Here is a 57,671-nt window from a genome sequence, read left to right as displayed (position 1 = left end):
CTACGGCGTTTGTCGATCGTCTCGAGGCGCGTAGCGGGGAGCGCGATCTGCCGGCCGGCCCCGAAGTCGCCTCTGCCCAGCTTCAGGCCATGATCGCCTGGGCGAACTGGAGCGGCGACGTGCGTCAGAAGCTCGGCCGCATCACGCAGCCGGTCCTCGTCACCAATGGCGACGACGACAGCATGATTCCAACGCAAAACAGCTTCGTGCTGGCTGCGGGGCTGCCCAACGCGACGTTGATCGTCTATCCGAATTCCGGGCATGGCGCGCTGTTTCAATTTGCAGCCACGTACGTCGCGCACGTCCGCGAATTTCTGCGTGCGTTGTGACGCTCAGCGCCGCAGGTTTTTTTTAAGGAGCGACTCATGAAAGCCATTGTCTACGCGCAGGCCGGTTTGCCTATCGACGATCCGCAGGCGCTATACGAAGCGGATGTGCCGGTCCCCGAGCCCGGACCACGCGATCTGCTCGTGAAGATCAAGGCCATTTCGGTGAACCCGGTAGACACGAAACTGCGCGGCGGCGTGCAGCCGGCCGGGCCCCGTATCCTCGGCTGGGATGCAGTCGGCACGGTCGAAGCCGCTGGCGCCGAGGTCGAACTGTTCAAGGTCGGTGACGAAGTCTGGTACGCCGGCGATATCACCCGTCCAGGCAGCTACGCCGAATATGGACTGGTCGATGAACGAATCGCGAGCCGCCGGCCGGCAACTTTGTCGGCAGCGGAAGCGGCTGCGCTGCCGCTAACAGCGATCACCGCATGGGAACTGCTGTTCGATCGTCTCAAGGTTCCCGAAAACGGCGGCGCGGGGCAGAGCCTGCTCGTCATCGGAGCGGGTGGTGGCGTTGGATCAATCCTCGTGCAACTCGCTCGCAAGCTCACTGCGCTCACTGTTATCGGCACCGCCTCGCGGCCAGCCACGCAGGCGTGGGTCACCGACCTGGGCGCGCATCATGTAATCGACCACAGCAAGCCGTTACAGCCTCAATTGACGCCGTTCGGAATCGAGCATGTCGATCACGTGATCAGCCTCACGCATACCGACGCTTACTACCAGCAGATCGTCGATCTGCTCAAACCCGAAGGTCAACTCGCGTTGATCGACGATCCGGCAACGCTCGACGCGATGCCGCTGAAGCGCAAGTCAATTTCGCTTCATTGGGAATTCATGTTCACGCGGTCAATGTACCGGACTCAGGACATGATTCTCCAGCATCGGCTGCTCGAGCGCATCGCTGCGCTGATTGACGATGGTGTGCTGAAAACCACCGTGGGTCAGCGCCTCGGCAAGATCGACGCCGACAACCTCCGCCGGGCCCATGCCTTGATCGAGGCTGGCCGCGCGAAGGGAAAGATCGTGTTGGAAGGATTCTGAACCTGCATTGACCCTATCGAACTGGAGAACACAATGAGCACGATTACCACGAAAGACGGCACGCGAATCTTCTACAAGGACTGGGGCACCGGTCGCCCGGTCGTTTTCTCGCATGGATGGCCCCTCAGTGCCGACGCCTGGGATGCCCAGATGTTGTTCCTCGTACAGCGCGGCTTTCGCGTCATTGCGCACGACCGTCGCGGCCATGGCCGGTCGGACCAGCCCTTTCAGGGCAACGACATGGACACGTACGCGGACGATCTCGCCGCGCTGCTCGATGCGCTCGACCTGCGCGAAGCGACCCTCGTGGGCCACTCCACGGGCGGTGGGGAAGTCGCGCACTACATCGGCCGCCATGGCACGAAGCGCGTCGCGAAGGCCGTGCTGATCGGTGCCGTGCCGCCCATCATGATCAAGACCGAAGCGAACCCCAACGGTTTGCCGCGCGAAGTGTTCGATGGCATCCGCAAGGGCGTGGCCGAAAACCGCCCGCAGTTCTACCGTGACCTTGCCACGCCGTTCTTCGGTTTCAACCGGCCGGAAGCCAAGGTCTCGCAGGGCGCCATCGACGCGTTCGTGATTCAGGGCATGGCAGGCAGCGTGTATGGCCAATACCAGTGCATCCACGAATTTTCGGAGGTGGACTACACGGAAGACCTCAAGAAGATCGACGTGCCCACGTTGATCCTTCACGGCGACGACGACCAGATCGTGCCGATCGACAACGCTGGCCGCCTTTCCGCGAAGTTGGTGAAGAACGCCACGCTCAAGGTCTACGCGGGCGCTTCGCACGGCATGTGCGTGGTGAACGCGGACCAGGTGAACGCCGACCTGCTCGCGTTCCTGCAGTCGTAACGCACGAGGCGCCCCGACCGCACGGGGCTCCTTGCCCCGTGCCCCTTCCATTTCTTCGACCTCGTGTCGACCAAGGCCATGACTTCCAACACCCTCACGAGCGCCGCCGGCGCGCCCGTCGCCGACAACCAGAACTCGATGACCGCCGGCCCGCGCGGTCCGGTCATGCTGCAGGACGTATGGCTGCTCGAAAAGCTCGCCCACTTCGACCGCGAGGTCATCCCCGAGCGCCGCGTGCACGCCAAGGGCTCCGGCGCCTTCGGCACGCTCAAGGTCACGCACGACATCACGCAGTACACGAAGGCGAAGGTCTTCGCGCAGCCCGGCAAGGAAACGCCGATCTTCATGCGCTTCTCGACGGTGGCGGGCGAGCGCGGCGCGGCCGATGCCGAGCGCGACGTGCGCGGCTTCTCCATCAAGTTCTACACCGAGGAAGGCAACTGGGATGTGGTGGGCAACAACACGCCCGTGTTCTTCATCCGCGATCCGCTCAAGTTTCCCGACTTCATCCATACGCAGAAGCGCGACCCGTACACGAACCTGCGCAACAACGTTGCTGCATGGGACTTCTGGTCGCGTCATCCCGAGTCGCTGCATCAGGTCACCATTCTCATGAGCGACCGCGGCATTCCGAAAAACTACCGGCAGATGCATGGCTTCGGCTCGCATACCTACTCGTTCATCAACGCGAACCACGAGCGCTTCTGGGTGAAATTCCACTTCAAGTCGCTCAACGGCATCGAGAACTACACGAACGACGAAGCGGCGCAGGTCATTGCCGCGGACCGCGAAAGCGCGCAGCGCGACCTCGTCGAGAACATCCACCAGGGCAACTTCCCGCGCTGGGCGTTCCGCATCCAGGTGATGCCCGAGGCCGATGCGGCGAGAGCGCCATACAACCCGTTCGACATTACGAAGGTCTGGCCGCACAAGGATTACCCGCTGATCGACGTCGGCGTGATCGAACTGAACCGCAACGCACAGAACTATTTCGCTGACGTGGAGCAGGCCGCCTTCACGCCGGCCAACGTGGTGCCGGGCATCGGCTTTTCGCCGGACCGGCTGTTGCAGGGGCGTCTGTTTTCGTACGGTGACACGCAGCGCTACCGGCTCGGCGTGAATCATCACCAGATTCCGGTGAATGCGCCGAAGTGCCCGTTCCACCATTCGTTTCATCGCGACGGCGCGATGCGAACCGACGGCAACCTGGGCGGGACGATCAACTACGAGCCGAACCGTCTCGGCGACTTCGCACAGGACCGCAACGCGCAAGAACCGCCGCTCGCAGCGGGTGCCGTGGACCGGTACGACCATCGCGAAGACGGCGACTACTACAGCCAGCCGGGCGCGTTGTTCCGTCTGTTCGATGCAGGCCAGCGTGAGCGTCTGTTTGCGAACATCGCAGCGGCCATCGATGGGGCGCCGAAGGACATCGTGGAGCGTCAGATCGAGCACTTCCGCCGCGCGGACCCGGCGTATGCCGAGGGCGTGATTGCGGCAATGGCCGCGCGGGCGGAAAAAAGGAAGGCGTAAGGGTGCATCAACGTCGCCTGGATCCCCGGCAAAGCGCTGATTCATAACGCGCGTGCCGGGTAGCCAGGTTACGCTGTTCAGCGATACGCCCCGTGTCGCGATCCGGGAAGACGAAGACGTCAGCGCGGCGATTCAGGAAGCACTGAGCGACGATGGAATTCAGCTCGAACTGGCCGCGAAAATAATCGAGGTGCAGGGAAAAAACGGCGTGCGGGTTATCGTCAGACTCGCCGACGGAAGCCTCGTCGAAGGCTCTCACTTGCTCGTCGCCACCGGCCGCAAGCCTCAGACGGATGCGATCGGTCTCGAACTTGCCGGCGTCGAGAAAGACGAGCGCGGATTTATCAAGGTCGACGACAAGCTTGCAACGACGGCAGAACGCACATGGGCGATCGGCGAGGTTGCCGGTACGCCGATGTTCACGCACGCTTCGTTCGACGACTACCGCATTCTCAAGGCCGGTATCGCGCGTCAAAGGGCGAGCACCGCAAACCGCATCATTCCATATGCGCTGTTTATCGATCCAGAGCTTGCCCGTATCGGTTTGAACGAAGCCGAAGCAAAGGCGCGCGGCATCAACGTCCGGGTTGCAAGGCTCGCAATGGCGTCCGTGCCGCGAGCCCGCACAGATGGAAATACGCGGGGCTTCATGAAAGCGCTGGTGGACCCCGAAACCGACAAGATCCTCGGCTTCACCATGCTCGGCACCGGCGCGGGCGATGTGACCACGGCGGTGCAAATGGCGATGCTTGGTGGGCTTCCTTATACGGCGGTCCGAGACGCGATCATCGCCCATCCCCTTATTTCAGAAGGCCTGAACCTGCTTTTTGCAGCCCTGGCGTAAACATGGCTGCAGTCGCGCAGGCTCGGCTGGCATGTCGCGCGTTGAAGCGGACCTGCCGCTTGATCGGCTGGGCAGGCGCCGTTGGCAATGGCTGAACTTGACCGAGAGCACGAGATCCGTTCGCGGTCCACAGAGCTGACGTTGAAGTCTTCGGGCAGGTCCGGATCGCAACGTCTCGTTCCTCACACGCTTCTTATTTCGCGCTATTAAGGTAGCGCCATTCGAAGCCGTGTGGGCCCTCGTGCACCGTACCGGCCGATGTTTCCGGAAAGTGCGCGGGAAAGACGATCGCCCCCGTTTTCGCCGCATGTTCGAGCAGCGATTGTCTCGATGCTCGCGCCTGTGGCTGATCAAGGCAAAACATCGAATTCCACTCAGGACGATAGACCTGCAGCGGACTATGCATGACGTCGCCGGAGAACAACGCTGTCTGTCCTCGCGAGCGAATTTCGATGGCCATATGCCCGATGCTGTGGCCCGGCGTCGGTATAAAGCGAATGCCGTCGAGAATCTCCTCCCCTTGATCCGGCACGATGCGAGCCTGTTGGGCTTCGATGACGGGCAGTACGCTGTCCTCGAATACCATGCGCCGCGGCGCTCCTTCCGGCGTCGCGAAATAGTCGCGTTCGCGTTGACCGAATACATAGGTGGCGTTCGGAAAAACGGGGGTCCAGCGGTCGTTTTGCCAATGCGTGTTCCATCCGACGTGATCGACGTGCAAATGTGTGAGCAACACATAGTCAACTTGCTCGCGTCGGAAGCCTGCCGCTTCGAAGCGCTCGAGCACGGGGTTGTCGAGTTTGTCGAACAGCGCACTGAACGGCCGCGTCTTCCCGTTGCCGATTCCTGTATCGACGACGACTGTCAGACCGCTGATTTCGACGACCCACAAATGCGTTTTCAGCGATACCCGTCGATTCGTGAGGTCGAGGCTGGCGGTCGAACAGTGTTCTTCCAGGACTTGGCCGCTTGCGGCATCCCAGTCGGGGAACAGGACGTCGGGAGCAAGTGCAAAGGCCGTTTCGTCGACCCGGGTGATCGTTGCCTCGCCCACGAGATGGGTATTGAAGGCGCTTTTCATGGCGATGTTGGCTTGCAGTAAGTCATGGAGTCCATCAAGCAGGATTGAACATGGTGCGATCAGTAAGCAGCGAGGCGGTGCCCCGGTTGTCCTTACTATCGCCGACGATCAAGCGCCTGACCAATGCCGTTTTCTGCTGCCGGTGATGCCTCGAAGGCATCACCGGCTACGCGTTCGCCCATCGACGTGCCACGGCAGGCGAAGCCTACCTTAGCCGATCGACGAATCGATCCAGCGCCACGTTTGCCCGGTTTGCGGCGTAGCAGAATTCGAGTGGCAGCGGCACCGACAAGTCTTTCAGATCGACGAAGCGCACGCGTGCCGGTGGACGATCGCGATTCGCCGCATTCACGATCGCGGCCCCGATGCCCGCGGACACGAGCGAAAGAATGGCCGTTTCGGTGCTGGCCTCCTGTCGGATGTCGAGCGTCAGGCCGCGCTCGGCGCAGGCGGACAACAGCCGGTCATAGTACGCCGGGTAGACGCGTCGAGGAAACGCGATAAATGGAATTTCCCGGAGGTCCGTCGTCGAAACGGCGCCCGTCTTGCCGAGCGGCCACGCGTCGGGGACGGCAAGCAGGACATTCTGTTCGAGCACCGGCACGCTCGCGATGCCTTCGGGTAGCACGCCGACCCGATAGCAGAACCCGCCGTCGAGTCGTCCCGCCACAATCGCCTCGAGTTGTTCCGGCGTATTCATCGGCTGCAGTTCGAGCGCCACTTGCGGCACTGCCTGTTCGAATTCGCGCAACGCGTTGGAGACAATGCCACTCCATGCGGCGTTTTCGACGAAACCGACCCGCAAACGACCACGCGAGCCTGAAGCGATCTGGCGGGCGAGGCGATTGGCGGCGTCGACGCGGGCCAGAATCTCTCGCGCTTCGAATAAGTAGGCATCGCCCGCAGCCGTGAGCATCAGCCCGCGTGGTGTGCGTTCGAACAGCGTCGCGCCGATGGCGCGTTCGAGGTCCTGAATTTGTCGGGATATCGCCGGCTGCGTCACGTGCAGTTGCTCGGAAGCCGAGCGCACACTGCGCAATTCAGCGACAGCGATGAAATAGCGAAGATGCCGGAGTTCCATGGCGCTATGGGACCAGGACGTTTATTCCTGTCGCCAGCTACGAAACCGTTCAGCGCGAAACGGACGCGGATCCGCACAGGTCGGTGTCCCGGTCATCATCTCCGCCAGCAGCCGTCCGGTCACGGGACCCAGGGTCAAGCCATGGTGGTTGTGACCGAATGCAAACCACAGCCCGGGATGGCGTGGCGCACGCCCAATGACGGGCCGCATGTCGGGTGTGCAAGGACGCAGGCCGAGCCATGGACTCGGGTCGAGCCGCTCACCGAGACCGAAACTCGGCCGCGCGGTACGCTCCGCGCGTTCGAGCTGGATGCCAGTCGGCGTGGCGTCGCGCCGCGCGATCTCGACTCCCGTGGTGAGCCGCAAGCGACCTTCCATCGGCGCCACGACGTAACCCTGTTCCGCGTCGACGAACGGCATCGACAGGATCTGCCGGGTAGGACGATAGTGCATGTGATAACCGCGCTTCGCGCGCAAAGGAATGCGGTAGCCAAGCGGCGCGAATACACGGTCAGACCATGGACCGAGCGCCACCACGACTTCTTTTGCGCTGATCCGGCCCGACGATGTCTGAACCGTCCACGCGCCCGCTTGCGCGGTGAGCGTGGTAGCGTCGCCGATGAATACCGTCCCGCCGCCTGCTTCGAAAAGACCTGCGTAACCTTTGGTCAGTGCCCCGGGATTGACGATGCTCTTCGGGTCCTGCCAGTGCAACGCGCCGCAAAAGCCGTCCACGACGCCCGGCTCGCGCGCGGCTAGCGCTGCCGAATCCAGCACCGCGACCCGCAAGCCGTAGGCGTTTGCAGTACTCTCGGCGGCGGCCGCTTGGCGCGAAAATTCGGCTGGGGTGCGATAGGCGTCGATCCAGCCGCTGTCGCGTGCAAGATGGCCAAGTTGCGCGCGCTCGATGAGCCGATCATGTTCCGCAACGCTTTGCTGGATCAACGGCAGCATGTCGCGCGTCGCCGCCGCCAATCGCCCGGCGGACGACTCCCGCCAGAAGCGCGCCAGCCAGCTCGCAAAGTGCGGCAACGCCCGGTAGTCCCAGTACAGATCGGTCGAACGATTCCTTGCATAGCGCAGCAATGTGCCGAAATCGCGCGGAAAACCGTAGGGGACGACCGAAGAGCTTTCGATCAGACCGGCGTTACCGAAGCTGGTCTCTTCACCCGGCGCGCGCCGGTCCACGAGCGCCACGCGGCGGCCGCGATCCTGCAACTGCAGCGCCGACGATACGCCGACGATCCCGGCGCCCAGCACTATGACATCGAAATCCATAAACTCGCTTTGCTGATTCTTTCGGTACTGGACGCCAAGCTGCCACGGTTTGCGCCGCAAGCCGGCGCGAAACCTCTCGCGCCGGCTCGTGGATCCGTTACTTCGCGATGATGTCGCGGTTGAAATACTTCTGCGAAAGACTGCTCAACGTGCCGTCTTTCTTCAGCGCGTCGAGCGCGGCATCGACCTTGGCGACCAGCGCCTTGTCGGCCTTGCGCAAGCCCCAGCCGGTGCCCTCGCCGAGCGTTGCCGGATCGCTGAGCGGCTTGCCGACGATCGCATACTCGTGGCCCGCGGGCTTGCCGAGGAAACCTTCCTCGGCAGTTTGCGCTTCCTGAACGGCGGCGTCGAGGCGGCCGGCAACCAGGTCGGCGTAGACCTGATCCTGGTCCTGGTACGAGACGACCGTTACGCCCGCATTCGCCCAATGAAGTTTGAGGAAGTCCTCCTGCGACGACCCCTGCAACACGCCCACCCGTTTGCCCTGCAGACCTTTCGCGTCGGGCAACAGTCCGGAGCCGCGTCGGGCCACCATCACGATCGGCACGACATAGATCGGCTTCGTGAATTCGATCGATTGCTTGCGCTTGTCCGTGATGTTCATCGCGGAATTGATCACATCGAATTTGCGGGCTTCCAACGCGGGAATCAGTCCATCGAACGCATTTTCGACCCATACGCATTTCACGCCCAGCTTCGTGCAAACCGCATTGCCGACGTCGACGTCGAAGCCCTGCAGTTGCCCGCTCGGCGACTTGCTTTCGAACGGCGGGTAGGCTGCCTCGATGCCGAAGCGCAACGTGTCCTGAGCCTGCGCGCCGACGCTCCCAAGTGAGCCCACCAACGCAGCAGCGACGAAAAATGAAAGTTGAAGCTTCCTGAACATAAGAGGTTCCCTGTGTGTTTGGGCAACGACAATTGAGGGCATGCACGACGGACCACCGACCCGCTCCGAGACATTGCATGGGGCGGCTGACGCCCCAGCCTCACAGCAGCTCTGGATTGACAGTCTATTCTGGACAAATATAAAAGCAAGCAATTTTCAAAATAAATGTCCAGTCTGGACAGTTTGACTTAGAATCGTCTGACCGCCGAATCCCGGCAACGTTGTGGAGCGCAGTTCAATGAGCCAGTCAGAAAACGCATTGCCCCTGATCGTCGACCAGCAAGGCGTTCGCGAGGCCCTACCTCACCTCGACGTGCGCAGCGTATTGGCGCAGATGTTTAGCGCGCTCGGAAGCCACATGGCGGTGCAACCGCCGCAGACGCTGACCCTTTTTCCGCAGGGCGCGGGCGACTTCATCACGTATCTGGGCGTGATGGCGGACGCGAAAGTGTTCGGCGCGAAGCTGTCGCCATACATCGTCACGCAGGCGAAGCCGATCATTACCGCGTGGACCGCATTGATGTCGATGGAAACCGGACGACCGCTGATGTGGTGTGATTCAGGTCTACTGACGATCGAGCGCACCGCCGGGGCGACCGCACTCGCGGTAGAGCAACTCGCCGCTAATCATGCGAGCCGGCTCGCGATTGTCGGCGCGGGTGCGGTGGGACAGGCTCATTTGCGCCATCTGGCGTCGGCGCGGCCGTGGCAATCGATTCGGGTATTTTCGCCGGGGCTTGCGAACGACGCCGCAAAACGTGCGCAGATCGCGGCGCTCGATGAAAGAGTCTCCATTAGCACCAGGATCGAAGACTGTGTCGCCGACGCCGATGTCGTTGCGCTGTGTACCTCGTCGGGCACCCCGGTGCTGCAAGAGAATATGCTCGGCAAGCCAGCGCTGATCACGTCCATCAGCACCAACGTGGCGAACGCTCACGAGATTCCGCCCGCCTGGCTTGCCGACATGGACGTCTATTGCGACTACCGCGGCACCACCCCAGCCAGTGCGGGCGAGATGAAGCTGGCTTCGGAACACCATGGCTGGCGTCCCGAAGCCGTGATGGGCGATCTCGCGGAGCTCATGTGCGGCGAAGCGACCAGGCCATCCTATCGAAAGCACGCGTTTTTCCGCTCGATCGGGCTGGGTCTTGAAGACGTGGCGATTGCCTATGAGCTGTTCAAATATGTGACTGCTCGAGCGCGCATGTAAGTGGTCGATCCGCGACGCAGCGGGCGCAGTTCGAGCGGAAGTACCCGGTCGCTCATGGCAAAATGCGGGTCATTTGCGGACCCGCAATACCGCCTGTCCGAGTGGAATTTCAGAAAGCTGCAAGCAACCATTCCTATGCGAAAGCCCAAGACAACGGCCGCTCGTCGGCTACTTCTGGATCGCTACAGCCGTGTCGCCGATGGCATTGCGCTGCTGTTTTTCCCGTACGTCGAAATCGTCATTCACGACCTGCAAAGTCAAACGATCGCCTATATCGCCAATAATCTGTCGAAACGCGAACTCGGCGACGACTCCGCGTTGGAGGAGATCGATCATTCCGCGGAGTCCGGTACGGTCGGGCCGTATGAAAAGATCAATTGGGATGGGAGGCGGATGCGCTGCGTCAGCACGGTACTGTTCGACGATGCCGGTAGCGCTGTCGGCGTGATGTGCGTGAACTACAACATCGCCGTGTTCGAAGACATCAAACACGTGATCGATCGTGTGATCTCAGGCGCCGGCGTGATTAAACAGCCCGAAGAGCTGTTCAAGGACGACTGGCAGGAACGCATCAACACGTTCCTTCACGCGTGGCTCCAGGAACGTCAGTTGGCGCTGAACTCGCTGACTCGCGACCATCGTCGCGAGATCGTCGAAGCGCTATGGGCCGAAGGGGCGTTCAAGGGTAAGAGCGCTGCGAACTACGTCGCGAATGTGTTGGGCATGGGACGTGCCACCGTCTATCAGCATATTAGAGACTTGCGAGGCACGGCGGCCTGACACGGGACGAGCCGCACCGGCAGGTAGACGATGGAAGCGTTGAGCGGCCATTCCCGAGTGGGCGTTGTAGAACCGTGAGCGACCGTCGAATATCCGCAATGAGCATATAGCGCCCCTCGGCCAACGATCGGCCCAATGACCGCCAAGGCTCCGGCAACATGACTGACCCGCAAACGCTCATTGCAACTATGACCCTGACGTTCTAATGTCTAGTGAGATCATGATTGCAGGCTGCACGACAGCCATCACAGGTCAGGCGAGCGTCACATCCAGACGATAGACACTGAGACGCCGATGACAGGCGTCCCGATCGCAGCCCGAGGTGCGGCCGAGATACGGCGCAGTGCAGCGATAACGTCCACCGGGCCCTACTTCCGCTACTCCACTTCCCGCTAGCGTCGACGCAGACTCCATCAATGGACGCAAGAGAATCCCCGTCATTCACCGCGCTTCTGCCAATGGAGTCGGCACGCGTTGGCGCGAACGACCCGGGCGGCGGCCTGATTGGAATTCAGCCGACCGACACCCCAGCCCCAACGGGCCAAGGCACCCACACCTTTTCTTTCAGCGAGGACGGCGAAAACTTCCTGCTCGACGGCGAGCCTTTCCAGATCCGCAGCGCAGAGATGCATCCTGCTCGCATCCCCGCCGGCTACTGGCGGCACCGCATCTTGATGGCCAAGGCGATGGGGATGAACTGCATCGCCCTCTACGTCATGTGGAACTACCACGAAACGAGTCGGGGCATTTTCGATTTCCGCACGGGGAACCGTGACATCGAAGCATTCATCCAACTGTGTCAGCAGGAGGGGATGTGGGTGTTGCTGCGGCCGGGCCCCTATATTTGCGGCGAATGGGATCTGGGCGGCATTCCCTCGTACCTGTTGAGTTACCCGGACATCCAGCTCAGGACCGACTCCGCTCACGATCCTCGCTACATGGCGGCGGTAGCTCGTTACATCAGGGAGTTGAGCCCGCGCATCAAACCGCTGTTGGTGACTCACGGTGGACCGATTCTGATGATTCAGATCGAGAATGAATTCGGCTCCTACGCCAGCAACCCGGTCTACCTCGAAGAGATACGCCAGCTCTGGATTCAGGAAGGAGTACAAGGCCCGTTCTATACCGAAGATGGCATCAGGCAGCTTGAACAGAATCGTACGAACATCACCGGCGGCGCGATCGCATTGAGCAATGGCGATGCAGAGCAAATCGCGGCAGTCCGGCAGCGATTTCCGGCTGTTCCGGCGATGGCCGGTGAAGTGTATCCAGGGTGGCTCACCCATTGGGGCGACGAGACTTTCAAAGGTACGGCCGCGGATATTTCCGGCACGCTAGACGCGTTCATGCAATTGAAGCTGTCGTTCAACCTCTATGTCATTCACGGCGGCACCAGCTTCGGCTTCTATGCGGGCGCGAATGTGGATGCTGATTCAGGCGAATATCAACCCGACATCACCAGCTACGATTACGCGGCACCCATCAGCGAGCAAGGCGTGGCGACCTCGAAGTACATGAAGTACCGCAACATCATCGCCCGCTATCTCTCGACACCGCTGCCCGATATACCCCAACCCATTCCCACGATCGGCCGCAAAGGACGCCGTGCCTTGATGCCGGAACTTTACGCGTCCGTCTGGGACAACCTGCCTGCCGCACTTCCGGTCGCGCAAACCGTCGAGCCACGGCCATTCGAGATGTATGACCAGGCGTTTGGCTTCGCGCTGTATCGCAAGAGGCTGCAAAGATACCGCGGTGGTGTGCTGGACATCAAGGATGTGCACGATTACGCGACCGTTTTCGTCGGCGGGCAATACGCAGGCGGTGTGTCGAGAGCTTTCATGCCGAAGCATCGCGCGCAGCCGCTGAATGTCGTGCACCACGCCCCGCTTATGCTGCCGCTTGTGTCGGCGCCGCCGGATAACGACGTAGCGTTGGAGATCCTCGTCGAGGGCATGGGGCGCGTCAACTATGGCCACGCGATGCTCGACCGAAAAGGCATTCTCGAACCGGTCACGCTGAAGAGGGAGGGAGCGTCGAGCGATACGCTCACTGGGTGGGAAGTCTTCCTGTTGCCGATGGATACCGCGTTTATCGCGAACTTGCGCACTGTCTGCGCGAACCCTCGAAAGGCAGGACTGTTCTTCAAGGCGACTCTGACGCTGGATACGATCGGCGATACCTATCTCGACATGCGTCACTGGACCAAAGGTGTCGTCTGGGTCAACAAGCACAATCTCGGCCGCTACTGGAATATCGGTCCACAAGAGCGCCTGTATTGTCCCGCTCCGTGGCTGACGCTCGGTGACAACGAGGTCATCATTTTCGATCTGCATCAGATGGAAGCCAAACCGGTAGAACTCGCGCGAACGCTTTCGTAGAGAGGGCACCGGAAGCCAACACGAAGGAAATCCACGGCAACTTCGATCAACTCTCGCCACCGGCGGAAACCAGCTCCAAAGTGAGCACTTCGAAAGGCGCGAGGGAGATAGTCTGCGGCTGGTTCGCGTCCAGTACCGGCGGAACATGCAATGCATGGTCGTGCCATACGCTGCGCGTCTGGAACCGTCCCGCCGCGCCGGCGGGCAATTCCAGTTGCCGCCGCAAATCGAGCGCGAAGCGTTTCGCCCGGCTGTCGGGATTGCGCAGCGTGATGATCGCCTTTACCGGCGACCATGCGGCCCAGCCGTACACCTCGAGTCGATCCGGCGCACCGCCAATCCAGTGGCTGTCGCGCAGCACCTCGGCGTTTGCCCGGGCCCATCTGGCAGATTCGGCAAGAACGTCCCAATCGCCGTCGCCGAGCAGCGACGGCGTGATGTACAGCTCTTGTAGTTGCGTGCCGCTGCCGAAGTACGAATGCACTTCATTGGCGAAGTCCTGGCCTTGAGCGGTGTTCAACCGGTCGTTGAACTGCGCGTAGATAATGCCGTGGAGCATCAGCGAGTTGAGCGGAAACAGCGGACTCGTGACTACGACATTGCGGTAAGTCTGTGCGTCACGATAGGTGATCCAGCGTTCGCGGTTGCTGCCTACTCCGGCCAGGTCGTCATCCTTGCCGCCGCGCCAGATCGAATCAACGTAGCGTAGCCAGAACGGCGATGGATAACTGCCGACGGTGAGATTGACGAAGGTTTCGGGCCTGACCTCGCGGATGTCCTCGATCAACCGAATCGCCGCGTCCCAGTCGCTGTTGAAGCGGCTGCCCGGGGCCACCTTGTCGGCATTGCCGATGCCATCGAATTTGAACTGATTGATGCCGTGTTGTACGAGCAGTTCCATCACGGCCTCATGGAAGCGTCGGTAGTATTTCGGCCCGGACAGCGCGAAGCAACCGTCGATGATCTCGTATCCCGCGGTGCGGCCTCGCGTCACGCGTTCCTGCCGCGTCGAGCCGTAGCCGCCCCACGGCGACAGCCACACGCCGGGCGACGCCCCATAACGGGCGGCGGCGTCGCGCAGCGGCACGAATCCATGCGGAAAACCCTTGTTGAAACGCCAACTGCCGCTGTAGTCATCCCAGCCGTCATCGAACAGGAAGGAGTCGAGCTGTACGCCGCGCTTGTCGTGCAACTCGCGGCCGATGTCCTCGATCCGTTCGAGCGCTTGCTGCTGCGTGTACGGCGTGAGGTAGCCGATGTCATACCAGCCGTTGTAGTGCAGGAACGGGCGGTACGGACGGGCTCGTTCGCGTTCGAGATAGGCCGCGAAATCGCGGCGTAGCTGGCCGTCGCGAGCCACACCAGCCACCGCGGAATAGACGCAGGTCTTGCTCTTTTCCAGCGGCAAGGCCCTCGGCAGGATCAACCTGACCGTGTCGCCGCGCACCTGGCTTTCCGACAACGGATGCTCGAATCCGAGGTAGACGTTGCCCGCGACCGCGGGTGTTCCCTTGAGCTCGCCGGTGGTTTGCGCGCCGGACACCTGGGTCTCCAACAGCGAAATAGTGGCAATGTGCTCATCCATGCTGATCGCGGTGATCGCCACCTGCAAGCGCAAGTACTGCGAGCTTTCGCGTTGCTCCACGCTCCACTCCACTTGCAGGCGACCCGCTTCGTCACCGAGCATGGCGCGCACGCGTCTGCCCGCGATCCGGTCGGCCAGTCGCGACGCTTTTGGATTGGCCGTCAGCATTTCTTCGCGCAGCGGCGCAAGCAGCCTCAGATCGGCAATGCCCAGAGTGCGACCGTCGGCCGACGATAACGCAAACGGCGCGATGACCCGCAGCGTACGCGTATGTACGCGGTCGGTCAGGGCGAAATCGGCAAGACGCTGGTGCCTGACGGTCCAGTTCAAGACGATCGCCGCGTTGCCGAAAGAATACCGGTCACCGGTCGTCTGCAACACGGGCATACCCGCATGCATTGATGCAGTTTCATTGGCGTGCATCTATCAAGCCTCGGAACGAGGAGGGGCCTGATCCATAGAGTACTTCCGTCGATTCAGCAAGCGCATGAATTTTTTTAAGGTCCATTGCTCGTCGGGGCATGCGCATCACGTTCCAGAACGATCCGCGCGCGTGAGCATGCTGTCCGCCCATCCTCTCGCGCCACGGGAAACATCACTGGCGACAGGATTCGCACGGTTCGTCGCTTTCATCTCGAAACCGATCCAGCCACGGCCCAGACTGCAGACATCGAGTTCCGCTCTTCCCTGCAACGGTGGCCAGCATGTCAGCGATCATTGCGGTTCATATCGCCGCCGCAACCCTTTCTGTCATACTCGGCACAGTGGCGCTCGGGTCGGAAAAAGGGTCCGCACGCCATAAATGGCTCGGCCGTCTGTGGGCCGTAACGATGTTGGCGACGGCGCTCAGTTCATTCGACATCCGGGAGCTGGATCCAGGGCATTTTTCCTGGGTGCACGCGCTCTCGTTGCTGACGTTTGTAAGCGTCGGACGAGGCATTTGGGCGATCCGGCAAGGCAACGTGCGCGCTCACCGGCTTGCCATGCGCGGCTCGTTCATCGGGCTGATCGTAGCGGGCATCGCCGCTGTGGCCACGCCGCATCGCATCTTGAACCTGATCGTGACGGGTTGGCTCGCATGATTCCCGGTACCCGCATCAAGTTTCCCGAAGCATCTGCACGGCTGAGCATGCCGGTGAAACAGCTGCTGGCCGGGTTCGCCCGGGAGGCGGCGCTCGTCGTCATTGGGAACACATTGATTGCCGTCGCCCTGACCGCAGTCGGCATGGGCAGAAGCCTCGCAGAAAACCTCGTGTTCAGCCAGGCGATCGGGCTGTCAATCATGCTGCTGCACCAGGCGGCCCGGTTTTACCTTCATCAGAGGAACGCACTGACTGCGTCGAGACTGGCCGTGGCAACGGTGCTTGCCATCATCGCCGGGGCCGCGATCGGGCGGGGCGTCGCGAGCCTGCTGCTCGGCATTGACATGGGCAAGGCGTTTTCCCCCAAGCAGCTTGCCATCACCGGCTGGATCGCGTTGGTCGCGACATTGCTGGTCACCTGGTATGGTTGGTCGCGCGCGAGGATCGCCTGCCTCAGCGAGGAAGTCGCGCGCACGGCGTGGCAGAAGGAAGTCGCCGAAAAAGCGGCGCTGTTCGCCCGTTTGCAGGCGTTGCAGGCGCAGATCGAGCCGCATTTTCTCTTCAACACGCTCGCGACACTGGATAGCCTGATCGCGTCCGATCCGCCCCGCGCGCGTGAACTGCTCGGCAGTCTCAACCGGTTTTTGCGAGCAACGCTGGAAGCGTCGAGGGTGGAATGCGAGACCTTGGCCGTTCAGTTCGCGGTGCTCGAGTCGATGCTAGCCGTGCATGCGATGCGCCTCGGCCCGAGGCTCCAGTATTCGGTTGATCTTCCTCGCGATTGCGCGAGGCTTGCGGCGCCGCCCATGCTGTTGCAACCGCTGGTCGAAAACGCGCTGAAGCATGGCATTCAAGGGACGCTCGCGGGCGGGCGAATCGAGGTTAGAGCGAGGCGTGCCTCTGACCAGGTGGAACTGACGGTGACCGACACGGGGGGCCGGATTCGGTGCGACGCCTGCAACGCAAGGCACCGGCATCGGCCTGGCAAACGTGCGCAACCGGCTTGCCGCGCTTTATGGAGAGCGTGCTTCGCTGACCCTCATCGAAAACGTTCCGCACGGTATCGTTGCGAGCGTGCTGCTTCCAGTGTCTGACGCTGATCACCTGAATCGACTGACGGGCACCTCATGAAGCCTCACTTGCCCCGTGATGCGTCACAGCATCAGGATGGCGCACCCCGCGCGCCGGAGCTGACTCGCATCCCGGTCGCTTTGATTGCCGAGGACGAACCGCTGATCGCGGCCGCACTGCGGCGTGAGCTGGTGGCGGCATGGCCGGAGCTGCGCATCGCCGCGATTGTCGACAACGGGCACGACGCCATCGAGCAAATCGCCGCGTTGCAACCCGACGTCGCATTTCTCGATATCTCGATGCCGGGTGCCACGGGTCTCGACGTTGCTCGCGCATGTGCGAATCTCGCCGCCCCGCCGCAGATCGTGTTCGTCACCGCTTACGGCGAGTACGCGCTGGAGGCGTTTGATGCGGCGGCGATCGATTATCTCCTGAAGCCCGTCGATCCCGCGCGGCTCGCGCGCGCGGTCGACCGCTTACGGGGCCGACTTTCGCGGCCGCCAGCGGAGGCGGTGCCCGGCGCGCACGTGCAGGCGGATCTGCAGCGTCTGATCGGCCAGCTGGAGCAGATCACGCGCGCCGTGCAACTCGAGAACCGCACGCGCGACACCGAACGTAGTGCGCCGCTACGCTATCTGCGCGCCTCCAGTGGGAACGACATCCGGATGGTGCCCGTGGAGGACGTGTTGTTTTTGGAAGCTGCCGACAAATATGTGGTCGTCACGACGCGTACCGGTGAGCTGTTGATTCGCACGAGCCTCAAGGAGTTGTGCGGCCAACTGGACCCGGCGCGCTTCTGGCAGGTGCATCGGAGTACGGTGGTGAACGTCGATCAGGTGGAGAGCGCGTCGGTGAGCGCACTGGGGAAGATGACGCTCAGACTGCGCGGCCACGGCGGCACACTTGGGGTGAGCAAACAGTATGCGCATCTGTTCCGGCAGATGTGACAGGATGGGGATCGACGCCGCTGGCTGAGTGCAAGGAAAGAAGTTTTCAGCTCGCGGGGCACTGTGGGGCGCAGAGACTTGCCGAGTTTGCGCCGCACAGCCCAACGGGCCTAACTGACGAACGGCAGCTTCTCATTGCGCGCGGTTGCGAGCATCGACAGTGTGATCTTGCGCACTTCCAGCTTGCTTTGCGTGATGTGGGCGCGCAACAGGATGCCTGCTTCGCCAGACTTGCCGCGATCGATGAGGTTGAGGATCTTCGAATGCTCGTCGTAGGTCGCGCTCGTGCGATGCGCCTTGAGAAAATCGAGCCGCCGCACGATACGGATGCGCTCGGTCACCTCGTTATGCACGCGAAGCATTTCATTGTTGCCCGCGGCGCTCACGAGACCGCGATGAAAGCCCTCGTCGAGCATGAACATCGTTACCGGATCGCTTTCGCGCTCGCCCTCATCGACGCACCATATGGCCCGCAGCTTGTCCATGACGTCCTGGGGAGCGCCGGAGAGCCGCTCGATCGCCGCCAGCTCGAGCACGATGCGCAGGTCATAGATCTGGTCGAGCCGGTTGAAGTCGATCTCGCAAACTTTCCAGCCACGCCGGAATCCGACCTCGAGATAGCCCTCGCGCAGCAGTCGGAACAGCGCGTCGCGCATCGGTGTGCGAGATACGCCGTAGTGCTGGGCAATGTCGTTTTCGGAAAAGCGGTCGCCGGGAAACAGGCGAAAGCTGAAGATGTCCTGCTTGATGAGCTGATACACCTGTTCTGCAAGCGGGTTCGCGCTATAGGCCACCTTGGTGCCGGATGCTGCTGAGGCTTCGGCGGCCACTTCGGGCAAGTCGTCCATGAGTTGGCTGTAGAAAACGTCGAGAGTTTCGCGGCGCATCGCCACATGTGGGGCGACAAGGACCGGTTCCTTATTATCCGCCCTCAGACGGGCTCGATGAGGCTGACGTGGGCAGCGACGATCGCCCAGCCGCCAAAAGCGTCGTCGGGTTCGCGCAGGCGCGCCCAGGTCTGCATCTGGCGGCCCCTGAGCGGTGTTGCGTCGCTCGTGAACTCGGTGCTCACCGTAGCGTAGTCGGCGCCGAACGTCGTCACCACGGTCCGATGCAACCGCCGCGAGCGCGGTACCGGTGCGCAGGTCTGCCGCCAGCGGCGGATCGCCTCGCCACCATGCTGGATCTCGGCAATGCCATAGCGGACGGTCTCGGGCGCATCCCAGAAGAGTGCGTTCATCGTATCGACGTCGTTGTCGATAAGCGCCCACTCGTATGCCTCGAAAGCCGCTTCCACCTGCGCAACGACTTCGGGCCGGTTCAGTTCCAGCGCCATCAGACTGCCTCCAGCAGGGCGTCGAGCGGGGCGGTCCAGCCGACGATGCCGCCCTGCGAATGAATCATCGCAATCGTGGCGTCGCGAAACGCGGGAATGTAGCTCGCGGTTGCATCCTCGATCAGCAGGCACTCGTAGCCTCGATCGTTTGCTTCGCGCATGGAGGTCTGTACGCAGACCTCGGTCGTCACGCCCGCGAACACGAGATGGGTGATGCCTCGCATCGACAGCTCCTCGCCGAGCCGGGTCGCATAGAAAGCGCCTTTGCCGGGCTTGTCGACGACGAGTTCGCCGCCGAGCGGCTGCAGCGTATCGACAATGGCGTTGCCGGGCTCGCCGCGAATCAGGATCCGGCCCATCGGGCCTGCGTCGCCAATGCGCGCATTCGGCTTGCCACGCAGCCGTTTGGCTGGCGGGCAATCGCTAAGATCGGGAGCGTGCGATTCGCGCGTATGCACGAGCTGCCAGCCCGCCGAGCGCGCGTGCGCGATCAGCCGCGCGACGGTCGGCACGATGCCGGAAAGCAGCGAGACGTCGTTGCCCAGCGCTTCGCCAAAGCCGCCGGGCTCGATGAAGTCGCGTTGCATGTCGATGACGATCAGCGCCGTATGGCGCGCATCGAAAGTGAACGGAGCGGGCTTCGCCCGCGCGACGGTTGTCATCGCTTTCGTTTCCCCTTTGTATCGTCGTTCAGGCGTCGCTCAGGCGCTCGCGTGCAGCACTGCCGGCTCGGCCGTCTGCGGGCTGCCATCATCGCCATGACCCGCCATGTGACGCCCAAGCACCACGCGGTCGGCCTCGCCTGCAGCGGTCTCGTAGACGAGACGACCTTCGGCCATCACGACGATCCGGTCGGCGAGCTCCATCAGCTCGTCGAGGTCTTCACTGACGAGCAGGACAGCCGCACCGGCATCCCGTGCAGCAAGAATGCGGGCATGAATGTCCGCAACGGAGGCAAAGTCGAGTCCGAACACGGGATTCGCGACGATCAGGACGTTGACTTCCTGCCCAAGCTCGCGCGCCAGTACGGCGCGCTGCACGTTGCCGCCAGAAAGCGTGCCGATGGCGCGCTCGGGCAGCGGCGGACGCACGTTGAACTCTGCGATCAAGCGCTCGGCGCGCGAGCGCATGGCGCGACGGTCGAGCCACCATCCGCCGCGCCGCAACGGCGCGCGGTCGAAATCCCGCGACGCCATGTTCTCGGCCACGCTCATGCCCGCAACGCACGCGTTGCGCAGCGGCTCTTCGGGTAGTGCGAACACCCGCATGCGGGTCATCTCTTCACGTGTCGCTGCGTACGGTGCGCCTTCCACGCTCATCCCGCCCGACCGAATCTTGCGCTGGCCCACCAGTGCTTCGATCAGTTCCTTCTGGCCGTTGCCCGAGATGCCCGCGAGCCCGAGTATCTCTCCTGCGCGCACAGCCAGCGTTGCGTCACGCACGGCCGGGTGGCCGCGGTCGTCAACGACCGCGAGCTTCGACAGCGCGAGCCGTACCGGAGCATCCGGCGAGCACGGCCGGCGCGCAAGCCGTATCTCGCCGGCGTCTTCGGCGGCGCCCACACGCGCTTCGACGCTCGCGTCGCTGCCCATCATCCACGCGGCCAGACGGTCACGGTCGGTATCGGCAACGGCACAGGTGCCGACGAATCGCCCCTTGCGCAGCACGGTCACGCTGTCGGCGTAGGCCATCACCTCGCGGAACTTGTGCGTGATCATCAAGATCGTGAGGTCTCCGCGCGAGGCCAGCGCACGCATCAAGCCGAGCACTTCGTCGGCCTCCTGAGGGGTGAGCACGGACGTCGGCTCGTCGAGGATCAGGAAGCGTTGTTCCAGATACAGTTGCTTGAGGATTTCGAGTTTCTGTTTTTCCCCTGCCGCGAGAGATGACACCGGCGCGTCGAGTTCGAGGCGAAACGGCATGCGGCGCATGAATGCGTCGAGCGCGGCGTGCTCTGCCGGCCAGTCGATCTTCCATGGCAGCTTGCCGCGCGCGAGGAGCAGGTTCTCCTCGACGCTAAGCCCCGCCGCGAGCGTGAAATGCTGGTAGACCATGCCGATGCCGAGCGCCTGGGCATCGCGCGGGGACGCAATGTGCACCTCGCGCCCGTCGGCCCGAATCGCGCCGTGATCGAGCACGCCGTAGCCAACCAGACCCTTCACGAGCGTGCTCTTGCCCGCGCCGTTTTCTCCGAGCAGGGCGTGGACCGTTCCTGGCGCCACCTTGAGCGTGACGTCGTCGAGTGCGCGGAACGCACCGAATGATTTGCTCGCGCCGATCACCTCGACACCGAGCGCACGCATCGCGGTAGCCATGGTCATTGCTCCAGCGCGGCGACGAGCGCCGCCGAATCCGATACGGTGCCGAACACGCCGCCTTGCATCAGGACCATGTTGAGGGCGGCGTCGTGGTTGCCCTTGTCGGTGGCGCCGCAGCAATCCGCCAATAACGTGCATTCGAAACCACGGTCATTCGCCTCGCGCATCGTGGTGTGAACGCAGACATCGGTCGTGATGCCCGTGAGCACGAGATTGGCAATGCCGCGCGTGCGCAGGATCAATTCGAGATCCGTCGCGCAGAATGACCCCTTGCCCGGCTTGTCGATGACGATCTCGCCGGGCAGCGGCGCGAGTTCGTCGATGATTTCCCAGCCCGGCTCGCCGCGTACGAGAATGCGTCCACACGGTCCAACATCACCAATACCCACGCCGTTCGTGCCCGCCTGGCGGCTGCGCCAGCGCTTGTTCGCGGGCAGGTCGGACAGATCCGGGCGATGCCCTTCGCGCGTGTGGATGATCGTGAAGCCGAGCTCGCGCATCGGCGCGAGGACCCGCTTGATCGGCTCGATCGGTGCGCGGGTGAGCGCGAGGTCGTAGCCCATCTTGTCGACATAACCGCCGTAGCCGCAGAAGTCGGTCTGCATGTCGATGATGACGAGCGCCGTGTTGTCGGGGCGCAGGTTGCCGTCGTAAGGCCAGGGATAGGGGCGGGCTTCGATGTAGCGGGTCATGTTGATTCTCCGTAGGCGCGCTGTGTGAGCGTCACGCGATGCCGAGGTCGGTTGGTCGGTTGATGCTTTGCGCTCACCGCGTCAGGCTCAGCTCGCCAGGTGCGCCCGCCAGCGTTCGATCGGGACGGCAGTTGACGATCATGAGTGCGAGCGTCAGCACGTATGGGGCGGCGTTGAAGAGGTAGTAGCCGCTGGTCACGCCGATCGCCTGCAGCGCTGGACCGAGTGCTCCGGCGGCGCCGAACAGCAGCGCGGCCCACAGACAGCGCAGCGGCTGCCATCGTGCGAAGATCACGAGCGCGACGGCCATGAGACCCTGGCCGCTCGAAAGTCCTTCGTTCCAGCTTCCGGGATAGACGAGCGAGAGATAGGCGCCGCCCACACCGGCGAAGAGCCCGCCCACTGCCGTCGCGAAGACGCGCACGCGCGTGACGGGATAGCCCATCGCGCGGGCGCTCTCGGCGTTCTCGCCCACGAGCCGCAGCGTCATGCCCCAGCGCATCGAGCGCAGCCCCCACTGCAGCGCGACGGCAAGCACGACGCCGATCACGAAGAGCAGGTTCACGTGCAGCGCGTTGTGCACCTGCGGCGAGGCAGCCCACGCGCCGAGATCGATCGACGGGAGCATGGGCGCCTGCGGTTCGATGAACGGCTTGCCGAGATAAAACGCAAGGCCGGTGCCAAATAGCATGAGTGCGATGCCGAACGCGATGTCGGAGACACGCGGCAGCGAGCAGACCAGCCCATGCAGATACCCGAGCACAAGACCGGCTGCTGCCGCCGCGAGCACGCCAAGCCACGGCGAGCCGAACAGATACGAGCCGGCGTATCCGCACATGGCACCGGAGACGAGAATCCCCTCCAGGCCGAGGTTCACACGGCCGCCCTTTTCGGTAAGACATTCGCCGAGGCTCACGAACAGGTAGGGCGTACTCACGCGGATGGCTCCCGCGAAGAGCGAAAGCAGCAGCACCGCTACGGGCGAATGAAGTTCAGACATGGTGAGTACGCTCCAGCGAAACGGAAGAGGCGTCGAGCGCAGCGGCCTGCAGCCTCACGCGCCAGGCGGCGAGGCGGGGAGCCAGTGCCTCCCAGGCAAGAAGGTTCGCGAAAAGCAGGCCCTGCAGCACGAGCGTGGCGGCGTCGGGCAGGCCGAGGCGTCGTTGCAGCAGGCTGCCGCTCGCCTCGATGCCGCCGACCATCAGTGCGCACACGATCACGGCGGACGGGTTCTGCCGCGCCGCGAACGCGACCAGGATGCCCGCATAGCCGTAGCCCGAGAGCAGCGAGGCGTTCGCGCTGCCCTGTACAGCCGCCACTTCGAACATCCCGGCGAGTCCCGCCGATGCCCCTCCCAGCGCGCAGGCGGCGAGCGCAAGTTTGCCCACCGGAAGGCCGACGAGGCGCGCCGCTCGTACATTGCCGCCTGTCACCCGCATGGCAAAGCCCGGCGTGCTATGGCGGACCAGCACCCACGCGGCGAGACACGCAAGCACGCCCCAGAAGAGCCCCCAGTGCACGTCGAGACCCGGCAGCGAGCCGATGGTCATGGCGTCGGGAACGGGCAACGTCGATGGTTTGTTGAGGCTTGCGGGATCGCGCAGCGGTCCTTCGACAAAAAACTTGAAAACGGCGATGGCGATGTACGACATCAGCAGGCTGCTGATGGTCTCGTTCACGCCACGCCATTGACGCATCGCGCCCACTGCAGTGATCCACAGTCCTCCGGCGAGCATTCCGGCGATCGCCATCAGGGGCGAGGCAATGAACCAGGGCGTGGCGTGCGGCAGACACTGGGGCACGACGGCCGCCGCAAGGCCGCCGAGCGCAAGCGCGCCTTCGCCGCCGATCACGATCAGACCGACCTGAGCGGGCAGCGCGACGCACAGTGCCGTGAGCATGAGCGGCGCGGCGCGCAGCAAGGTGTTCTGCCACGCGAACGACGAACCGAAAGCCCCTTGGCCGATGAGGCCAAGGGCTTCGATGGCCGGCTGTCCCTGGACGAGCAGGAATGCGCCGAAGAGGACCAGCGTGGCTGCGACCGCGCACAGCGTCGGCAAGGCGGGCAACAGGGCAAGCAGCAGGCGCGCGAGGCCTGCGGGCAGTCTTCGCGACTGCCCGTGAGCGGGAGAAAGGGAAGCGGACATCACGACTCCTGGCGATGACGCAAGCGGTCCTCAGATCTGGCCAACCACACCGGCAACGAGGTAGTTCATGCTTTCGAGCGCGATATCGGTCTGCGCGTAGCTCGTGCCGGACGCAATGGCGCTGCCGCCCTTGTTGTCCTTCATCGGCCCCTTGAAGATCACGTAGTCGCCCGCGACCATCTTCGCCTTCACGGCGTCGGCGTTGGTGCGGGCATCCGGCGTCACCTTCGCGCCATACGGCGACATCTTCACGAAGCCTTCGCGCAGGCCGCCGCGCAGGATGTTCGGTTGTGGCTTGTTCGTCTGCGCATTGGTGGCGAGGAGCTTGTACGGCGTCGCCCAGTCCCATTCGGCGCCGGTCAGATAGCCCTTCGGCGCCAGCGCTGCCTGGCTTGCGTGGTAACCGCAGCTCATCGCGCCACGCTTTTCCGCCGTCTCGATCACGACTTTCGGACCGTCCACGTGGCAGGTGAGCACGTCGCACCCCTGATCGACGAGACTGTTCGCAGCTTCCGCTTCCTTCACCGGCATGGACCAGTCGCCCGTGAAAATCACGTGCGTCGTGATCGACGGATCCACCGACTGCGCGCCCAGCGTGAACGAGTTGATGTTGCGAAGCACCTGCGGAATAGGCTTGGCCGCGACGAAGCCGAGCTTCTTCGTTTTGCTCGCATGGCCCGCAACGACACCGTTCAGGTACTGGCATTCGTCGATGTAGCCAAAGTAGCTCGAGATGTTGCCAGGATTGCCGCTCTTCCAGAGGCCGCCGCAGTGTGCGAAGTGGACCTTTGGATATTTCGCGGCCATCTTCAGCACGTGAGGATCGAAGTAGCCAAACGAGGTCGCGAAGATGAGCGTCGCGCCGTCCTGCTCGATCATTGCTTCCATTGTCTTTTGCGCGGCGACGGTCTCGGGGACGTTCTCTTCCTCGACGACCTTCACGTTTGGCAGTTTTTTGATGACGGCTGCCGCCTGCGCCTGGGCCTGGTTGTAGCCGTAGTCGCCGCGTGAGCCGACGTAGACCACGCCGACCGTGAGCGGCTCGGCGCCGAACGCAATATCGAACGGGAATGCGTTGGCGAGGGCGAGGGCGCCTGCCCCCTTGAGAAAATCGCGACGGTTCGTCATGGTTGGACTCCTCGTGAGTTCGATTCGTTAAGTTCAGGATGGGATAGCGGTTCAGGCTTGTGCTCCGGTCGCGCTGGCGAGCCATGCGCGCCAGCCGCCGAACTCCGTAATGTCACGCGCGCCGCTGCCCGGGCTGACGGCCGAGGGCTCGCAGATAAAACCTTTGACCGTGAGTCCATCGGCTGTCTGCACGCTGCCGATGCCGAGCGGTGCGGGCACCCGCGCAACAAAAGCGCCAAAGCTGCGCAGCGGCACTTCCCACAACTCGATTTCGATGGGCTGCCCGGCCTCGTGTGGCGAGCGCACCAGCGCCGGCTTGGCCGGCGACGTGCCGGCGAGCGCATAAAGGCGGTATTGCGCGGATGTGGTGGTGGTCGCGACGAAACGCGCACCGGCTTCGAGCAGTTGCCAGCAAAGGGGCTGCCCTCGCAGATGCGCACCGGCGACGGCGAGCGTCACGGTCGGCTCCTCGAACGGTAGCGGTCTGGCGGCGATGGCGGCGGCGTCCGCCGCGACGCGCGTCGTGAAGAGCGCCTGGATCTGCGCGCCGAGCACGGCGAGCCGCTGGTCGGCGCCCGCCGGAGCGATCAGCGTCACCCCTGCCGGCAGGCCATCGGCCCGGCGCACGCCTGGCACGGCCAGCGCGCACAGATCAAGCAGATTCACGAAGTTGGTGTAGAGACCAAGCTGGCTGTTCGTGCGGATCGGGTCCGCGCGCACTTCGTCGAAAGTCGGATGCGTGGGGGCGGTCGGCACGATCAGGACATCGATTGCCTCGAACAGCGCTTCGACCTCGCGGCGCAGTGCGACGAGGGTGTACTGGCCTTTGAACGCATCGGCGGCGCTGAAGCTGTCCGCATTCGCAATGACCTCCGCGACAACTGGATCGATAGCGGCGCGATGGGTGTCGAAGAAGGTCCCCAGCGCAGCCCGCCGTTCAGCCACCCACGGGCCGTCGTACAGGAGGGCCGCGGTCCGCTGCATGGGTTCGAACGGCACGTACGCCGGCGTCAGCGCGAGGCGCGTTGCGATCGCGTCGAGCGTGGCGGCGAACGCCTGTTGCGCGTGCGCGTCCCCGAAGAAGGTCAACGGCTCTGGCACACCGAGACGCGGCACTGTATGGGCAAGCCCAAATGATGGCACGCGGCGCGCATAGTCGTCCTGATCATCGTACTTCGCCATCTGCAACAGCACTTCCCAGGCGTCGCCGACATCGTGCGCGAAGATCGATACGCAATCGAGGCTTCGGCACGCCGGTACCACGCCGCGTTTGCTCACGAGTCCAGGCGTTGGCTTCAGCCCCACGAGCTCGTTGAAGCCGGCGGGAACACGTCCGGAGCCTGCCGTGTCCGTGCCGAGTGCAAACGCGACGAGCCCGGCCGCAACCGCGACCGCCGAACCCGAACTCGATCCGCCGGAGATGTGTGCATCGGATTCGATCTGACGCACGGCGCCGTATGGTGACCGGGTGCCAACCAGGCCTGTCGCGAACTGATCGAGATTCGTCTTGCCGATCAGGATGGCGCCTGCATCGAGCAGTCGATCGACGACGAATGCCGAAGTGCGAGGCGTGTATGCGAAGGCCTCGCAGGCCGCGGTGGTCGGTATGCCGGCGACATCGATGTTGTCCTTCACTGCGAACGGTACGCCGAAAAGCGGCATGCGCTCGAAAACTGCCGCCCCCAATTGCGCGCGCGCTGCTTCGAGCGCGGCGGCGCGGCTGGCCAGATCGGCCGCACTGACGCGCGATAACCAGACTTCCGGACGACGGGAGGCCTCGGTCCGCGCGATCACCGTCTCGACGACCTGGCGGGGTGTCGTGCTGTCGCTGGCGTAGGAGTCCAGTAGGGCGCGGACCCGGAAGCGGGCATCCTGGGACATGAGTTCAATCTTGGATACAAGTTGGAGCTCAAATGAGCAGCAACTATGCCAATGACCTCGGTGTTGCCGGATGTCCTTGCCGGGCAAGGCGTTTCGAGCGGCGGGCACGCCGGGCAGGTGTCACGTCTTCACGCCGGTTGATCCGGTCTGGGTCGCAAACGTGCCCGCGCTGGTGCATGCATCCCGCACATCGTGCAGGACCTTGCAAAGACCATTCAACGGCCGTCGAGTGATTCGCAAGGCTCGAACCCACGACCCGATCCTGAGGTGCGGACGCCAGCGATTTCCTGGCCTTAGTCCTCGTTCGTCAGGAGAACTGCGAAACGACGAGTCGATTCGAACGCGGAAAACGCGATGACCAGGCCGACGGTGATCGGCACCGCGAGGAAGGCACCCGCGATGCCCCAGATGGACGACCACACCGCCAGGCTGATCAGGATGACCAAGGGGCTCAGGTTCAGTGAGCCGCCCATCAGCCAAGGGTCGAGGAGATGGCCGACCACGAAGTTCACGATCGTGAGCGAGATGAACAGCACGATCGCCGCGTTCCACTGACCGAACTGCAGCGCGGCGAGCAGCGTCGGCACCGCGACCGAGATCCACGAGCCCGCATACGGGATGAAGTTCAGCAGGCCGATCAGCACCGCCCAAAGCTCCGCGAATTCGAGTCCGACGAGCCACATGCAGATCCAGCTCGCAATGCCAAGGATCGCGCCGAGCAGGGTCTTGATGGCGAGATAGACCCCGATCTTCGAGTTGGTCTCGTCGATTACCGACACGATCCGCGTCGAGCCGCCCACGAAGTTCACGAGCTTGCGGCGGTATTTCGCGTGCTCGATGAGAAAGAACGTCGCATAGAGCAGCACGACGATGATCGCCGCGAGCAGCGACGACACCGAGGACAGCGTGGCGGTCATGATCGCCTGCACGTTGACGGTCGCTAACAGATCGCGGCGGATCGCAGCCCAGTTCGCCTCCGTTTCGATGTGCAGCAGCGCGGCGAGCTTCGTCAGCAGAGTGAGCAGCGTCGCCTCGTACTTCGGCGCGACGGCCATCAGCCGGTCCCTGTCGGACAGCAGCAGGTCGACTGACAGGTATACCGTGAAGAACAACAGCGTAGCGGCGATCGCGTGGCGCACGCCGTCCCGCAGGCGTGCGCCAAGGTACGGAATGCGGCGCAGCAGGTTGGCGAGACCGATGACCACGTACGTCGCGATGATGCCGAACGCGATCGGCACGAGCACGGGGCGGCCGACATACAGTCCCCACCCGAGCAGTGTGGCGAGCACGGCCGCACATGTGCATTTCAGCAGACCCTGGTTCATGCGTTTCCTCGCGAGCAGCGCCGCCTGCCGGGGTTGTGGGCCGCCGCGTCAGTCGCAGCGGGACTTGTCGTCGGATAGCGTCGGATCGGTGGTGAGATGCTTGCGCCGTCCTCGCCATAGCAGGCTGACGACGAGCGCGACGACACCCGCGCCGATCACGATCGCCATCGCAGCCGGCAGGTGCGAGCGGACCCATGGCACGTTGCCGAAAAAATAACCGGGTCCCGCGAGTGTGCATATCCAGATCACCGCGCCGCCGGCCGCGAAGCGCACGAAGCGGCGAAACGGCATCTTCGTCGCGCCGGCTAGCGCGGGCGCGACCGCCCGGACGATTGCGATGAATGGAGAGTACAGCAGCAGCGCGGCGCCGTGACGTGCATAGAGCGCGCGCGTGCGCGCACTGACCTTGTCGATCCAGCCGCTGCGCTTCGGTTTCCATACCGTTGCGACGGCCAGGGCCAGCGCGTAGTTGAATACTGTTCCGGAAACCGCGGCCCCGACCAGCACCGGCGCGAGCCATAGAGGCTGCAGCACGCCGACGGCGGCGAGTGCGCCGGACAGGAACAGCAGCATGTCCGCCGGGAGAATGACGAGCGGCAGCACGCCGACACTGCAGAAGACGATCACCCCGATGATTGCGTAGGCCAACGGTCCATGCTGGACCAGCAGCGCTTCGAGGTCCTGTTCCAGTCGCAAGATGAATTGCATGAACGTCGCCATGTGTGCCGGCTACGTGTCCGTTGTTCGAGGGAGCAGTATAACGGCAAGCGTGCAGCGAACCAGCACGGGGCGCCCGGCGGCCGCAAGCGCCTTGCGCACCGACGTCGCGAGCAGCCAGCTACCGCTGCCTCTCCGACGGCGTTCTGGCAGTGGCGGTTTCAGGGTATCAAACCGCCTGCGGCAAGGCTCTGCTAGCGCGTATAACAGGCTCGGAAAAATGACGCGGCTTTGACCGCTGAAAATACCCAAAATGGAAGTTATCTGGTTAAATTCCCGGAAGCCAATCCAGTTCGTCCGCCGATATCGTCGATGCCCGCGCGCGGCAATCTACCCGCTGTCCCGGAAAGGAATCGTCAAGACATATGGAGAACTTCCTCGTCGAAATCAGTCCGGACAGATGGGCCTTTCTGCTGGATACGCTCACCGCGCTCTCGATTCGTCTGTTCGCCGCTGCGGCGATACTGGTGATCGGATGGTGGATCGCGCGCCGCACTTCGGTGTCGCTGCGCCGGCTCCTCGCGCGTCAAGCACGCATGGACGCCACGCTGCGACCGATCCTCTGCGACATCAGCCTGTGGGGCATTCGCATTGTCGCGATCGTCGGTGCGCTATCGCAGTTGGGCATCCAGACGGCCAGTATCATCGCCGTGCTTGGCGCCGCCGGTCTTGCGATCGGTCTCGCGCTGCAAGGCACGATGCAGAACATCGCGGCCGGCATCATGCTGCTGGTGTTGCGGCCGTTCAAGGTCGGCGACTTTATCGAGGGCGGAGCCGGCAGTGTCGCGGGCACGGTGGTCGAAGTCAATCTGTTCACGACGCGCCTCACCAAACCCGACGGCGTTTGCGAATACGTGCCGAACAGTGCGTTGTGGAGCAATTCGATCCGCAATTTCAGCCGTAATCCCATGCGCCGGCTCGATCTCGAAGTGGAGATCTCGATCGGTGACGATGTGGATCGCGCGCTGGAGGCCCTGCGCGCCCTCGCCGCGTCCGACCCGCGTGCGCTCCCCGATCCCGCGCCGCAGGTGATGGTCATCCGCTTCGACGACAGCACCGCGGTGCTGAATATCCGCGTCTGGTCGAACACGGACACGTTCTGGACCCTGCGCTGGGAACTCGCGCGCCAGGTGCGTCAAACACTGACCGACGCGCAGTTTTCGCTGCCGTTGCGCACCCGCGAATTGCGCATCGTGCCGAGCGCGGCAGCGACAACGGCCACCGACACAGCCGCCGCTCAGGCAGGGTCATCCGCAAGCGGAAAACCGGAGCAGGGGGTGTAACCCCGGTTCTTCGATCCCGCGGATCGAATATCAAAGCTCTCCAGAGGGGTTCGATGTTTTTTTAAATGGAGATAATTCCGGCGCCTCTTCGTGCTGGATCAGTCGCAGCAAAGGGCTGATGGCCTGGTTCAGCAGAGGCTGGCGGTGGCGCACCCAAATCTGCATCGGCTCCGGCAGACAGCCCATGCGTGCCTTGGGCGCAAGCGCCGTTCTGCCGAAAGAGACGCGCCGGCAACGGAACTCGATTGCCTGCGTCAATGACGCATGCAGAAGGCGCAGATAAAGCGGCACACCATTGCCGGCTGCTTCGCGATCGAAACCGATGTGCCAGACGATCGCCGTCCCCGCATCCTTGAGCGTGACAACGAAGCCATAAATCTGGCTACCCCTAACGGCGACGTGGAAAGCGACACATGCGCCGGCAGCTAGCGCTAATGCTGGCCAATATTCCTGGGTCAACATAAACGGGCGCAAGCTGGCATGGGCGTGGGTCTGCAGATAAAGCTCCTGCAAACGCGCGGCGACCGACGCCACTGTCTCGAGGCGTTCGATCCGGAATCCAGCCGCATCGAACGGCTTGTATATCTGGGACTTGACGGCATTGCGGTACTTGGAAGCAAGAGTGGCAAGATAGTCGTCGTGGGTGTCGATGCCTTCGCGTAGCGTCAGCACCATGTTGGGCTCGGTTTCGACGGCCGAATAGCTGAGTTCCCCGAGGCAGGAACTGGGTGCCCTGTCGGCCTCCAGAATGTCCTTGACCACAATCACGTTAGTCTGACCATCGAGCTTTTCGGATCGGCGGGTACGGTAGAGTGCCTCCGCCACTGCGGGCCACAGTTCCGCAGGCGTGCTGCCGGGCGCGAAACAAACGCCGTGCTGCCCGTAACTGAGCAGGTTGCCGCAGACAAGAATCCGCTCTCTGAGCGGCACTTTGAGCTTGGGCTTGCCTTGTTCGCCAAGGTGTTCGAGGCTCACCTGGACGATTTGCATGCAGACCGTGGCCAGCGGTCCGTCGTCATTCGAGATCAAGGCGTAGCGCGGCTCGAGATTGGCCGGACCCGCCACTTCGATCATTTGCAGGTATTCAGGCGAAAAATAAAAGCTTTGCCCGGCAGTTACGGTGCGCCAATCCCCGACGTTGAGCTGTCGCAGACGATGAGCAATGGCGATTCGAAAGCCACTCGCGCGACGCAGTTTCTTGCGCAGTTGCAGGCGGGCGTTCAGTGGCTTTGGAAGTAGTTTCATCGCGAACGGGCGAGGATGACCGGCAGACTCGATTGGATGCCACAACTTGCGTCCCTGCAATCCTATCCAGGGCGAAGCGTCATTTCCCGATCCTGGCCGAACCTGTCAAAGCCACGCTACCGGTTAAAGCTGACTATCTGAGTCGGTATCGTCTCCGGCATACCAAGCATTTGTGTCGCGACGGCAATTACGCGGCTTGCCGGCAGTTCGGTCAAACAATCGCTTGTGCTTTGCCTATGATCGTCGCACCCCTCCCGCCGGCAAGGAACGCACGCTTTCATTCCTTGCAGCAGGTATACATTGCCTTGCCGGTTTGAGCCGCGTCGAGCCCATGGCGTTGCAACCAATGGCCAGTCGCTTGGCCACGGCCCCCAGCGAACAGGGTCGGACGGACCGAACAGCGCGATTGTCGGCGTGCCGCATGCGGCGGCAATGTGCGTGACACTCGTGTCGGGACCGATGAAGAGTTTCGCACGCCGGATCACTTCCGCCGTTTCGCCGAGCGTCAGCATACCGACAAGATTCAAAACCTGTTCGCCGGCCGCCGCAACAATCTGTGCGGCGTACTCGCGCTCGGTTTGCTCCGGGCCTCCACTCAACACGACGGCAAAGCCTTGCGCGCGCAGCCAGCGAATCGTTGCCACCCAGTTACCGATTGTCCATTGTTTATACGTGAACATCGAATGCGGGTGCAGCACAACGAATGGTTGCCCCTGCCTCGCGGCGAGCAGCCCGTCGAACTGCGCTGCGAACCGGGCTCTGCGTTCCGGGTCGGAGCCGATGCCCGGCGGGACCACTTTGGCGCGCGGAGTCACGCCGACCAGTCGCGCCAATTCGAGCGTGCTCGATACGACGTGTGCATCAAGCTGCCTGTCAAGCGCGAAACGATGAAGCATGGCGCGGGCGAACCACTTTACATGCTCGGCGTCGACTAGCCCGATCCTCGTGCGGCCGGCAGCCCATGCATAAATCAGTGCGCGATCGGAGCTCACCGCCGCACAGCCAAGATCGTAACGCCGCCACATCCTTGCCGCGCTGACGAGTCGCGCGCGTAGCGGGGCACGCGGCGCCTCGACGATGACACGGCGCAGGTCCGGGTTGTGCTCGAGGGCCCCCTCCGTTCCTCGAAGTACGAGCACGTCGATGTCGGCCTCAGGCCATTGGGCCTTCAGCGACCGGACAAGCGGCGTCACCAGCAACACATCGCCTATGCGACGGGTGCAGACCACAAGAACCGTTCGTGGAGACCTCTCCGACATCGGCGGTCGCGTCGTTCCCATCTCACCGGTTTCACGCTTGCGCGCCTCGATCCACGCAAGCAGCGTGGCAACATTCAGACCAAAAAAAGCCGCGCTCATCACGAGCGTCAACGCGTCGATCGTCAATCCGAAGATGACCGTACCGCCGACCACAGCGAGTCCCTGGTACGACGCCGTCGCGATTTCGCGATCCGCGCTGAGTCTGTTCCGCCAGAATGGTGTGAAGGTCCCGACGTACAGAAGCAGTAGTGCAGCCACTCCGGCCGTTCCCGTCTGGGAAAGGGCGGAAAAAAACTCGCTATGTGCGCCCGCGTTGACGATCGCTCGGGGCGCTTCACCACGTTCCGCAAGTCCGTTTAGCGCCTCTTCCAGACGCCCGCGTCCCACGCCGAACGCCGGATTGCGCAGGTAGAGAAGCGCGGATGCGCGCCACAGTTCAAGGCGCAGGCCAAGCGAAGTATCGATCTCGCCTTGCTGCAACCTTCTGGCGTCGGACACGACGGCGTCGACCCGCTGGGCGACAATGCTGGTAGATGCCAGCGCCACGAAAAATGCCGCGATCGCACAGCCCAACGCAATGCGCGCCCGCCTGCTGTTCAGCCGGTGCAAGCCACCGACGGCTGTCCAAACGAATAGGGGGAGCGCTATCCAGCCGCCGCGCGAGCCCGACAGATACGACGCATAGCCACCGAGCAGAAATGCCATGACCCTGATCGCGGTCTCAGCTACGCGCATGCGGCCGCCCATCGTAACCGGCACAATCGACAGAAAACCAAGCAGCAATGCTGTATCGCCGAAAGGGATCGGGTTGGTAAATGAATTGCCGAGCCGACCGAGATGGATCGCGATTTCCGGATGAAAGCACGCGTAGATGGCCCATAAACCGGCGCTCAGCGCGCCCGCCACAAAACCCCATTGCACGAGGCGCAGTTGCCGCGACGGTAGCGATGCCAGATAGAAAAAAATCGGCACTGCGAGAACCAGCCGAAGGAATGGATCAAGCGATGGGAAGGTGCCGCTTCGAAAAACCGCAATCTGGAGCAGGATGACGGCCGGCATCGCGGCCAGGCCGAGGACGAACAGCCAATGCTCGCGAAACAGCGCTGCCGCGCGGCGCCGGTTGGCGGCTTTGCACAGGTGAGCCAGAGCGAGCACGAAAACAACGAAGAAACAGTAGCCCGTGCCCCCTCGTACCGAAAGCATGAGGGCCGGCGACAACACGACAGCCAGGATAGAGATAGTGTCTGGTAGTTGCTTGATGCGCATCGGATCCACTCCTGAGACTCGCGCCCATCATCCCTGCGTGGCCGCGCGAACAGGCCTGTCACGGAGCGGCCCGGGTTGTCGAACGACCCGCGACAACGTTGCGGTCGGATTGTTGCCCATTCTGCCTGTCATCTGCGGACATTGACAATTGTTCCGCGAATTCTTTTGCGCAGAGAGGCCCTAGCGGCGGGATCACGACCGCGCAACCGTCAAGACTGGCAATTCGCCACTCGAGTTCAGCGAAAAGTTGCCATACGTCAAGGCCCACTGCCCTGTCGGGTATGTCCCAGCGCCGATGTGCCGCCTGACATCAGTCCTTGGAGTCGAGCAGATGGCGATACACCAGCCCGCCGGCAGCGCCGCCAATCAACGGGACGAGCCAGAACAGCCACAGTTGCTGGATAGCCCAGCCGCCTTGAAACAGGGCAACCCCGGTACTGCGAGCGGGATTCACGGACGTGTTCGTGACCGGAATGCTGATCAGATGTATCAGCGTCAATGCAAGTCCGATAGCCAGCGGGCCAAAGCCGGCGGGTGCGCGCCTGTCGGTGGCGCCATGAATCACTATGAGAAAGAACGCGGTGAGCACGAACTCGGCGACGATTGCCGCTTGCAGCGAGTAGCCACCAGGCGAGTGTTCGCCATAGCCGTTCGAGGCAAAGCCTGCGCTCGCGTCAAAGCCCGGTTTTCCACTGGCAATGAAATACAGCACGGCACCTGCGGCGATGCCTCCAATAAACTGAGCAGCGATGTATGGCACGACATCCTTCGCTGGAACCCGTCCACCGGCATATAGCCCCAGCGTCACCGCAGGATTGAAGTGTCCACCGGAGATATGGCCGACAGCGTAGGCCATGGTCAGCACCGTCAGACCGAAGGCAAGCGCAACACCGACGAACCCGATACCAAGCGTCGGGAACGCTGCTGCCAACACGGCGCTCCCGCAACCCCCAAATACGAGCCAGAACGTGCCAAATAACTCGGCGGTAAGACGCTTTCGCATGTTCATCGGCTAGATCTCCCATCGAAGAAAGAAAAGACGCAGCGCGTCCGGGCGGAACCCAACGTGAAGGACGCGGCTCATGACCCTTGCATTGCCAGCGTAGTGCATGTGCTTGACGTCTGCATCGGGTTTGTACGAACCAGCCCCGGTTTCGTCTTTGCGAGGCGTCGTATTCGACCGACAACGGCACCCGCGGCGACATTACGTTTTTATTTCCGATCAATGCATTACGCATTGATTGGCGAGAGTTTCACGAATCCCGGTCGAGCCTCTATCCAAAGAGCGAACGGCGTTAATGTCATGCGAAACATAAATATTGAATAAATATAAACATATCGAAATAGAATAATTCTCACGCGGGTCCTTCGTCGCTACGCTGTGCTGGACATCTTCAGCGAGGGCCTATGACCGCTTCCGTTCCAACGTCTCTTTCCACGCGGCGACGCGTGCTGCGCGCACTCGCTGCCAGACCGTTCGCCGCAGCGCCTCGCGCCGATTTTGCGGCCAACGATGCAAGCGCCGCGCGCCACGATCCGAAGCTGATCGTGTCCGGGCTCGCCGCGCTTGGATGGCTCGGCGGCGCGGCGATCACGCAGTGGTGGCCCGCGCTCGACGACTGGCCGTACACGCGGGAACTGCTGCTCCTCAAGCTCGTGTTCGCACTGTTGTCGGCGGCCATCGGAGCGGCCGGCTGGCGCGCGCACGCATCGACGAACACAGGCAGCGCGAAGCGACTGCGCGTGCAGGCATGGCTTGACGCGACGCCGTGGCTGCTCGCGTTGGCCGTCGGACTGACGGCATGGGAAGTGGTCACCGCGCAGCTCGAATGGCTGCCGCGCCCATTCTTCGCACCGCCACAGGCGTTGCTCGCGGTGTTTGCGGACGATCTGCCGAGACTCGCGTCGAGTGTCGTGCATTCGTTCGTGCTGCTCGCGTATGGGTACGTGTGCGGCGCATTGACGGGCTTCGCGATCGGCGTCAGCATCGGCTGGTCCAAAGCGGTGGGCTACTGGCTCCATCCGATCCTGCGCCTCGTGGGTCCGCTGCCCGCGACCGCCTGGCTGCCGCTCGCATTCTTCTTTTTCCCCTCGAGCTTCAGCGCCAGCGTGTTTTTGATCGCGCTGGCGGCGGCCTTTCCGGTCGCGGTGCTCACGTGGTCGGGTGTGGCGAGCGTGAGCTCCGCTTACTACGACGTGGCCCGCACGCTAGGCGCCCGGCCGTCGTTCCTGATTCTGCGCGTCGCGATCCCCGCTGCATTGCCTTCGGTTTTCGTCGGTCTGTTCATGGGCCTGGGTGCGTCGTTCGCGGTGTTGATCGTCGCGGAGATGATGGGCGTGAAAGCGGGGCTCGGCTGGTACCTGCAATGGGCGCAAGGCTGGGCTGCCTATTCGAATATGTATGCCGCGCTGCTCGTGATGGCGCTGATGTGCTCAGGGCTCATCACGCTGCTGTTTCGCGTGCGCGACCGTCTGCTGGCATGGCAAAAAGGATTGCTGAAATGGTAGCCGCTTCGATTTCCCAATCGTTTTCCGAGTCGTTTTCGCAGGCGCCGGCCGCTCGCGAACCGCGGGGCACTCGCATCGACGTGCGCGACGTCAGCCATCAGTTCGCGTTGCGCGGTGAGACACTGCCCGTTCTCGACAAGATCAGCCTCACGGTCGAACCCGGTGAGTTCGTCGCCCTGCTCGGCGCAAGCGGCTGCGGTAAATCGACGTTGCTCAGGCTCGTTGCGGGTCTCGATTCGCCCGCGCGCGGCGAGATTCGCGCGGACGGCGAAGCGGTTGCCGGTCCCGATCCGTCGCGCGTCGTCGTGTTTCAGGACCCGACGCTGTTTCCGTGGCGCACGGTGCGCGACAACGTCGGTCTCGGCCCGCAAGCGCAACGCAAAACGCGTGGCGATGAGGCGAAGCGCGAGGTTGCCGAACGTATCGACGCCGCGCTGCAGATGGTCGGCCTGTCGGCTTTCGCGAATGCCTTTCCGCATCAACTGTCGGGCGGCATGGCGCAGCGCGCTGCTCTCGCCCGCGCGCTGGTCAATAACCCGCGCCTGCTGGTACTCGACGAACCGTTCGGCAAGCTCGATTCGCTGACGCGCATCCGCATGCAGGCCGAACTCGTGCGGCTCTGGCAGGCCGAAGGCTTCTCCGTGCTGCTCGTCACGCACGACGTCGAAGAGGCGCTGTACGTCGCCAACCGCGTGATCGTTCTGAGCGAACGGCCGGCGCACATCGTCGCCGAAGTTCGCAACGACGCGCCGTATCCGCGTCATCGCGACGATCCCGCGCTGGTGTCGTTGCGCCGCGATGTACTGGGGCTGCTGGGCCTCGAAACGTAGGCCGCGCGAAGACGCGGCCACGAACCATCTACTCAAGCACAGGAAAGCAACGCAATGAACCATAACAACGACAATCAACCATCTAATGCCGCGCGCCGCGTGTGGCTGCGCAATACCGCGTGGGCCGCTGGCGCAGCTGCGCTAGGCGGCGCGACGTTCGGGTTGCCGGGCGCGCGCGCATCGGCCGACGAAGCGCTGAAGCCGCTCAAACTCTCATGGAACGCGTCGGCGATCTGCACGGCGCCGGTGCCGGTCGCGGAGAAGCAGGGCTTTTTCCGCAAGCATGGCTTGCAGGTCGAGCTGGTCAACTTCGCGGGTTCGACGGACCAGCTGCTCGAAGCGATTGCGACCGGCAAATCGGATGCGGGCGTCGGCATGGCGCTGCGCTGGATCAAGCCGCTGGAGCAGGGCTTCGACGTCAAGCTGACGGCCGGTATTCACGGTGGTTGCATGCGGCTGCTTGCAACGAAGGCGTCGGGTATCGTCGATCTTCAAGGACTCAAGGGCCGCACGGTGGGTGTGAGCGACATGGCGAGCCCGGCGAAGAATTTTTTCGCGATCACGCTGAAGAAGATCGGCGTCGATCCCGACAACGACGTGCGCTGGCGCCAGTATCCGGCGCCGCTGCTCGGCGAGGCGCTCAAGAAGGGCGAGGTGCAGGCGATCGCCGACGGCGACCCGACCATCTGGACGCTGCGTGAGGGCGATCATTTGCAGGAGGTGTCGAACAACCTGTGCGGCGAGTACGCGAACCGCGTGTGCTGCGTGCTGGGCGTGCGCGGCTCACTGGTCCGCAAGGACCGTGCGACCGCTCAGGCGTTGACCCAGGCGTTGCTCGAAGCCACCGAGTGGACCGCTAACAATCCGGTCCAGGCGGCAGCGATCTTCGCGCCGAACGCACCGGGGGCCAACGTCGAGCAACTGACGGCGATGCTCAGGAGCCATACGGACCACCACCATCCGGTCGGCGATGCGTTCAGGAAGGAGATCGCGCTTTATGCGGACGATCTGAAATCGGTTGGCGTATTGAACAACGGCACGGATTCGGACCGCTTCGCGACGCGCGTATTTTCGGACGTGCTCGCCTGACTTGAGCAGCCCGCGCGTTGGCTTCAAGACGCGCCACCGCTGCACGCACTATACGCAATAGATCGCGGTCAGAGGCCAGCGTGTCTTCGTTTGCGGGTGTCGATGCGGCGGGCGCAATCAGAGCGCAGCAAACGCTGCGCGGCCAAGATTGCCCAGCACGGTGTCGTCTTGCGGGGTATGAATACGCGCGCATAGAACGTCGCGATAGTGACGCTCCAGCGGGTTATTGCGGCTCAGGCCCGGGTTGCTGCTCGCCTCCAGGGCGAGTCCAACGGCTTCGATCGCGTACTTGCTGACGAGGTACTTGATCGCCGGGGCCTCGGCCGCGCCGATCCGGCCTCCCGCGCCTGCATCGAGCAGGGTGTGGTTGTTGAACAGCAATGCGTCGATGCGGCCCGCTGTCTGCTGAAAACGTTCGAGACTGGAGAGCGGCGCGTCGAGTCCCGACGGCACGCGCTGCGCGGCCCATTGCACGAACCAGTCGCGCGCGGCACGCGCGACGCCGTCGTAGATCGCGGGGAGCAGCACGTTCATCCAGACGCTCGTCACGGGGTCCATGCCGCTCGCGTGCTGCGGCGCCTGCAAGTCGACAGCATGATCGAGCGGCACCCGCACGTTCTCGAAGATGACCTCATGACTGCCCGTCGCACGCATGCCGAGGTGATTCCAGGGTTCGCCGAAACGCACGCCCGGCGTATCGCGATGCACGAGCCATGTGCCTACGCGCGGCGATGCTTCGTCGGTACGTCCCCACACGGCCAGCCACGTGAGGCCTGGGCTACCGGTCGAATAGAGCTTGCGGCCGTTCAGCAGCCAGTGCTCGCCGTGCTGGCCGTCTTTGTGGTTATTTACTCGCCTGCCGAGCGTCGCGGGCAGACCGCCGCGCGAGGGCGAACCGAGTTCGGGCTCGACGCGCAGCGAATTGATCAGCGCGCCACGTTCGACGGCGTCGCGCGCAATGCGTTCTTTCAGTTCGACGGGCCAGTTTGGATTGGCTTGCAACCGCAAATGGTAGAGGCATTGCATCACGAGGATCAGCGCGGTCGACGGCTCGCCTCGCGCGACCGCGCGCACGACCTTCAGCGTTTGCGCGAGCGTCGCTTCGCGGCCGCCGAGTGCGCGCGGCACCGTCAGCGACAACAGGCCCGCGCGGCGCAGGCGCCCGAGGTTCTCGTGCGGGAAGCCGGGACCGGCGTCGAGCGCGGCCGCGCCATCCGCGAAGTCGCGCGTGAGCGCGTCGAGCCACGCGTCGGCGCGGGGACTGTCGAGGTCGGCGAGCGCGTCGAGCGCAACGGCGTCGCGCTCGACATCGGCCAGGGCGGGTTCGGGATGACGGCTGGTCATGAGCAAATCTCTTAGAAAAACAGGCTGAGATGCGCGAGCATCACTGTGCGGCGAACGGGAACTGGCGATCGAAACTCGGCGCGACGTCGAGATGCGTTTTGATGACGTCCGCGCGTTCGTAGAGGTTGGCCGTCTTTTGCTGTTCGGCGATCAGACCGTCGTCGATCGCGACCGGGTGCAGTTGCGCGCGTTGATAGACGGTCTTCAGCACCTCGGGCGGCAAGCCCGTGACTTTCGACTGCATCGCGGCCACTTCATCCGGATGCGCGAGCGCCCAGCGCTGGCCCGCAGCGACGCGCTTCAAAAAATCCGCGATTTGCGCCTGCTTCGCCTTGATCGAAGATTCGGTGGCGGCCTGGAAGCTCAAGCCGGAAGTCAGATTGACGCCGTTCGCGATGCTGCGGTCGTGATCGCGCTGCTCGGCAAGCGCCACATACGGGTCCCACGTGGACCATGCGTCGACGTTGCCCGACGCGAGCGCGGCCTTGGCGTCGGCGGGCTGCATGAAGCGCAGCGACACGTCCGACAGCTTGATCCCCGCGCGCTCCAGCGTCGCGATGGCCAGGTAGTGGCCGATCGAGCCGCGTGTAGTCGCGATGCGTTTGCCCTTCAGATCGGCAGCGGATTTGATCGGCGACGTTTCGGGCACGATGATCGCCAGGTCGAGCGGTGTCGAACGCGTCGCGGCCACCGCGCGGACTTTGGCGCCCGCCGCGTACGCGAAGATCAGCGGTGCGTCGCCGAGTCCGCCGACATCGATCGCGCCTGCATTGAGCGCTTCGCCGAGTGGTTGCGCGGCGGGGAAGTTGAACCATTCGATTTTGTAGGGGACGTCCTTCAGTTGCCCGGCGGCTTCCAGAATGCCGCGCGTCTGCAACTGCTGATCTCCGACCTTCAGCGTCGTATCGGCGAGAGCGGCATGCGCGAGGCTGGCGCACAGCGCCGCAAACGTGACGCGGGAGAGAAGGCGGCGCAGGAAACGGTCGGTGGAACGGTGCATGAGAGGCTCGAAGATGTATATCGGGAGGCAAAGCGCGCAAGCCAGGCGCTTGCGAAATCGGGAAGCGGAAAACACACGATACGTATGCGGCTTTTATAAGGCAAACGCATTGTTCTGCTTTGCTAATATGCGAGCGAGAAAAGCGCGTATGCGCTTGAACTGAAGCGCGCCGACGCGCTAAGCTCGCGCTAGTCCCGTACTGTTGCGGTCGATCCGATACTTCAGGCTGAACCCATCAATGAAACTCGATGACATCGAGGCCTTCGTTGCCGTCGTGCATAGCCAATCGCTGAGTCAGGCAGCCGAAGTTCTTGCGCTGACACAACCGGCCGTCACGCGCCGCATCCAGAACTTCGAGGAAGCGCTCGGCGTCGAACTGCTCGACCGCAATACCAAGCCGCTGAAAACCACGCCGATGGGACGCGCCGTCTACGATCAATGCCGCGCGATCGTGCGCGAAGTGGACGCGCTCAGACATCTCGTCACCGAGAACGCGCCGCTTGCAGGCGTGCTGCGGATGGGCGTCGCGCAAACCGTCGCCGATGTCGCGATGCTGAAGGCGTTGCATGAGCTGCGCGGCGCGTATCCCGAACTGCGGGCGCAGGTGTCGACAGGGTGGGGCAATCCGCTGCTGCAAAAGGTCGAAGACGGCGAACTGGATGCCGCGATCTTGCTGCTGCCCGCCAATCGGGTGTTGCCCGAGGCGCTGTCGGGCAAGGTACTCGGTGAATTGAAGCTGGCTGTGGTCGCGCGCAAGGGCAGCCTGAAGAAGCGCGCGCATACGCTTGCCGAATGCCAGGCTTACGGCTGGGTATTGAATCCGGACGGCTGCGGTTTTCGCGCGGGATTGCAGCAGACGCTCGCGGCGCAAGGCCACGCGCTGAAGCTGAACCTGGAGACGCTCGGCACGGAACTGCAACTGGGTCTCGTCGCCGATGGTGTCGGACTAGGTCTGGTACCGCAACCGCTGCTGCGCGCCAGCGCGCATGCCGCGCAACTCGATGTCGTCTCCGTGAGCGACTTCAGGCCACAGATCGCGGTGTGGATCGTGCGCTCACGTGCACTCGGCAAGTTCGAGTCGGCATTGAGCGTGCTTGCCAAAAGCGTCGAGCAATGTTTCAAGGCGGCGCAGTTGTCGCGGGCGGCCTGAGCACGCACGCAGCGAGCAAGTTTGAGCAGGACGCTTGCGTCGTCAGCTTGCGCGACGCCGAGCGGCCCGCACCTGCCCGGCTCAGATCACGAAGAACCCATGTGTGCAGTCGCGGTCGAGTTGCGCGACGAGACCATACTCCCACTCGAGATATGCGTTCATCGCTTCGCGCGCGTTGTCGGTGCCCTCATAAGGCCGCCGGTAACGGTCGATGCGAGGCGATGCGAGCCGTTGATCGCCCGCCTCCGCAGGCAGGCCCGCGGCGATCCATGCGGCCGTGCCGCCCTCGAGCACATGCACCGGTTTGCCCGTCAACGCCGCGATCTCCGGCGCAACGAACGACGCCAGCGCGCTCGAGCCGCAAGTGATCACATACTGCTTCGCATCGGGCAGCGCGCGCAGATCGTCGGCGTTCGGTGACAGACGCGAACGCATCAGCCACCAGGCACCCGGAACGTGCGCTTTTACGTAATTCGCACTCGACGTGACGTCGATCACGAGCGTGTCGCTGGCAGGATCCGCGAGCAGTGCGGCCAGTTCGCCGGCGCGAATGGCGGGCGTCGGTGCGGGCTGCGGTTTCGCGCCTCGCCACGCGCCGCTCGCCGTGAGATCTTCCGCCGATGCGCCATCTGCGACATACACCTCGATGTTCATCTGCGCGAGCCATGAGGCCGTCATGTTCGCTCGCACGCCGTCGTCGTCGAACAGGACGACGCGCGCGCCGCGAACCGGCGCGAACATCTCCGTCTCCTGCACGAGCTGGCCGCCAGGCGCGCCTTGAAAACCTGGCGCATGCGCGCGCTCGTATTCGTCGGGCGTGCGCACGTCGAAGCGATACGTGGTGCGCGAAGTTTCCGCTGCCCAACGCGTTGCTTCATCGAGCGTCGTGCGCTGCACGCCCGCGCGATCCGCCAACGCCCGCGCCGTGCGGCGCGACGCGTTGAGATTCGCGTCGTCCAGGCCCGCTAGCGGATCGAAGCGGCGCTCGCTGCCATGTTCGAGCGTGTGCCCAGCGAGCGTCCAGCCGATCGTGCCGTTGCGCAGCGCGGACACCGGGTTCGGCAAGCCCGCATTGACCAGCGACTGCGCGCCGATGATGCTGCGCGTGCGGCCCGCGCAATTGACGATCACGCGCGTCTTCGGGTCCGGCGCGAGCGCACGTGCGCGCAGCACGAGTTCCGCGCCCGGCACGCTGATGCTGCCGGGAATATTCATCGTCTGATATTCGTCGAAGCGGCGCGCGTCCAGCACTACGACGTCGTCCCCATTCACGAGCAATGCGTTCACCGCTTGCGCCGACAGCGACGGCGTATGCCTTTGCGCTTCGACGAATTCGCCGAACGCTTTGCTCGGCACGTTGACATCGCGGAACACTTCGCCGCCGGCGCGAATCCAGCCGTCGAGACCGCCCGCGAGCAACGCAACCTGTGTGTATCCGAGCGACGTGAAGACATCAGCGGCGCGCCGCGCGAGTCCTTCGCCGGCATCGAACAGAACGATCGGCACGTCGCGCCGCGGCAGACGCGTGTAGGCGTCGAGTTCGATCCTCGAGAGCGGGAAATTCGCCGCGAACAACGGATGCGCCTGGGCGTGCGGATCTTCCTCGCGCGTGTCGAGCAGCGCGATTTCCTGTCGGGCGAGCAATGCTTGGCGCACGGCTTCGTAAGTGCGCACAGGGTATGACTTCATCGCTGAGGTTGTTCCTTGCTGAGGTCCCAAAGGTTCGGGAGTGTCTGGTTGGAATAGCCGGAGATGAACGGCTTCGGCGCGCCATCGGCTGAGTAGGTGAAGCGCCGCACGGCGCCGATGTTCGCGCCGTATACATGGATGCTGATCGAGGTGCGATCCTCATAGGCGTTGCGCACGCGATGGATGTCGCCGATCGACGGAGACACCGCTGCGACGTCGCCCGTATCGAGGCGGACTTCGTCGCCGCCTGGATGCAGAGAGCCGTCGTCGCGGCGCGCGTAGGGCGCAGCAAGCTCCGCGCCGCGCAGCACGCCGATGAGGCCCCACACCGTGTGGTCGTGAATCGGCGTTTGCTGGCCTGGTCCCCACACGAAGCTGACCACGCTGAAGCGCTGGCGCGCATCGGCATAGAGAAGGAATTGCTGATAGCGCTCGGGAGACGGCTGCGCGTAAGCGGGGGGCAGCCAGTCGTCGGTGCGGATCAGCTCGCGCAAGGCGAGCTTGCCCCGTTCGAGCAGCACGCTCTCATGCACGTTCGAATCGACAAGCTCCGCGATCCGGCCGACGAACTGACGCAGTGGGTGAATGGCCATCAGTCGAGCAGATCCTGTTCCGTTTCGAGCAGGCCTTCGTACAGGCTGTCGAATGAATAGCGGGCGCCATTGGCGCGGCCCACCTGCTGACGGGTGAGCGCAGCCGCCTGGTGCGGAATCGGTTGCTGCGTGCCAGCCGCTTCGGCGAGCAGTTGCGTGTGGCACACGTTGCCTTCCTCGTCGAACCAGACCTTGCGCACGGGCGTCTCGCGAAAGGCGAGAGAAGGGCGAATCGCGTTGACAGTACTCATGGCGGCATCGTTCCTGTCAGGCGGCGCGACGCGAGCGTGAAGTCAGCTCGCGCGTGGCGGGGATCAGTTCGCGGCCGTAGTCGATCGCGTCTTCGAGCGGATCGAAGCCACGGATCAGGAAGGTCGTGACGCCGAGTTCGTAGTACTCGGAGAGGGTCTGCGCGACCTGCTCCGGCGTGCCGACGAGCGCGGTCGAATTCGAGCGTCCGCCGATTTCCCTGGCCACCGCTGTCCACAGACGCTCGTCAGCGCGGACGCCATCGCCTGCGGCAGCGAGCAGCCGACGCGCGCCTTCGCTCTGTTGCGGACCGCCGCGCGAAAATCCCTGTTCGACGCGCAGGCGGCGGGTCTCTTCGAGGATGTGTTCGGCGCGTTCCCACGCGGCTTTTTCCGTTGTCGCGAGAATGGGCCGGAACGAGACGGAGAACCGCACGTTGCGGCCATGCTTCGAGGCTTCGGCTCGAACGCGGGTCACCTGTTCGTGCACCTGCTGTTTCGATTCGCCCCACAGTGCATAGACGTCGGCGTGCTTGCCCGCGACGGCGAGGGCAGGCTCGGACGCGCCGCCGAAGTAGATCGGCACGTGCGGCGACTGCTTCGGTTTGACTTCGGAGAATGCCTTTTCAAAGCGGTAGAAGCGGCCTTCGTGGTCGAACGGCTGATCTTCCGTCCATACGCGGCGCAGAATCTGCAGGTATTCGTCGGTGCGGGCGTAACGCTCGTCGTGACTGAGGAAGTCGCCGTCGCGCCGTTGATCTTCATCGCTTCCTCCCGAGATGAAGTGCACGGCGAGCCGTCCGCCCGAGAAGTGATCGAGCGTGGCGATCTGCCGCGCCGCGAGCGTGGGCGCGACGAAGCCCGGGCGGTGCGCGAGCATGAAATGAACCTTCGATGTCACGCTTGCCGCATACGCAATCGTGATCGTCGCGTCGGGACTCGTCGAACTGTGCGGAACGAGAATGCGATCGAAGCCGGCGTTCTCATGCGCCTGCGCGAAGGCGCGCACGTAGTCGGTGTCGACCGCCGGGCCCTGTGGAAGGTGCGTCTCCGACACCTTGCGCTGTTGAATCATGCCGATGAATTCGACGCTCATGTTAGCTCCTTGCGGAAATCCGGTTCGATGGAGAATCCCATGCCGCAACAGACGCAACGCGGAACGACCGTGTGCGGACGATGCAAGCGAGGCTAACACTGCGTTATGCAAACACTAAATAGTAAATTCAGATAAACATATCGGCTGTGCATGTTGTGCGGGGGCTGTGCGGGCGACGCGTTCTACTGGTTGGTCTGAATGCCCCTGCTGTCGCGACCGGCGTTGCGCCAATCGATAGGTCGCGCAGTCTCAGGGGGGCTCTTCCCCGGTGTTGAGCGATTCCCGGCTCCCGGGCGTCTAGCTGATATCGTCCCGACGTGAACTGAGCGAATTCGGCTCGGAATTGCGCAGGCGCAGCGTGGAGCGCATCAGCACGGCGCCACTCAACCCGACGATGATCCGGATGATCGCGTTATGTGACGCACTTATCGGCATGAAGTCGATCAGGCGCACTTCACCGTCTGCTGTCTGGATGTCGGTTTGAACGATAAGGGTGTCCGGTACATAACGCCGGTTTTGTCCAATGGCCTGTTTGACGGGGGTTAGTGTCCAGCAACCGTTGTCCGGCGTTCCGAGAAGAGCGGCGAGGCAGGCGTCGTCGTCGAATCGCGGCCAGCACAGCCAGTCGATCGTTCCTTCGCGGCTGACCAGTGCGGCGGTTTCGCCGTTGCCGACTAGCGCATAGTCGGCGATCCGGGGGCTCATGTTTGCGAGTTCCGCCGATCGACTAGCGACCTGATGAGGCTGGCAGCGCCGATGGCCGCCACCGCCCAAAACAACGCGCGGTGGCGGTCGGTCAGCATTTGGTAACTCGTTTGCCTTGCCTCGTCATCGAATCGTCCGTGGGCGCCGAAGTTGCCCGGGACAGGGGCGAACAGATTTCCTGCCGTGCCGTCGGCCAGGGGCTGGTCGGTGAGCTGGCCGCTATAGCCCGACCGAGCAAGATAGCGGTCAAGCAACGCCGGCGCGATCCGGTTGGCAAGTATGGCCTTGACGGTCGAAAAGCCTACCCAGACCTCGCGACGGCGGTGCGTCGCGGCAAAGAAGATCGCGCGCGCGGCAACCTCCGGCTGAAAGACCGGCGCCACCGGCCGCGCCCGACGCCCCATCTTGTTGAGCGCCCAATCGAACTGCGGCGTATTGATCGCGGGCAGGTCGACCATCGTGAGGCGAACCTGAAGACCATCGTGGATGAGTTCTGAGCGCAGAGAATCGGTGAACCCCCGAATCGCGGCTTTTGCACCGCAGTAGACCGATTGAAGCGGAACGGAGCGATAGCCCAACGCAGAGCCGACATTGACGATCGTCCCGCGATTTCGTGGACGCATCCGGGAGAGCGCCGCCACCATGCCATGTACCTGGCCCAGGTACGTAACCCTCGTGCCGCGCTCGATTTCCTCGGGAGTCAGCATCGAGACGGGCGCAAAGACCGTTGCCATGGCTACATTCACCCATACATCGATCGGACCCAACGAGCTTTCGACCTGCGCCGCGGCGGCAAGGACCTGCGACGCATCCGCCACATCCGTCGGCACCGCGAGCGTATCCACTCCGTGAGCACCATGAATCTCGTCTGCAGCGCGCTGAAGACGCGCGGGTTCTCGGGAGAGGAGGGCGACGCGATAGCCGTGCCGCGCAAACTCTTCTGCGCACGCGCGCCCTACGCCGGCGCTCGCTCCTGTAACGACAACGACTTGGCCCATTCGTGAACTCCCTCGGGAATTGTGTTTCAGCGATAAGTTCCGACGGGCCGCAACGGCGGTGCCGACTTACCGCCGTTGCGCGGCTCCTGACCTGATATCCCGCGTTTCTGAAGCGTTTAAAGGAGCGACGCGCGGTAAAAGGCGTTGCTTCCTTCGTTGTGAAGCCGCCGCTGCCGTACCCGGTACCGTGCGACGAAGCAGGCCGAGCAGCGCAGAGAGCGGAACGTCGAGGAGCCGCGCCCTGATGCTCTCTCTTCGTGGCGTGACGGAATGAACTCGACGTCGGCCTTCTCCCGGTTCTTGCGCCCAACCGGCGTGTCTTTCTTGCAATTCGTATGCCGCTTTCAGTCGTCATCCATTGGCACGGTGAGCGCCTGTGATGACGCGCCGAACTGCCGGTTCGTCCGCCTGCGCCGAAGAATTCGACATCCTCAGCCACCGCGTAGACGATGGGCAACGGTTAGAACTGACAGCGCGCTATCACCGCCGGAGAAGTTTCAATTGATTGTAAAAAGCACAGCGTGATATGTGCGGTACCGACATGGAGCGACGATGAAATTTAGCTGAATGCCATCGAGACGCCTTGGCGGGACGCCCGGACTCGCACAGATATGGCATGCCGTGCCATAACAGGAGGAGTTTTGTTAATGAATATCGGGCCAACTTCCGTGATGCCGGGGAACACAAATTGCTGTCGTTAATCGATTTGGCGGCTTTCCACGACTCCGAAGAACATTCGTCGGGCAGATCACACGTCTTAAACCGAGGCACGCGCGCGGCATACCGTTTGCGAATGCGAGCGCAACGGTCGCGGATGACGGCGTACCCGAACTACAGATGGCTCGTCACGCGTAGCGCAAGGAGATGATGTGATCTGCAAGCGTCGCTGGAGTAGACAGGCCATCGGCTATAGCCTCGGGTTGGCGATCGCGTTCGCCGATGGCGCGTGGGCTGATAGCAATGCGCCGGATCAAACAGCGTCGCTGGCTGCCGGTAAAACACCGCTCGCCTATTTCCTGCGAAGCGAGGGGCCGGCAACGCAGCCGGTATTACATCTCGGGTGGGCGCTCGCGGCGATTTCCATGCTCGTATGCGGGATCATCGCGGTCATGCTCATCTTCGCGATGGTCCGGCGCCGGCGGCAGGACGAGTCCAATTCGATCCGCACCGAAGGAGGCACGCGCTTCGTCTACGTCGGCACGGCAATTTCTACCGTCGCGCTGTTTGGAATTGCAGTCTATATGCTTGCCGTGCTTGCAACCGTCGCGGATCCTCCTCGCGAGCCAGCGCTGACCGTCACCGTCACTGCGTACGACTGGTGGTGGAAAGTCGACTATGTCGACGGACAGGATCACTTCACGACCGCTAACGAGTTGCACATACCTGTGGGTGCACCGGTGCTCGTGTTGCTGAAAAGCGCGGACGTCATCCACGCGTTCTGGGTGCCGAAGCTGTCGGGCAAGACCCAGGCGATACCGGGCGTGATCAACCGCCAGTGGATTCAGGCAGACCGCCCTGGTGTGTTCCGCGGCCAATGCACGCAGTATTGCGGCCTTCAGCACGCGCACATGGCCTTCGAAGTGCATGCGGAGGACACGGCTGATTTTGAACGATGGTTGGCGGCGCAGCGGGCGCCGGCGCCCGCTCCCTCAACCGCACCGTCCGAGCGCGGTGCCGAACTGTTCGGAAAGCGCTGCGCAGGATGCCATTCGATTCGCGGCAGCCACTCACGAGGCGTGCAGGCGCCAGACCTGACGCACGTCCTTTCGCGCAGGCTCATCGCGGCGGGCACCGTCGTCAATACGCCGGGGAATTTGATGGACTGGGTCCAGCACGCGCAGGAGATCAAACCCGGCGCGCTCATGCCTGACATGAAGCTCTCGCCGAAGGAGGCGGGCGATCTCTGGGCGTACCTCGCCACTCTTAGGTAAGGAAGACAACGATGTCCACGACGAGTGGTCGCAGCTTGGTACAGGCCAAACGGTCGGCATTCCGGCGCGAGCCTGAACGTGGTCGGGTGCCGCAAGGTTCGGATGCGGAAAAACGGCTGCGCGAGATATGGGAAGGAGAGCCGGGGTGGCGCGGCTTCTTTACGACGGTGGATCACAAGAAAATCGGCTTGCGCTACATCGTCACTGCGTTCGGATTTCTTCTGATCGGCGGGGTCGAGGCTCTGCTGATGCGCCTGCAACTTGCACAGCCCAACGAGACGTTGCTTTCTCCCGAGCAGTACGCGCAACTGTTCACGATGCACGGCGTGACGATGATCTTTCTCTATGCGCTGCCCGTATTGAGCGGCTTTGCCAACTATCTCTGGCCACTCATGCTTGGTTCGCGCGACATGGCGTTTCCGCGTCTGAACGCGCTGTCGTACTGGGTGTTTCTTTTCGCTGGCCTGTTTCTCTATTGCAGTTTCCCATTTGGAGAAGCGCCCAACGCGGGTTGGTTCAACTATGTGCCATTCTCGTCACTCCAGTACAACCGCGGTCCCAACATCGATGTCTATGCTCTCGGCATGGTGTTGCTTGGTATATCCACGACAGTGGGGGCGATCAACTTCGTCGTGACGCTCTTTCGGATGCGCGCCGTTGGCATGTCGATCGACCGGCTGCCGATCATTGTCTGGGGAACGCTGACCGTCTCGTTCGCCAACCTGTTTGCTGTTCCATCGGTCAGCCTTGCATTCTTTCTGCTATGGATGGACCGCAATGTCGGCACGCACTTCTTTGATGTTTCGTCCGATGGCCGCCCGCTCTTATGGCAGCATCTTTTCTGGATGTTTGCGCACCCCTGGGTCTACGTGGTTGCGCTTCCGGCGATGGGCATCGTGTCCGACGGACTGCCAACGTTCTGCAGGCGTCCGCTCGTCGCCTATGCTGCGGTGGCGATGTCCACGGTCGCAACCATGATCATTGGCTTCGAGGTCTGGATCCATCACATGTTCGCCACGGGCATCGCGCCGCTCGCACTCGCGTTCTTCGGCGCGGCGAGCGTGCTGATCTCGATTCCCAGTGCGGTGGCCGTTTTTGCGTGGATCGCGACGATCTGGACCGGATGCCCGGTCTTCGCCGTCCCGTTTCTTTACTTTGCCAGTTTCGTGCTGATGTTCGTGGTAGGCGGCGTATCAGGCGTCATGACTGCGGCTGTGCCGCTCGACTGGCAACTCAACGAGACTTACTTCATCGTTGCGCACCTTCATTACGTACTGCTCGGCATAAACGTCTTCCCGGTACTCGGGGGCATCACCTACTGGTTCCCCAAGTTCACGGGTCGTCTCATGAACGAGCGTCTCGGCAAGATTGCGTTCTGGATAGTTTTTGTCGGTTTCAATCTCGGATTTTTCCCGATGCACATCTCCGGCCTGCTGGGGATGCCTAGACGCGTGTACACCTACCCTGACGGGATGGGATGGGACACATCGAATCTCATCACGACCATTGGCTCGTTCGTGCTCGGCGTCGGTATTGTGCTTTTCGTGATCAATGCACTGCTTTCAGCACGACGCGGGAAGAAATCGCCGCCCAATCCGTGGGACGCACCGGGGCTGGAATGGTCGGTGGCATCGCCTCCGCCGCCCTACAATTTTGCGGTCTTACCTATCGTGCAGTCACGCCATCCCATGTGGGAGGATCGTTTGCAGCCCACGGGGCGGCGCTCGAGTCTGGAGGAAGGATATCTTCTGCACGACGGCAGAGAGGCGCTTGGCGTGCAGCCATTCAGCGGCAAGCCCGATGTGATTCTCAAGATGCCTGAAGACGCCTGGTCGCCATTTTTCCTCGGCCTGTTCGCCGCGCTAGCGTTCCTGACGATGTTGTTGCATTTTGCTGCAGGAACCGTCATCGCGTTGGTCGGTTGTGGCGTTACCTTGATCGCGTGGTTGTGGCCGCGCCGGTCGCTCGCGCAGAGGGAGCCCCCAACTCCGGAACAGATGGGGCCGAAGCGAACCGCATTGAACGGCGAGGCGCTTCCTGTGGGCAGCGCAGGCGAGCACTCGGGAGGGTGGTGGGGGGTGCTTGCGCTGGTGGCGACAGAGGCGAGTCTCTTCGGCTATCTGCTTTTTAGCTATTTTTACTCGCAGTCGCAGACGCAACTGGCGTGGCCGCCCGAAGGTATGCCAAAAATCGGCGTGGGTGCCCTGAGCACGAGCGTTCTGATACTCAGTAGTGTTTTTGCGTGGTTCTCTGAACGGACATTGAAGAAAAGCAGAAGATCGCTCTCCTTCGTATGGATGCTGGTCGCGATCGTCCTGGGGTTCCTGTTCGTCGGAATACAACTCAAGGAGTGGCACGACCATCCTTACGGATTGACGGCACACCTGTATGGCTCGCTTTACTTCACCATCACCGGTTTCCACATGGCGCACGTTCTTGTTGGACTGGTCATTCTCGGGTTGCTAGCCACATGGATTGCACTCGGGTATTTCGACGAGCAGCGCAGTGCGCCGCTGCGAATTGGCGGGATCTACTGGCACTTCGTCGACGTTGTGTGGCTATTCATCTTCACGTCGCTTTACGCGACGCCGTTCTGGATGAGGGGCCAGTGATGCAAAGCCCGGTCTCCAGCCAGGGGCGCCTATCGCGTGCGGAGAAGCGCCGCCTGTGGATCTTCGCCGGCGCCGGTTTCTTCGTTTCGCCGGGCGCGTGGCTGCTGCAGGTCATCGTTTCCGAGGCCGTGTCCGCCCAGACCTGCGATGCAACCACGACGCCCCTGCCGTCCCCCGGTGTTTCTCATATGCATTTGTGGCTGTACGGGACATCGGCAGTGGCCTTCCTGATTTCCGCTGCGTGCGCGGCGCTGGCCGCTTATGGGTTCGTGTTGCTGGACGCCAGAGAGCAACGGATCAAGGATCGACAGGAGAACGGCGGCCCGCCGAGGCAGCCGCCTCGCGATCAGGAGGAGATCGGCCGGAAGCGCTTTATTGCCATGTGTAGCGCCATGATCGGCTGCGGATTCGCGGTAGGACTGATATTCACGGTCCTCGCAGAAATTTTTCTCGTCTCTTGCAGCCGATGGCATTGATATGAACGCGCCGATGATATCTCACGGGATCGCCGTCGCGCTGGGCTTCGCGATCGCGCTGGCAGCCGGTGGTTGCAGCGGAAGCGCTGAGGACCATCTTGCCGCTGACGTCAACGCCCAGTCGCCGGCCATCAATGACGTCAACCTCATTGCGCGTGGCGAATACCTCGCGAAAGCAGGTGACTGCAGTGCATGCCATGATGCGGCCGACCATACGCCGCTCGGCGGAGGCATGCCGGTCAATTCTCCATTTGGTCCGATATACGCCAGCAACCTTACACCCGACCCCACCTTCGGAATCGGACAGTACACGCTGAAGCAGTTCTCCGATGCGTTGCGCTTAGGCAAGCGCCGCGACGGGAAGCGGCTTTATCCGGCGATGCCCTACGCGTCATTCGCGAACATAAGCGATGATGACGTAACTGCACTGTACGCCTACCTCATGCATGGCGTCAGGCCAGCAGCGAAACGCGCGCCTGAGACCCATTTGCCCTTTCCCTTCAATCAACGTTGGGTCATGCTTTTCTGGACCTACGCGTTCGGTAACCGGGAACAGTTCACCCCCGAACCGAAGCACACCGCCCGATGGAACCGGGGTGCTTACCTCGTGCAAGGTCTGGGGCACTGCGGCGCCTGTCACACGCCGCGCGGCCCGGCATACAACGAACTTGGCTATAGCGAAAAGTCGCCCTGGTATCTGACAAGCGGCGTCATCGACCATTGGCTTGCGCCCAACCTGACCGGTGACCCGGGGAGCGGTCTGGGTCGCTGGTCTGCACAGGATATTGTTGCCTTCCTTCGTACGGGGCACGGCTCAGGGGCTATCGCGTTCGGCGCGATGGCGCCAGTGGTCGGCGATAGCACTCAATACATGACTGAATCCGATCTGCAAGCTATCGCTGCCTACCTCAAGTCGCTGCCGCCGCGCGAGGCGTACGGCAGTTTCGACAACGACGCGCACGCGCGCGTACAAACTTTGCGCAGCCTTGAAACAGGCGAGGTAGAGCGACCCGGCGCCGGTATATATCTGTCTTTTTGCGCACGCTGTCATCAGCCCGACGGCCGCGGCCAGCCAGGCAAGGTAGCCGCGCTTGCAGGGAATCCACTCGTAATGGCGGAAGATCCGACATCCGTGATGCGCATCGTCATTGAAGGCAGTAAAAGCCCGCCGACTGAGACAGGACCTGAGCCGAAAAAGATGCCGGGATTCCACGGTCAACTGACCAGTTCGGAAATCGCCCAGGTGGTCAGTTTTGTACGCAACGCCTGGGGCAATCATGCCGCCCCCGTCTCCGATCGCGAGGTCGAACGGCTGCGCGCCGCAATTCACCAGTGATACACCGGCAGCATGCGCGAAGAAGGGCGTGCCGTGATATACCCGCGCTTTTCCCAGCATGGTTAGCGGGCAATTGGCCTCGCCATTCGCCGCAAAAGTGCAGCGCTTCTGGCATGGGCATTGCGGGACAACTTTGTGCCACGCACGCAACTATCCAGGAGGTGGTCCATGCAGGAAATCGGTAAGAGACGATGGGCGATCGCGGAGGGCTATTTGCCACCGTACTCGACTGGAGCCAGCCCGGACCTCGCGAGCCATGAAGCAGCCTGCATTCTGAATGCAGGAGAACGCGAAGCGCATATCCAGATAACAATTCTGTTCAAGGATCGCGAACCCGCAGGTCCTTATCACGTCACCGTACCGGCAAGACGGACTTTGCATCTACGCTTTAACGATTTGACAGAGCCCGAGCAGATTCCCACCGGGACCGAGTACGCTAGTGTGTTCGAGTCTGACGTGCCGATAGTGGTGCAACATTCGCGGCTCGACTCCCGGCAGGCCGAACTGGCACTGCTCTCCACCATCGGATTTGGGAGCGACTGAGCGTTGCACATACGAACCATGCCGTGCCGAACAGCTCCGCGACAGGAATCACGATGCTGGTGAACAAACACCCTCGACCCGGAGCGGTCATTCAGCGCAGCGCTTAGCCGATGGCCGTTTCCAACGTGCAACGGCCGTTAGTGCGGTCGGTCTGACGACCGGGCCAGCGCAGCACACCACAAGGGTTTGGCGCCAACCCGCGACTTCAATTGGTGGCTAGCATCGCCTTCACTGGTCTCAGCGCTCGCGCTGAGACCAGTCGGGGGCCCCCGATGATCTTCTGCGACGGGCGCTGGACGAGACGATTGCGATCGAGTCGGTCGTTGCCGGCGGCCTGTCCAATGCCACCGTCGAACCGCATCAACCGGCAAACGTGATCGTGAATCGGGCAATGAGTGCGCGCGGCGCCATGCCCGACGGCGGCAAGCTCACTCTCGAGCTATCAAATGTGACGCTCGACGACAAAGTTGTGATAAGGCAGCGCGCGCATTGGGCCGTCGTCAACATATTCGGCGCTTGGTCCCTAGCCTCAAAACGATAGCATTTTGATTATTCGTTTGAGCCGACGAGTGTATTCGTCGCCACCTACTATCTCCCGCGATGCACCGCGCCTATAGTCTGCCAAACCCCACGCAACCGATGTCAACGGTGACGGGAGCCGCTAATCCTTAGCGACTGAACAGCGCTTGAGGACAGGCCTGCTCCAGTCAAACATTCAATCGAGGACTGACATGACGAAACTACTGGGAAAGATCGCCGTAATCACGGGTGGAAACAGCGGCATGGGCTTGGCAACGGCCCAACTCTTCGCTAAGGAAGGAGCGAAGGTCATCATCACGGGACGCCGCCAGAAGGAGCTGGATGAAGCGGTGGAAAGCATCGGTTCTGACGCGGAAGGCGTGCTGGGCGATGTCTCCAGGCTGTCGGATCTGGACAAACTTCACGACCATGTGAAAGCGAAATACGGCCGCGTGGATGTCATCTTCGCGAACGCAGGTTTGGGCTCACTCGCACCGATCAATCAGGTCACGGAAGCGCAATTCGATGAAACCTTCAACGTCAATGTGAAGGGTACCTACTTCACGGTGCAGAAGCTCCTTCCGCTCGTGCCAGACGGTGGGTCGATCATTTTGAACGCATCGATTGCATCGTCCAAGGGTGTGGAAGCGTTCAGCGTTTATTCGGCCACAAAAGCTGCGGTGCGTTCGTTGGCTCGTACGTTGACGACGGATCTCAAGGCACGCAAAATTCGTGTGAATGCGATCAGCCCGGGTCCCATAGATACACCAATCTTCGGCAAGACTGGCCTCACCGACGAACAAATTGAAGGCTTCAAGTCGGGCATGGCTTCGCAGGTGCCACTAGGCCGCATTGGTCTCGCGGAAGAAATCGCCAAGCCGGCTCTGTTCCTTGCATCCGACGATAGCAGCTATATCTCTGGCATCGAACTAACCGTCGATGGCGGTATGGCACAAGTCTAAGAGAACGCGGCAGGTGGGCGGCATCGGCTTTAGTCAGCGATGCCGCTCATTGCGTTGGCGCTGAGATTGCCCTAGCCGACCGGAAACGAATAGCGCAGTTAAAGATTGCATCGATGCCGACCGGCGGCGCCCTGGCCAAATTGAGCAAGTTGCGCAGTTGGAGCCGCGTGACTAGGATTCTCTAGTGGGCCACCTCAACGCAAAGGTACCGCAAATGATGCGTATCGGCATTGTAGTCGCAGGCTCTGCCTACCCTATGGATGGCTTCAAAGCAGGGTTAGCCGACCAAGGGTGGATCGAGGGAAAGAACGTTATTTTCGAGCTTCGTGCGGCGCAAGGGCAACTTCAGCGTTTACCGCAGTTTGCGGCGGATATCGTTGACCTGGGAGCCGACCTCATTGCCGTGATTGGCGCGGTAACGGTTCGCGCAGTCCGAGCGGTCACTACCAGCATCCCGATTGTCTTTGCCGTTGTCGTAGAGCCTATCGGTGACGGGCTGGCCTCAGACCTTGAGCATCCCGGGGGAAATGTGACGGGGGTAACCACCTTCGATCCACAACAGGCAGTGTCGCAACTCGGATTCCTGAAGGCGTTAAATCCCCGACTCGAACGGGTCGCAATGCTGAGTGACAGGGGCGTTTCGCTGTGCCTGTCCGACTCGAATTGCCAAGCAGCACAAAGTTTAACTGTTCAGCCGCAACTGATTCGTGTTGAGGGGCCTAATCCGGAATACGGTAAGGCGTTCGAGGCAATGGCAAAGGAAAACGCTCAGGCCCTCGTTGTACTGGAGGAACCGATCAACCAAGCATGTAGAAAGTAGGTATCCGACTTGGCAGTTGCAAGCAAACTGCCGTCGATATTCCCTGTCTCGATGGTCGACGCACAAGGACTGTTCAGCTACGGCACGAGTTTGGCTTCGGCGGCTCGAGGCATGGCTTGGCATGCCGACAAGATATTTCGAGGCGCAAAGCCGGGGGAATTGCCCATCCGGGCTGCTCTATCGCACGAGCTGCATATAAATCTTCAGACTGCGGAAAAACTGGAGGTGACGGTTCCAGCAGAGTTGCTTGCTCAGGCAACTTCGATTGCGCAATAACTGGAAGACTATATGTCCAGCGGACAGCAAGGTCGCTCTAAGCTTCACTTCGCCTTGAACCAATCAGCAATTTCGCGGCGAGTGACTGGTTTCGGCGCCACCGAGTGAATGGTGGCTCATGGCCGACCCCGGTCCGACGCAGGCCTCGATCAATCGCTGATTGCAGCGAATAGGCAGAAGGCATAAGTCGACCCTCTGCGGTCATAGGGTCGAGTGACACCTCAGCGGCAGCTTCCGATGGCGGATTCAACCGGTCGATGCAATAGTTCGATGGAATCGTTCTGCCGGTGTTTCATAATCCAGAGTCTTCCTTGGGCGCTCGTTCAGCCTTCGTGCCACGGCGTTGAGTTTGGCCTGTGAGT

The 57,671-nt window shown here is 62.6% G+C and carries 49 protein-coding genes and 4 pseudogenes (1 of these 53 running past the window's edge); 25 read left to right on the top strand and 28 right to left on the bottom strand.

Annotation, left to right across the window (positions count from 1 at the left end; all coding sequences use genetic code 11):
* The 5 genes and pseudogenes from LJ655_RS12600 to LJ655_RS12580 form a co-directional block, all read left to right on the top strand.
* Positions 1-329 carry the end of an alpha/beta fold hydrolase gene (locus LJ655_RS12600; RefSeq protein ID WP_230561580.1) on the top strand. 526 nt of this gene lie to the left of the window's left edge, so the window shows 329 of its 855 coding nt (coding positions 527-855); its start codon lies beyond the left edge, outside the window; it ends in the stop codon at positions 327-329.
* A gap of 36 nt (positions 330-365) precedes the next feature.
* A complete protein-coding gene (locus LJ655_RS12595) occupies positions 366-1,373 on the top strand; it encodes a zinc-binding alcohol dehydrogenase family protein (RefSeq protein WP_230561579.1) in 1,008 nt (335 codons plus the stop codon).
* Between the two features lie 33 nt (positions 1,374-1,406).
* Entirely contained in the window at positions 1,407-2,228 is an 822-nt protein-coding gene (locus tag LJ655_RS12590) for an alpha/beta fold hydrolase (protein WP_230561578.1), read from the top strand.
* Positions 2,229-2,306: 78 nt separating this feature from the next.
* Complete coding sequence (locus tag LJ655_RS12585) at positions 2,307-3,761, top strand: catalase (RefSeq protein WP_230561577.1); 1,455 nt, start codon at positions 2,307-2,309, stop codon at positions 3,759-3,761.
* A 58-nt stretch (positions 3,762-3,819) separates the two neighbouring features.
* Positions 3,820-4,605: pseudogene (locus tag LJ655_RS12580) on the top strand (FAD-dependent oxidoreductase); the annotation flags it as partial.
* 193 nt (positions 4,606-4,798) lie between these two features.
* Here the strand turns inward: LJ655_RS12580 and LJ655_RS12575 are convergent.
* From LJ655_RS12575 to LJ655_RS12560, 4 genes are all read right to left on the bottom strand, one after another.
* Positions 4,799-5,686: an MBL fold metallo-hydrolase gene (locus LJ655_RS12575; protein ID WP_230561576.1), complete on the bottom strand. Its 888-nt coding sequence runs from the start codon at positions 5,684-5,686 to the stop codon at positions 4,799-4,801.
* Between the two features lie 205 nt (positions 5,687-5,891).
* Positions 5,892-6,767 carry a LysR family transcriptional regulator gene (locus LJ655_RS12570; RefSeq protein ID WP_230561575.1) on the bottom strand — a complete coding sequence of 292 codons (876 nt, stop codon included), beginning with the start codon at positions 6,765-6,767 and terminating at the stop codon, positions 5,892-5,894.
* A gap of 21 nt (positions 6,768-6,788) precedes the next feature.
* Positions 6,789-8,045, bottom strand: a complete 1,257-nt coding sequence (locus LJ655_RS12565) for an NAD(P)/FAD-dependent oxidoreductase (RefSeq protein WP_230561574.1) — start codon at positions 8,043-8,045, stop codon at positions 6,789-6,791.
* A 97-nt stretch (positions 8,046-8,142) separates the two neighbouring features.
* The gene (locus LJ655_RS12560) at positions 8,143-8,931 is read right to left on the bottom strand and encodes an ABC transporter substrate-binding protein (protein WP_230561573.1); all 789 of its coding nucleotides are present in this window, start codon (positions 8,929-8,931) and stop codon (positions 8,143-8,145) included.
* Positions 8,932-9,169: 238 nt separating this feature from the next.
* Here LJ655_RS12560 and LJ655_RS12555 point away from each other — a divergent pair, with 238 nt between their 5' ends.
* From LJ655_RS12555 to LJ655_RS12545, 3 genes are all read left to right on the top strand, one after another.
* Complete coding sequence (locus LJ655_RS12555) at positions 9,170-10,141, top strand: ornithine cyclodeaminase family protein (RefSeq protein WP_230561572.1); 972 nt, start codon at positions 9,170-9,172, stop codon at positions 10,139-10,141.
* Between the two features lie 54 nt (positions 10,142-10,195).
* Entirely contained in the window at positions 10,196-10,921 is a 726-nt protein-coding gene (locus tag LJ655_RS12550) for a helix-turn-helix transcriptional regulator (RefSeq protein WP_425605808.1), read from the top strand.
* 416 nt (positions 10,922-11,337) lie between these two features.
* A complete protein-coding gene (locus tag LJ655_RS12545; RefSeq protein ID WP_230561571.1) occupies positions 11,338-13,302 on the top strand; it encodes a beta-galactosidase in 1,965 nt (654 codons plus the stop codon).
* Between the two features lie 46 nt (positions 13,303-13,348).
* On the opposite strand, the gene LJ655_RS12540 is transcribed toward LJ655_RS12545, so the two are convergent.
* Positions 13,349-15,274 (bottom strand): alpha-galactosidase, encoded by a 1,926-nt coding sequence (locus LJ655_RS12540; RefSeq protein ID WP_230561570.1) that lies wholly within the window; start codon positions 15,272-15,274, stop codon positions 13,349-13,351.
* Between the two features lie 317 nt (positions 15,275-15,591).
* Here LJ655_RS12540 and LJ655_RS12535 point away from each other — a divergent pair, with 317 nt between their 5' ends.
* From LJ655_RS12535 to LJ655_RS12525, 3 genes are all read left to right on the top strand, one after another.
* Positions 15,592-15,969 carry a DUF2306 domain-containing protein gene (locus LJ655_RS12535; RefSeq protein WP_230561569.1) on the top strand — a complete coding sequence of 126 codons (378 nt, stop codon included), beginning with the start codon at positions 15,592-15,594 and terminating at the stop codon, positions 15,967-15,969.
* Positions 15,966-17,063, top strand: coding sequence for a sensor histidine kinase (locus LJ655_RS12530; RefSeq protein WP_230561568.1), 1,098 nt, complete (start codon positions 15,966-15,968; stop codon positions 17,061-17,063). The genes LJ655_RS12535 and LJ655_RS12530 overlap by 4 nt, the downstream gene beginning before the upstream one ends.
* A 96-nt stretch (positions 17,064-17,159) precedes the next feature.
* Entirely contained in the window at positions 17,160-17,987 is an 828-nt protein-coding gene (locus LJ655_RS12525; RefSeq protein WP_425605807.1) for a LytR/AlgR family response regulator transcription factor, read from the top strand.
* A 110-nt stretch (positions 17,988-18,097) separates the two neighbouring features.
* Here the strand turns inward: LJ655_RS12525 and LJ655_RS12520 are convergent, their stop codons facing one another.
* The 11 genes from LJ655_RS12520 to LJ655_RS12470 all read right to left on the bottom strand — a co-directional run bounded on the left by LJ655_RS12520 (position 18,098) and on the right by LJ655_RS12470 (position 29,522).
* Complete coding sequence (locus LJ655_RS12520; protein WP_230561566.1) at positions 18,098-18,835, bottom strand: GntR family transcriptional regulator; 738 nt, start codon at positions 18,833-18,835, stop codon at positions 18,098-18,100.
* Between the two features lie 83 nt (positions 18,836-18,918).
* The gene (gene hpxZ / locus LJ655_RS12515) at positions 18,919-19,323 is read right to left on the bottom strand and encodes an oxalurate catabolism protein HpxZ (protein ID WP_230561565.1); all 405 of its coding nucleotides are present in this window, start codon (positions 19,321-19,323) and stop codon (positions 18,919-18,921) included.
* Entirely contained in the window at positions 19,323-19,985 is a 663-nt protein-coding gene (locus LJ655_RS12510) for a cysteine hydrolase family protein (RefSeq protein ID WP_230561564.1), read from the bottom strand. Before LJ655_RS12510 ends, hpxZ begins: the two co-directional genes overlap by 1 nt.
* A 39-nt stretch (positions 19,986-20,024) precedes the next feature.
* Positions 20,025-21,638, bottom strand: a complete 1,614-nt coding sequence (locus tag LJ655_RS12505) for an ABC transporter ATP-binding protein (RefSeq protein ID WP_230561563.1) — start codon at positions 21,636-21,638, stop codon at positions 20,025-20,027.
* A 2-nt stretch (positions 21,639-21,640) separates the two neighbouring features.
* On the bottom strand, positions 21,641-22,333 hold the full coding sequence (gene biuH, locus LJ655_RS12500; protein ID WP_230561562.1) for a biuret amidohydrolase: 693 nt from the start codon (positions 22,331-22,333) through the stop codon (positions 21,641-21,643).
* A 73-nt stretch (positions 22,334-22,406) separates the two neighbouring features.
* The gene (locus LJ655_RS12495) at positions 22,407-23,333 is read right to left on the bottom strand and encodes an ABC transporter permease (RefSeq protein WP_230561561.1); all 927 of its coding nucleotides are present in this window, start codon (positions 23,331-23,333) and stop codon (positions 22,407-22,409) included.
* A complete protein-coding gene (locus LJ655_RS12490; protein WP_230561560.1) occupies positions 23,326-24,480 on the bottom strand; it encodes an ABC transporter permease in 1,155 nt (384 codons plus the stop codon). The genes LJ655_RS12495 and LJ655_RS12490 overlap by 8 nt, the downstream gene beginning before the upstream one ends.
* Positions 24,481-24,510: 30 nt before the next feature.
* Positions 24,511-25,608 carry a BMP family ABC transporter substrate-binding protein gene (locus LJ655_RS12485; RefSeq protein WP_230561559.1) on the bottom strand — a complete coding sequence of 366 codons (1,098 nt, stop codon included), beginning with the start codon at positions 25,606-25,608 and terminating at the stop codon, positions 24,511-24,513.
* A 51-nt stretch (positions 25,609-25,659) separates the two neighbouring features.
* Positions 25,660-27,489 carry an allophanate hydrolase gene (gene atzF / locus LJ655_RS12480; RefSeq protein WP_230561558.1) on the bottom strand — a complete coding sequence of 610 codons (1,830 nt, stop codon included), beginning with the start codon at positions 27,487-27,489 and terminating at the stop codon, positions 25,660-25,662.
* A gap of 293 nt (positions 27,490-27,782) precedes the next feature.
* Entirely contained in the window at positions 27,783-28,814 is a 1,032-nt protein-coding gene (locus LJ655_RS12475; RefSeq protein WP_230561557.1) for an AI-2E family transporter, read from the bottom strand.
* A 48-nt stretch (positions 28,815-28,862) separates the two neighbouring features.
* Positions 28,863-29,522: a DedA family protein gene (locus LJ655_RS12470; RefSeq protein ID WP_230561556.1), complete on the bottom strand. Its 660-nt coding sequence runs from the start codon at positions 29,520-29,522 to the stop codon at positions 28,863-28,865.
* Between the two features lie 374 nt (positions 29,523-29,896).
* Here LJ655_RS12470 and LJ655_RS12465 point away from each other — a divergent pair, with 374 nt between their 5' ends.
* Positions 29,897-30,814: a mechanosensitive ion channel family protein gene (locus LJ655_RS12465; RefSeq protein ID WP_230561555.1), complete on the top strand. Its 918-nt coding sequence runs from the start codon at positions 29,897-29,899 to the stop codon at positions 30,812-30,814.
* Positions 30,815-30,844: 30 nt separating this feature from the next.
* Here LJ655_RS12465 and LJ655_RS12460 read toward each other — a convergent pair whose 3' ends face one another.
* The 4 genes and pseudogenes from LJ655_RS12460 to aqpZ form a co-directional block, all read right to left on the bottom strand.
* Positions 30,845-32,059, bottom strand: coding sequence for a GNAT family N-acetyltransferase (locus LJ655_RS12460; RefSeq protein ID WP_230561554.1), 1,215 nt, complete (start codon positions 32,057-32,059; stop codon positions 30,845-30,847).
* Between the two features lie 116 nt (positions 32,060-32,175).
* Complete coding sequence (locus LJ655_RS12455) at positions 32,176-33,339, bottom strand: glycosyltransferase family 9 protein (RefSeq protein WP_425605806.1); 1,164 nt, start codon at positions 33,337-33,339, stop codon at positions 32,176-32,178.
* Positions 33,340-33,576: 237 nt separating this feature from the next.
* Positions 33,577-34,023 (bottom strand): annotated as a pseudogene (locus LJ655_RS12450) (O-antigen ligase family protein); the annotation flags it as partial.
* A gap of 871 nt (positions 34,024-34,894) precedes the next feature.
* The gene (aqpZ, locus tag LJ655_RS12445) at positions 34,895-35,593 is read right to left on the bottom strand and encodes an aquaporin Z (protein ID WP_230561553.1); all 699 of its coding nucleotides are present in this window, start codon (positions 35,591-35,593) and stop codon (positions 34,895-34,897) included.
* 398 nt (positions 35,594-35,991) lie between these two features.
* Between aqpZ and LJ655_RS12440 the strand changes: the two genes are divergently transcribed.
* The 3 genes from LJ655_RS12440 to LJ655_RS12430 are packed head-to-tail and all read left to right on the top strand — an operon-like array spanning position 35,992 to position 39,011.
* The gene (locus tag LJ655_RS12440) at positions 35,992-37,092 is read left to right on the top strand and encodes an ABC transporter permease (RefSeq protein ID WP_230561552.1); all 1,101 of its coding nucleotides are present in this window, start codon (positions 35,992-35,994) and stop codon (positions 37,090-37,092) included.
* Positions 37,086-37,922, top strand: a complete 837-nt coding sequence (locus LJ655_RS12435; RefSeq protein WP_230561551.1) for an ABC transporter ATP-binding protein — start codon at positions 37,086-37,088, stop codon at positions 37,920-37,922. Before LJ655_RS12440 ends, LJ655_RS12435 begins: the two co-directional genes overlap by 7 nt.
* Positions 37,923-37,976: 54 nt before the next feature.
* Complete coding sequence (locus LJ655_RS12430; RefSeq protein WP_230561550.1) at positions 37,977-39,011, top strand: ABC transporter substrate-binding protein; 1,035 nt, start codon at positions 37,977-37,979, stop codon at positions 39,009-39,011.
* 117 nt (positions 39,012-39,128) lie between these two features.
* Here the strand turns inward: LJ655_RS12430 and LJ655_RS12425 are convergent, their stop codons facing one another.
* A complete protein-coding gene (locus tag LJ655_RS12425; protein ID WP_230561549.1) occupies positions 39,129-40,355 on the bottom strand; it encodes an acyl-CoA dehydrogenase family protein in 1,227 nt (408 codons plus the stop codon).
* A gap of 40 nt (positions 40,356-40,395) precedes the next feature.
* Positions 40,396-41,355 (bottom strand): ABC transporter substrate-binding protein, encoded by a 960-nt coding sequence (locus tag LJ655_RS12420; protein WP_230561548.1) that lies wholly within the window; start codon positions 41,353-41,355, stop codon positions 40,396-40,398.
* A 238-nt stretch (positions 41,356-41,593) separates the two neighbouring features.
* On the opposite strand from LJ655_RS12420, the gene LJ655_RS12415 reads away from it, so the two are divergent.
* Positions 41,594-42,505 carry a LysR family transcriptional regulator gene (locus tag LJ655_RS12415; protein WP_230561547.1) on the top strand — a complete coding sequence of 304 codons (912 nt, stop codon included), beginning with the start codon at positions 41,594-41,596 and terminating at the stop codon, positions 42,503-42,505.
* Between the two features lie 81 nt (positions 42,506-42,586).
* Here LJ655_RS12415 and LJ655_RS12410 read toward each other — a convergent pair whose 3' ends face one another.
* The 6 genes and pseudogenes from LJ655_RS12410 to LJ655_RS12385 all read right to left on the bottom strand — a co-directional run bounded on the left by LJ655_RS12410 (position 42,587) and on the right by LJ655_RS12385 (position 47,834).
* Positions 42,587-44,194 carry a rhodanese-related sulfurtransferase gene (locus tag LJ655_RS12410; protein ID WP_230561546.1) on the bottom strand — a complete coding sequence of 536 codons (1,608 nt, stop codon included), beginning with the start codon at positions 44,192-44,194 and terminating at the stop codon, positions 42,587-42,589.
* Positions 44,191-44,787, bottom strand: coding sequence for a cysteine dioxygenase family protein (locus tag LJ655_RS12405; protein WP_230561545.1), 597 nt, complete (start codon positions 44,785-44,787; stop codon positions 44,191-44,193). The genes LJ655_RS12410 and LJ655_RS12405 overlap by 4 nt, the downstream gene beginning before the upstream one ends.
* Positions 44,787-44,957 (bottom strand): annotated as a pseudogene (locus LJ655_RS12400) (class II aldolase/adducin family protein); the annotation flags it as partial. The gene LJ655_RS12405 and the pseudogene LJ655_RS12400, both read right to left, overlap by 1 nt.
* Positions 44,958-45,054: 97 nt before the next feature.
* Positions 45,055-46,131, bottom strand: coding sequence for an LLM class flavin-dependent oxidoreductase (locus LJ655_RS12395; RefSeq protein ID WP_230561544.1), 1,077 nt, complete (start codon positions 46,129-46,131; stop codon positions 45,055-45,057).
* A 297-nt stretch (positions 46,132-46,428) separates the two neighbouring features.
* Positions 46,429-46,836: a trehalase-like domain-containing protein gene (locus tag LJ655_RS12390; RefSeq protein WP_230561543.1), complete on the bottom strand. Its 408-nt coding sequence runs from the start codon at positions 46,834-46,836 to the stop codon at positions 46,429-46,431.
* Positions 46,833-47,834 carry an SDR family oxidoreductase gene (locus tag LJ655_RS12385; protein WP_230561542.1) on the bottom strand — a complete coding sequence of 334 codons (1,002 nt, stop codon included), beginning with the start codon at positions 47,832-47,834 and terminating at the stop codon, positions 46,833-46,835. The genes LJ655_RS12390 and LJ655_RS12385 overlap by 4 nt, the downstream gene beginning before the upstream one ends.
* Positions 47,835-48,703: 869 nt before the next feature.
* Between LJ655_RS12385 and coxB the strand changes: the two genes are divergently transcribed.
* From coxB to LJ655_RS12340, 9 genes and pseudogenes are all read left to right on the top strand, one after another.
* Positions 48,704-49,765, top strand: a complete 1,062-nt coding sequence (gene coxB / locus LJ655_RS12380) for a cytochrome c oxidase subunit II (protein ID WP_230561541.1) — start codon at positions 48,704-48,706, stop codon at positions 49,763-49,765.
* Positions 49,766-49,776: 11 nt separating this feature from the next.
* Positions 49,777-52,377, top strand: coding sequence for a cytochrome c oxidase subunit I (gene ctaD / locus LJ655_RS12375; protein WP_230561540.1), 2,601 nt, complete (start codon positions 49,777-49,779; stop codon positions 52,375-52,377).
* Complete coding sequence (locus LJ655_RS12370) at positions 52,377-52,853, top strand: hypothetical protein (protein ID WP_230561539.1); 477 nt, start codon at positions 52,377-52,379, stop codon at positions 52,851-52,853. Before ctaD ends, LJ655_RS12370 begins: the two co-directional genes overlap by 1 nt.
* 1 nt (position 52,854) lies before the next feature.
* Positions 52,855-54,189: a cytochrome c gene (locus LJ655_RS12365; protein WP_230561538.1), complete on the top strand. Its 1,335-nt coding sequence runs from the start codon at positions 52,855-52,857 to the stop codon at positions 54,187-54,189.
* Between the two features lie 168 nt (positions 54,190-54,357).
* The gene (locus LJ655_RS12360; protein WP_230561537.1) at positions 54,358-54,732 is read left to right on the top strand and encodes a sensory rhodopsin transducer; all 375 of its coding nucleotides are present in this window, start codon (positions 54,358-54,360) and stop codon (positions 54,730-54,732) included.
* Positions 54,733-55,003: 271 nt separating this feature from the next.
* Positions 55,004-55,204 (top strand): annotated as a pseudogene (locus tag LJ655_RS12355) (hypothetical protein); the annotation flags it as partial.
* Positions 55,205-55,463: 259 nt separating this feature from the next.
* On the top strand, positions 55,464-56,213 hold the full coding sequence (locus LJ655_RS12350; protein WP_230561536.1) for a glucose 1-dehydrogenase: 750 nt from the start codon (positions 55,464-55,466) through the stop codon (positions 56,211-56,213).
* A 214-nt stretch (positions 56,214-56,427) separates the two neighbouring features.
* Positions 56,428-57,033 carry an ABC transporter substrate-binding protein gene (locus LJ655_RS12345; RefSeq protein WP_230561535.1) on the top strand — a complete coding sequence of 202 codons (606 nt, stop codon included), beginning with the start codon at positions 56,428-56,430 and terminating at the stop codon, positions 57,031-57,033.
* Between the two features lie 9 nt (positions 57,034-57,042).
* Positions 57,043-57,309: an ABC transporter substrate binding protein gene (locus tag LJ655_RS12340; protein ID WP_230561534.1), complete on the top strand. Its 267-nt coding sequence runs from the start codon at positions 57,043-57,045 to the stop codon at positions 57,307-57,309.
* Positions 57,310-57,671 lie beyond the last annotated feature (362 nt).

The sequence above is a fragment of the Paraburkholderia translucens genome (genome assembly GCF_020881035.1).
Lineage (GTDB): Bacteria > Pseudomonadota > Gammaproteobacteria > Burkholderiales > Burkholderiaceae > Paraburkholderia > Paraburkholderia translucens.
This window is presented reverse-complemented; position numbering and strand designations above follow the sequence as displayed.

Coding starts and splice junctions, on each gene's coding strand:
- LJ655_RS12595 (WP_230561579.1), top strand. CDS start 366: ATGAAAGCCATTGTCTACGCGCAGGCCGGTTTGCCTATCGACGATCCG.
- LJ655_RS12590 (WP_230561578.1), top strand. CDS start 1,407: ATGAGCACGATTACCACGAAAGACGGCACGCGAATCTTCTACAAGGAC.
- LJ655_RS12585 (WP_230561577.1), top strand. CDS start 2,307: ATGACTTCCAACACCCTCACGAGCGCCGCCGGCGCGCCCGTCGCCGAC.
- LJ655_RS12575 (WP_230561576.1), bottom strand. CDS start 5,686: ATGAAAAGCGCCTTCAATACCCATCTCGTGGGCGAGGCAACGATCACC.
- LJ655_RS12570 (WP_230561575.1), bottom strand. CDS start 6,767: ATGGAACTCCGGCATCTTCGCTATTTCATCGCTGTCGCTGAATTGCGC.
- LJ655_RS12565 (WP_230561574.1), bottom strand. CDS start 8,045: ATGGATTTCGATGTCATAGTGCTGGGCGCCGGGATCGTCGGCGTATCG.
- LJ655_RS12560 (WP_230561573.1), bottom strand. CDS start 8,931: ATGTTCAGGAAGCTTCAACTTTCATTTTTCGTCGCTGCTGCGTTGGTG.
- LJ655_RS12555 (WP_230561572.1), top strand. CDS start 9,170: ATGAGCCAGTCAGAAAACGCATTGCCCCTGATCGTCGACCAGCAAGGC.
- LJ655_RS12550 (WP_425605808.1), top strand. CDS start 10,196: ATGGCAAAATGCGGGTCATTTGCGGACCCGCAATACCGCCTGTCCGAG.
- LJ655_RS12545 (WP_230561571.1), top strand. CDS start 11,338: ATGGACGCAAGAGAATCCCCGTCATTCACCGCGCTTCTGCCAATGGAG.
- LJ655_RS12540 (WP_230561570.1), bottom strand. CDS start 15,274: ATGCCCGTGTTGCAGACGACCGGTGACCGGTATTCTTTCGGCAACGCG.
- LJ655_RS12535 (WP_230561569.1), top strand. CDS start 15,592: ATGTCAGCGATCATTGCGGTTCATATCGCCGCCGCAACCCTTTCTGTC.
- LJ655_RS12530 (WP_230561568.1), top strand. CDS start 15,966: ATGATTCCCGGTACCCGCATCAAGTTTCCCGAAGCATCTGCACGGCTG.
- LJ655_RS12520 (WP_230561566.1), bottom strand. CDS start 18,835: ATGGACGACTTGCCCGAAGTGGCCGCCGAAGCCTCAGCAGCATCCGGC.
- hpxZ (WP_230561565.1), bottom strand. CDS start 19,323: ATGGCGCTGGAACTGAACCGGCCCGAAGTCGTTGCGCAGGTGGAAGCG.
- LJ655_RS12510 (WP_230561564.1), bottom strand. CDS start 19,985: ATGACAACCGTCGCGCGGGCGAAGCCCGCTCCGTTCACTTTCGATGCG.
- LJ655_RS12505 (WP_230561563.1), bottom strand. CDS start 21,638: ATGGCTACCGCGATGCGTGCGCTCGGTGTCGAGGTGATCGGCGCGAGC.
- biuH (WP_230561562.1), bottom strand. CDS start 22,333: ATGACCCGCTACATCGAAGCCCGCCCCTATCCCTGGCCTTACGACGGC.
- LJ655_RS12495 (WP_230561561.1), bottom strand. CDS start 23,333: ATGTCTGAACTTCATTCGCCCGTAGCGGTGCTGCTGCTTTCGCTCTTC.
- LJ655_RS12490 (WP_230561560.1), bottom strand. CDS start 24,480: ATGTCCGCTTCCCTTTCTCCCGCTCACGGGCAGTCGCGAAGACTGCCC.
- LJ655_RS12485 (WP_230561559.1), bottom strand. CDS start 25,608: ATGACGAACCGTCGCGATTTTCTCAAGGGGGCAGGCGCCCTCGCCCTC.
- atzF (WP_230561558.1), bottom strand. CDS start 27,489: ATGTCCCAGGATGCCCGCTTCCGGGTCCGCGCCCTACTGGACTCCTAC.
- LJ655_RS12475 (WP_230561557.1), bottom strand. CDS start 28,814: ATGAACCAGGGTCTGCTGAAATGCACATGTGCGGCCGTGCTCGCCACA.
- LJ655_RS12470 (WP_230561556.1), bottom strand. CDS start 29,522: ATGCAATTCATCTTGCGACTGGAACAGGACCTCGAAGCGCTGCTGGTC.
- LJ655_RS12465 (WP_230561555.1), top strand. CDS start 29,897: ATGGAGAACTTCCTCGTCGAAATCAGTCCGGACAGATGGGCCTTTCTG.
- LJ655_RS12460 (WP_230561554.1), bottom strand. CDS start 32,059: ATGAAACTACTTCCAAAGCCACTGAACGCCCGCCTGCAACTGCGCAAG.
- LJ655_RS12455 (WP_425605806.1), bottom strand. CDS start 33,339: ATGGGAACGACGCGACCGCCGATGTCGGAGAGGTCTCCACGAACGGTT.
- aqpZ (WP_230561553.1), bottom strand. CDS start 35,593: ATGAACATGCGAAAGCGTCTTACCGCCGAGTTATTTGGCACGTTCTGG.
- LJ655_RS12440 (WP_230561552.1), top strand. CDS start 35,992: ATGACCGCTTCCGTTCCAACGTCTCTTTCCACGCGGCGACGCGTGCTG.
- LJ655_RS12435 (WP_230561551.1), top strand. CDS start 37,086: ATGGTAGCCGCTTCGATTTCCCAATCGTTTTCCGAGTCGTTTTCGCAG.
- LJ655_RS12430 (WP_230561550.1), top strand. CDS start 37,977: ATGAACCATAACAACGACAATCAACCATCTAATGCCGCGCGCCGCGTG.
- LJ655_RS12425 (WP_230561549.1), bottom strand. CDS start 40,355: ATGACCAGCCGTCATCCCGAACCCGCCCTGGCCGATGTCGAGCGCGAC.
- LJ655_RS12420 (WP_230561548.1), bottom strand. CDS start 41,355: ATGCACCGTTCCACCGACCGTTTCCTGCGCCGCCTTCTCTCCCGCGTC.
- LJ655_RS12415 (WP_230561547.1), top strand. CDS start 41,594: ATGAAACTCGATGACATCGAGGCCTTCGTTGCCGTCGTGCATAGCCAA.
- LJ655_RS12410 (WP_230561546.1), bottom strand. CDS start 44,194: ATGAAGTCATACCCTGTGCGCACTTACGAAGCCGTGCGCCAAGCATTG.
- LJ655_RS12405 (WP_230561545.1), bottom strand. CDS start 44,787: ATGGCCATTCACCCACTGCGTCAGTTCGTCGGCCGGATCGCGGAGCTT.
- LJ655_RS12395 (WP_230561544.1), bottom strand. CDS start 46,131: ATGAGCGTCGAATTCATCGGCATGATTCAACAGCGCAAGGTGTCGGAG.
- LJ655_RS12390 (WP_230561543.1), bottom strand. CDS start 46,836: ATGAGCCCCCGGATCGCCGACTATGCGCTAGTCGGCAACGGCGAAACC.
- LJ655_RS12385 (WP_230561542.1), bottom strand. CDS start 47,834: ATGGGCCAAGTCGTTGTCGTTACAGGAGCGAGCGCCGGCGTAGGGCGC.
- ctaD (WP_230561540.1), top strand. CDS start 49,777: ATGTCCACGACGAGTGGTCGCAGCTTGGTACAGGCCAAACGGTCGGCA.
- LJ655_RS12370 (WP_230561539.1), top strand. CDS start 52,377: ATGCAAAGCCCGGTCTCCAGCCAGGGGCGCCTATCGCGTGCGGAGAAG.
- LJ655_RS12365 (WP_230561538.1), top strand. CDS start 52,855: ATGAACGCGCCGATGATATCTCACGGGATCGCCGTCGCGCTGGGCTTC.
- LJ655_RS12360 (WP_230561537.1), top strand. CDS start 54,358: ATGCAGGAAATCGGTAAGAGACGATGGGCGATCGCGGAGGGCTATTTG.
- LJ655_RS12350 (WP_230561536.1), top strand. CDS start 55,464: ATGACGAAACTACTGGGAAAGATCGCCGTAATCACGGGTGGAAACAGC.
- LJ655_RS12345 (WP_230561535.1), top strand. CDS start 56,428: ATGATGCGTATCGGCATTGTAGTCGCAGGCTCTGCCTACCCTATGGAT.